We start from the raw sequence: 48,848 nt of genomic DNA on the forward strand, positions 1-48,848 counted from the left end.
GGTGTTTCAGGTGCACCATGGGCTGCGATATAGGCCGGGCTTGCCACAAGCTTTCCGCGCATGGGGCCGACGCATCTGGCGATCAAATTAGAATCCTGAAGATAACCAACGCGTATCGCGCAATCGTAACCCTCGGCGATGAGATCAACGAAGCGGTCACTGTAGTAGGTGTGGATGTGAAGCCGAGGATGGAGCCGCGCCATTTCCTCTAGCACTGGGGCAAAGTGAGTTGGGCCGAAAGAAAGCGGTGCAGAAACGCGTAAGCGACCGCGAAGTTCACCGGCGGGCAGGATTGCTTCTCTCGCCACGTCGATCTCGCTGCAGGCTCGTGCTGCATAGTCCCGGAACGTAGCACCGGCCTCTGTGAGAGCGGCTCCTCGCGTTGATCGTGTCAACAATTGGACACCCAGTTCCGCCTCAAGCCGCAACAGTCGCCGGCTAACGATTGACTTGGAAAGGCCCAGTCGACGCGCTGCGGGTGAGACGCCTCCTGCATCAGCAACCTCAACGAATGTCTGTAGATCTTCGATATCCAGTGCAGTGCTCCTTGCTGTGCTTGCTCGTTCCCGATTCTGCGACACAGCGTAGCAGTTGAGGACGGTACCGCAGCATAAGTGGAAGTGGCAGTGTTTCTCAGGCGGCGGCGTAGTCTGCGCTGGCCCCTAGACGTATCAATCTTACTCAAAACAGCAGCAGAGGATACTCATGACTTTTCGTAATGGCCTTGCTTCGCTTCTTCGTCCAGAAGACTCGGTACTCGTTCTGATAGACCATCAGCCTTACCAACTCGCGAACGTGAACAGCCACGAACCGCAGATGGTAATCAACAATACCGCCGGGCTGGCAAAGGCTGCTAAGGCCTTTGGTGTACCTACCATTCTGACGACTGTGATCGCTGATCGGGGCGGTCTTCTTTTTCCTCAGATTACTGAAGTGTTTCCGGATCAAGAGGTGATCGACAGGACATTTATCAACACGTGGGAAGATCCAAAGGTAGTGGACGCGGTCAAGGCGACAGGCCGCAAGCAATTGGTCATTGCTGGCTTGTGGACTGAGGTATGCGTCGCGATGCCTGCGATCCAGGCGCTCGGCGAAGGTTGGGATGTCACTGTAATCACCGATGCGTCGGGGGCGGTTTCGGTTGAGGCTCACAACATCGCCATCCAGCGGATGATTGCGGCCGGTGCAAACATGATGACTTGGTTGGCGCTGGCAGCCGAATGGCAACGTGATTGGGCTCGGGTTGAGAGCGCCGTCAAGCTTACTGAGGTGATTCAACAGCACGCCGGCGGTAGCGGTATTGCATACCTATGGGAGCAACAGTTGCTTAATACGCCGGTGCCAAGCAACGCAGGCTGATTTGAACGAGATGGCGAGACTTGAGTCTCGCTACCTCTCCCGCGAGGGGGGGCTGGGCAACGGCCGCTAGTGCTATTGGCTAATCAAAGCCCTCAAAGAAAGGATTATGAACATGGTGATGCATGGTTTTCCCGTGGGCTTGGAAATGGATGTTATCTATCCCAACTTTCAAGTCAGCCTGAGGTTGATCTCAAATAACCAATTGCGGTTTGAGATCAAGGATGGTCCGTTCGCTCGGGCCAAGTTTGTCGATATCCAAGTCGTGCCACTTGGCAATAGCATCTACGCGGTTAGTTGGCAGGAAGAGGACGGTGCTACAGTCACCAATGTTCAAGATTACGATCGCGGTCTAGTCCACTCGTACGCAACGTTGCCTGACGGTCAGTTTCTGCGAATGAGCGGGACAGTCGTAATCACTCATCCTGCCGACGTTGTTTTTGATGATCGTCCTCAGCACAACAAGTCGTTAGTGCTTGAGGCGATGACCGCACTGTTCCAGCGTCATGAGACATCGGCGGTTGAACGCCTCTATGCTGTTAATTACATCCAGCACAACCCCGTGATTCCGCAAGGTCGCGATGCCTTGAAGGCGTTGGTCGCTGACCTGTCGCAGGACGTCTACTATGAACCTGGCCTGATGGTTGCTGAAGGTGATTTCGTCGCCATACACGGCCGTATCCGCGGCTGGGCCGAGGTGCCGCAGGTGGTCGTCGATATCTTTCGCATTGAAGCGGGCAAGCTGGCTGAGCATTGGGACGTATTGCAGAATGAAGTGCCCCTGATGGCCGAGCTTGGCGGCATTTCGATGTTTGGCCCTGGCGAGCTCTAGCGCCGTCCCTGAGCTGGCACGGTGAAATGTGTGCGGTGATCAATGCCCAAAGCCCCAATTCCATAAATAGCACACAGGCACATTGGCAATTCGCGTCCAGCTACCCGCAGATATTCCAACATCGCAGATGGCAATCACCGAAACAGGAGAGCCGAAATGATTGAGATGGTTATTGAGCAGCGACGTCGCAGCCTCGGCGGCGGCATGGAAGTTGGCCGTGTCTTGCCGTTCGTAAAGCAACGCATGGTAGGCCCCTTTATCTTCTTCGATCATATGGGACCGCTCGATATCGCACCGGGTGTGGATCGCAGCATGGACGTTCGACCGCATCCGCACATTGGCCTGTCAACCGTGACCTATCTCTACTCCGGTCAGGTGATGCACCGCGACAGTCTTGGCTATGAACAGATGATCAGGCCGCAGGAAGTTAACTGGATGACCGCAGGGCGTGGCATTACTCATAGTGAGCGCTTCGAGCATGCGCGTGCGCATGGCGATCATCTGCACGGCATCCAGGCTTGGGTGGCGCTGCCGACGGAGTATGAGGAAATCGCGCCATCCTTTTCGCACCATGCTGGCTGTGATCTGCCGCAGTGGAGCGACGCAGGCGTGGCTGGGCAGCTGATTGCTGGCAGCGCCTATGGTCTGACTGCCGGTGCTGAAACGCATTCGCCACTTTTCTATGCACATCTCGACATGTCGCCGGGTGCGACCGCTGAGATTCCGAGTGGACACAAGGAACGTGCACTCTACATTGCGACCGGTGCGGTGGAGTTGGCGGGCACGCGTTTTGAAAGCGGCAGGATGTTGGTGCTGGGACCGGCCGCTTCACGCGTGCTCGCCCTGGAGCATTCCCGGGTTATGGTCCTTGGCGGTGAGCCCATTGGCGAGCGGTTCATTTACTGGAATTTCGTCTCATCCTCGCAAGACAGGCTCGCGCAGGCGGCGTCGGATTGGGCAGCAGGCAAGATGAAACTGCCCGATGCCGACGATGAGGAATTCACTCCGTTGCCTGACGAACCCGTCCCGTCAACGCCGGTCAAAAAAGAGCTTTGACGGTGGGTGCTCCCGGCTTTGACTGAGGCAAGCCAAGCCTGTTGGCTGTGGCGAATTTCAGTGTCCAGTCCTGAAATAGGTGTAAATCTATTTCAGGACTGGACACTAGACAAAAATAAATCTGTCCCCGTTTTGTTAATATAAATAAAAGCTCATAAGTGACCTATTATTATCAGTTAATTGAAATAATGGTCTATAAATGAGCTATTATTATGTTTAAGAATGGTTGGCAGGGTATCTGTGATGGCACTCACTCATATGCTTTTCTCTCCAAGCGAACTGGCCCAGCGGGTCGGTGACAACGCTCGCGCGTTGCGTTTGGCGCATAACCTTTCGCGCAAAACATTGGCGGAGCGTGCCGGGGTTTCAGAGTCAACCATCAAGCGCTTTGAAACGACTGGGCAAATCACTCTGGATGCACTGGTGCTGTTGGCCTCATCTCTGGGCGTGGCGCAGCAGCTGTCTGGGTTGTTTGCGCAGACGCAGCCGTTCTCTTTGAATGAACTCAAGCAGAGCGGGCGAGCCCGGGGGCGCAAATGAAGAACGTAGCATCGGTCGAGGTGCTGCTGTCCGGCGTGCGCGTGGGTGAGCTGGTCTCGGTACCTCGGCGCGGGACTTTTTTTGCCTACGACGAGCGGTGGTTAGCGACGGGCTTTAATCTCTCGCCGCTGAACATGGCGTTCAACTCCGCTCCGCAAGCCGCGCCGGATCTTCATCTGTTCGGCGGGTTGATGGGCGTGTTTGCCGATTCTCTGCCGGATGGCTGGGGCATGCTGCTGATGGACCGCTTTTTCCTGCGTGAGCGTGGCATTGATCGGCGTGCTGTCACCTCACTGGATCGGCTGGCTTATATGGGCAGCCGCGGCATGGGGGCGCTGGAATATCAACCTGTACTCGATAAGACCGAGGTCGATTCCTCGCTTGATCTTGAGCGCTTGTACCAGGCTGCACTTGAGATCTACGACGGCTATACCGAAACAACATTGGATGCTTTGCGCCTAGCAGGCGGATCGCCTGCCGGAGCGCGCCCCAAGGTGGTAGTGGCCTTGTCGCGTGACAAGCAGCGTTGTGCGTCGCCATTCAAAACGTTAGTCGAAGGGTACGAGCATTGGTTGGTGAAGTTTCGCTCGCCTGAAGAGCACCGTGACACGGGAGCTATTGAATACGCCTATGCGCAAATGGCCCGGAAGGCTGGGGTCGAAACGGCAGAATCCGCCCTTATAAATGTGCAGGCTGGGAACGGTTTAGAGCGCTTCTTTGCCGCGAAGCGGTTTGATCGTGACGGTGAACGCAAGATCCACATGCTGACGGCTTGCGGCATCCTCTACGCCGATTATCGAACTCCTTCGCTGGATTATGGCGACCTGTTGCGCGCAACCTGGGCCATCACGGGGCATGCTGGCGAGGTGGAGAAGATGGCGCGATTAATGATATTCAACGCGCTCGCACACAATCACGATGACCATTCAAAGAACTTTGCGTACCTGTTTGATCAAGGACGCTGGATGTTATCTCCTGCTTATGACCTCACCTTTGCACGGGTACATGGCATGGCTGACGAGCACACGACTGCCTTTGCTGGGGTAGGGCTGCCGACGCGCAAGGTATTGCGTAAGGTCGGTGAGAGTTTCAGCTTTTTAAAAGTGGATCAATACATCGAGCAGACATTGGAGGCGCTAGCGGGTTGGCCTGGGCTGTGTCGTGAACTCGACGTTGCCGGTCAGCAGGAAGCTGAAATACAGGTTGCGCTGGAACAAGTGCGGACTGGGCTTGGCTAGGCGCTCGCCTGAATTGCTTAGAGGTATACCAAGGAGGGGCGACTGCTTCGCCGACTCATTTGCCAGGATGCACTGGCGCGGGGTTTTCCTAACCGGGCAGGTGGTCGGTAACAGGTAGCAGATCCTTGCCCCAAACATGCCCAAACCGAATCGCAGGCACAAAAAAGGCCCACATTTCTGTGGGCCTTTCTGTATTTGGTGCCGGCACCAAGAGTCGAACTCGGGACCTACTGATTACAAGTCAGTTGCTCTACCAACTGAGCTATACCGGCATTTGTGGGGCGCATTATATAGATAAGTTTGTGCCTGACAAGGGGTTTTAGTGGAGTTTTTTGCTCGTCTGGCTATGAACAACAAAATCCTTATGCACAATTGGTCAGTAACTAATCAGTTGGTACGGGGTAAATGTGCTTGTCATCACATTGTCATGCAAGCTTATGTTTTCGTTAGCAATTAGCTAATGGCCGAAAAAAAGCAGAATTTTACCTGATGGATGGCAGGGCCTTTGGAGCTGCGTTTGCAGAATCTATCAACAAAGTTATCCACAGCTTCAGTGGGCAGAGGCGATACGTTCGGCGAGCAGCATAAGGTTACGGGGTGTTAGCTCGCGCGAGCAGAAAGTGCCGAGCTGAACGGCGTAGCCGCGCTCGTGTAAGTACAGCGCGCGGTCGATTAATAACCATAGCTCCAATGGGCGGCGAAACAGGCCGCGTAGAAGTTCCAGATTGCGTACCTGCGCCAATAATTGCCAGCCTTTGGCTTCAAGTTTTGGCCAGTCGGTAGTGGCGGGTGGAGGCGCGATATTTTTCAGCTGGGCTAAGTCGATACAGAAATCGGCGAAGGGTTTTTTAAGCCAGGCAGGCGCTAGCGATGGGGTCGGTAAATATTGATCTAGGCCACGGATTTCGCGCTGTAGAGCGTCAAAGGCCAAGCGTCTGGCCATGGATATATCACGCTGTCGGCGTACCCGAGAGCCGGCGGTTACGGTCTCGCTGAGGGGCAAGCCGAGGTCTTGGATAGACAGTTCAAGCTGGGCGGCTTGGGCCAGTTTTGACAGCGGTTGATAGTGGCTGGCACTGATGCGGTTGTAGCAGCAAGGTGCGATCGCAAGCTTTTGGCATCCGGTCGCGCTAGCCAGTTCAATCAAGCGAATGTGCAGGTCGCCACAGGCGTGCAGCGCCACCGGTGTGTGCTCGATTTTGAGGCGCTCGCCGGTATTAATCGCCAGCACATCTTGCTCAATATGCTGGGCATTAATGCCTAGCTTCAGACTTAGCTGCGCACCTTTATCCACAAGCTCGGGGTCGTACTCAAAACAGCTTAAAGGTTGCCCTTGGCGAGCCAGTAAGCGCCCGAGATGGCCCTTGCCTGAGCACCAGTCTAGCCAGTGCTGGGTGGGCTTGGAAAAGCTCAGGCTATTGGCGAATGCCTGAATCTGCTGCCATTTACGCCCGGGGATGTCGTTGCTTAAACGATTGGGTAGTTCGGGGAGGACTATCTGCGGCAGCGGGGCAATGTTGCACAGCGCTTGCGCCTGTTGTGCCAGGCTAGCAAAGGGCTCTGGAGCCTCCAGTTGGTGCGGTTGCGCCTGAGCGCGTTCGGCATCGGCTAGGCTGCGGGATTTCAACCAAGTCGCCAGCTCCGCATGTGTTTGCTCCCATGCCATGGGCCGATCACTAAAGGGGCGCGGGCGCCACAGTGTTTGATGATCGCTCAGGAAACGATTGAGCGCGGCAAAGTGCTCGGCTAAATCGTTGGCTGGTGTCATTTGGGTGTCTCGGTAGGGGCGGCAGGCCGTTACGGCCTGCACTGCGTTAGCGGCCTTGGCACGCGTCTACGCGGAGCCAGCGTTCAAGCAACCTGAAGGCTTGAACGAGGACGTAGGCAATCACCAGATAGAACAGACCAGCCGCGAAGAAGATCTCCACAGGCAGATAGGTTCGGGCGATGATCGTACGCGCCATGCCGGTGAGTTCGAGCAAGGTCACGGTGCTGGCCAAAGCGCTGGCTTTGAGCATCAGGATGACTTCGTTGCTGTAGGCGGGCAGGCCAATACGTGCAGCGCGCGGCAGAATGATGCGTAGCATGGCTTGGCTGCGGGACATGCCCAATGCACGGGCGGCTTCTACTTCCCCTTGCGGGACTGCCTGAATCGCACCGCGCAAAATTTCGGCAATGTAAGCCGTGGTGTGCAACGTCATGGTGATCACGGCGCACCAAAACGGGTCGCGCAAGACTGGCCACAGCGGCCCATTGCGCACGGCATCAAACTGGGCAAGGCCGTAATACACCAAAAACAGCTGAACCAGCAGCGGCGTGCCACGGAAGAAAAAGATATAGCCGTAAGGAATACCGCGAACCAGCAGGTTCTTGGACGAGCGAGCGATGCCCATTGGGATCGCCAGTATCAAACCTGCAACTACTGCGATTGCTACCAGCTCTAATGTCAGTACTGCGCCTTCAGCTAAGCGCGGCAGCCACTTGATAATGACTTCCCAGTTCATGCGGCGCTCCTGCTAAATCCGCGACCCGCGCGTTTTTCAAGGAAATACATGCCGGTCATGGCGATGACAGTCAGACCAAGATAGATAAATGCGGCAACCATAAAGAAGGTAAAAGGCTCTTTGCTTGCGGTGACGGCAATCTGCGAGCGGCGCATGATTTCATTAAGGCCGATCACCGAAACCAAGGCTGTGTCTTTCATCAGAATCATAAACAGGTTGCCAAGGCCGGGCAGGGCGATGCGCCACATTTGCGGCAGTATCAAGCGCCAGAAAATCCGCGGTTTCGACATGCCCAGCGCCTGACCCGCTTCGCGGTGGCCCTTGGGGATTGCCAAAATAGCTCCACGAAACACTTCAGTCGCGTAGGAGCCGAAGCACATGCCGAGGGCAATCACGCCGGCAGCAAAGGGGCTCAGTTCCAGGCTTTCGAGACCCAGAAAATCCGCCAGGGTACGCATGATGCTAACGGTGCCGAAATAGATCAGCAGAACCCAAAGTAGCTCGGGTATGCCGCGCACAATGGTTGAATAAGTCCCGCCCAGCCATTGCAACGGCTTGTAAGGCGATGTTTTGGCCAGCGCGCCTAGCAGTCCAAGTACCAAACCCAGTACCAGCGCAGAAAGCGCCAGCTTAATGGTCATCAAGGTACCGGCAACGAGTGCGGGGCCGAATCCGTAGAGGTCAAAAGTCATGAGGGCTCAGATGCTTGCGCCGCCCGGTTGAAGGGCGGCGCAAAGCTAGCAGCTTAGTAAATGCTGAAAGGGAAGTACTTGTCGTTGATCTTCTTGTAAGTGCCGTCAGCAACGATCTCTTTCAGAGCAGCATTCAGCTTCTCGCGCAGAGGGTCGTTTTTACGTACGGCAATACCGATCTTGTCGTTGTCGAATACTGGGTCGCCTTTGAATTCAAAGCTCTTGCCCGCATCGCTCTTCAGCCATTCCCAGTTGACGAAGGTGTCAGCCAGCACGCCATCCAGACGACCAGAAGCCAAGTCCAGGTATGCGTTTTCCTGGGTGTCATACAGCTTGATATCGACAACGTCGTTCATGTTGTCTTCCAACCAAGTACCGGCGATGGTTGCACGTTGTGCACCAATCACTTTGCCCTTGAGCGCGGCTTTGTCAGTGGTGAAGGTCTTGTCTTTGGGGGCGATGAATTGCAGCTTGTTGGTGTAGTACGGGTCGGTGAAATCAACCGCCTGCTTACGCTCTTCGGTGATCGACATGGAGGCGATTAGGAAGTCGAACTTCTTGGCGTTCAGGGCCGGAATGATGCCGTCCCAGTCGGATGTCACGACTTCGCATTCGGTTTTCATCTTGGCGCACAGTGCTTGACCGATTTCGACGTCGAAGCCGCCAACTTTGCCGCTTGCGTCAATCAGGTTGAACGGAGGGTAAGCGCCCTCAGTACCCAGTTTCAGTTTGTCTGCGGCGACTGCGCTGGTGCCGAAAGCCAGAGTGGCGGCTGCAACCAGTAAAATCTTTTTGTAGTTCTGCATTCAGTGTTGCTCCGTGTTAGCGATTGCTTGACATGAATTGTTTGCAACGCGCCGAGTCAGGGTTATCAAACACCTGCGCGGGCGTTCCTTGTTCTTCTACCAGGCCCTGATGCAGGAAGACCACTTCACTGGAAACCTGACGAGCAAAGTTCATCTCGTGGGTAACCAGTAACATAGTGCGGCCTTCATCTGCGAGCGCGCGGATCACATTAAGCACTTCTTGTACCATCTCCGGGTCGAGCGCTGAAGTTGGTTCATCGAAGAGTATTACTTTTGGCTGCATGGCCAGTGTGCGTGCGATGGCTGCACGCTGTTGCTGGCCACCCGAAAGCTGGTTGGGATAAACATGGCGTTTATCGGCAATACCCACTTTTGCCAGCAAGGCTTCGGCGGTTTCAATTGCCTCGGCTTTGCTCTGTCCCAATACGCGGCGCGGCGCTTCGATGATGTTATCGAGCACGCTCATATGCGGCCACAGATTGAAATTCTGGAACACAAAGCCGATTTCGCTGCGCAGGCGGTTGATCTGCTTGCCGTCAGCGGCAATCAGTTCGCCATTCTTTGCGGATTTCAGTTTGAGCTCTTCACCGGAAACAATGATTTGCCCCTGGTGTGGGTTTTCCAGCAGGTTGATGCAACGCAGAAAGGTTGATTTGCCTGAACCGGAGGAACCAAGAATCGAGATCACATCGCCATCGCGGGCGGTGAGAGAAATGCCTTTAAGCACCTCGAGGTCGCCGTAGCGCTTGTGCAGGTTGCGGATTTCCAGCGCGGCAGCTGCATCGGCCATGGGTTGTCCTCTTGTTATTGGATGAGCGCCAAGTATCAATTGGCCATCCTATTAAAGCGCCAAGCTAGCACAGCGTCTTGTGGAGCGCCAAGCAGGCTAGAGCCGGTATCGAGTCTGAGTGTGCGAGGGTGTCGCATCACCGCAGTTGCCTGTCGCGCAGATACAAAAACGCCATGCATGCTGCTGGGTTTTATCTAACCGGCTAAAGGCGGGGTAGTCTGAGCCTAAGCTAAAACGATTTGCCGAGTACTGCACGCAAATGTGCGCTAAAGAGCTGAATACGCAGCAAAAGTAGACAAATTATGCCCGAGCTGTAGCGGTGAATGCTAGCCATAGGCGATGGACTGGTATAACGCGTGGTCGGGCTGGGGTTTAGTTTGAGCCGCGTGCGAGCGAAAAGCCAAGTGCTGACTCGGCTTAGAGAAACAAAAAGGTTAACAGCTTAATGCTGACACTTTAGTTCGTTCGGCATGACTGATGATGCAGCCCATGTTAGACCTTCAGATTAGTTCGAGCTGACGAGCAAAATCACAGGCATTAAAAAACCCGCTCTAGGCGGGTTCTTTGTAGGCTTTCAGATGATCTTGACACCACCTGAAATCAATTAGTGGTGCCCAGAGACGGAATCGAACCGCCGACACGGGGATTTTCAATCCCCTGCTCTACCGACTGAGCTATCTGGGCAACGGGGCGTATTAGACGGATTTGACGAGGTCATGTCAAGCGTCGGTTTGAAAAATATTTAAAGATAACGGGCGCTTACGATTAATGGGGGTGAAATCGATCAAGTTTTGATCAGTTTCACCCTTGGTCCAATTTACTCGCTTGGCGGCACGTAACCTTCAGCTTGCGCGTAATCTTCGCCAGACAAGAATTTATCCATCTCGGCCTGGAGGAATTTGCGGTCCTCAGCGTTCATCATGTTCAGGCGGCGTTCGTTGATCAGCAGGGTTTGGTGTTTTTGCCACTCATCCCAGGCTTGCTTGGAGACGTTGTTGAAGATGTCTTCACCTTTGGCGCCTGGATACGGCGGGCGCTCAAGGGCTGGAAGTTCTTGCTTGTGCTTGCGGCACATCACGGTACGGGTCATGACTGTTCTCCTGCATTCAAGGCATCTGCCGCGCGTTTCAGTAGTTTTTTTACTGGGGCAGCAAGGCCCAGGCGCGGCGGTTGGGCGAGGTTATACCAGAGCCAGTCGGCCTCGGCCACGCTAGCCGGGGCTTTGGTGACGTCTACCAGCCATGGTTCGATCGCGAGTTGGAAGTGACTGAAAGTGTGCGTGAGTGCGGTAAGTGACCGGCGCGCGCCTAACTTCAGCTGATGGCTATTGGCAAGTAACTCTAGCTCGTCCAGATCTGCTAGCTCTGGCAGGCTCCACAAGCCGCCCCAAAGTCCTCTGGACGGTCTGCGATAAAGCAGAATGTCACCGTCACGATTGGCCAATATCGGCATCAGTGTGCGTTTTTGTGGCAGCGCTTTGCGTGGCTTGGGGATCGGGTAGCGTATCTCCAGTCCAAGCGAGTGCGCCTGGCATCCCGTCCTCAGTGGGCAAAGCAGGCAACTGGGCTTGCTCCGGGTGCAGAGCGTTGCACCGAGGTCCATCATGGCTTGGGTGTAATTATTCACGCGCTGCTGCGGGGTGAAGCGCTCCGCCACATCCCAGAGTTGTTTGGCCACCTTGGGCTCGCCGGGATACCCCTCTTGCGCGACATAGCGGGCCAGCACGCGCTTGACGTTACCGTCTAGAATTGGAGCGCGCAGGTTCATGCTCAGGCTGGCAATCGCACCGGCTGTAGAGCGGCCGATGCCGGGCAGGGCGATCAATGCTTCAAGGTCCTGCGGGAATTCGCCAGCGTGCTCGGACATCACCAGCTTGGCGGTTTTTTGCAGATTGCGTGCGCGGGTGTAGTAGCCCAGCCCGGTCCACAAATGCAGCACTTCATCTTCGGGGGCTTCGGCAAGATCGCGCACCGTGGGCAGGGCCGCCATAAACCGGTCGAAGTAACCCAGAACCGTACTGACCTGAGTTTGCTGGAGCATGATTTCAGACACCCAGACGCGATAGGGTGTGATGCCCTGTTGCCAGGGCAGGTCCTTGCGGCCGTGCAGGTCATACCATTGCAGAACAGCTGTTGAGAACTGCTCTGGGCTCATCGCTTGAATAAGCCCTTGAGTGCGTCCTTCAGTTCCGGGCTGACTTTGTCGCCGAGTTTTTCTTCGAGCTTCTCGTTGAGTTTGTCGCCGGCTAGTTTGGCAGCGACCTTGCCCATGCCGGCCTTGTCGAGGCGGCACGCCTTGGCGCCAAGCTCCAGCGGGCCTCGGCAGCGGATCGGCCACTCCAGGCCCACATAGCGTTCATTGACCTGGCATGCGGGATCAGGCATTGCACGGGTATCGCCGAGCAGGGTCACGCCGATGCGATAGTCCAGGCCAAGCACGCGCAGGTCGAGGTCGCCATCACCCGACACATTTAAACCGGGCACTTCGACTTTCAGGTCTGGATTGCTGGCCACACCATTACGGAACGTCAGGTTGCCGTTGAGGGTTTTGAATGGGGTGTCCTTGCCGGTGATCTGGTTGGTCAGTTGCTTGCGGTTAAGCGTGGCAATGCCTTGGCAGATTTGCTGTTCGAGGTTGGCGTCGACCAATACGCCGTTTATTAGGGCAAAGCTACTGGTGCCGTTGAGCGCGTCGACCCAGGCCTTTTGGCTGTTGCCGCTGGTGGTCAGATTGGCTTGCAGATCAAGCATACCCTTGATCGGTGCTTTGTTTTTGGCCGTGGTCAGGAACGGTTCAACCTGAATGCGTTTGATCGTGCTTTGCAGGCTTAGTACTGGCGTAGCGGGGCGCACATCAACCTTGGCTTTGGCTTCAAAGCTACCATTGCCGAGTTTGCCACTGGCGTTGTCGAGGGTTAGCAGGCCGCCTGTGCTCTTGGCTTGTAGGTCGACATTGCTGAAGTTTTGTTTGTCGGCGGTTAATTGGTCGAGGCTCAGGGCAACTTGCATATTGAGTTTGCGCAGGCGCTCGATTGGCAGCACCTGTTCGGTGCTCCAAGCATGTTGTGTGGGTGCGTTCGGCAGGTCGGAAGTGCCTGCGGCTCCGGCACTGGCCACGCTTTTCTTGACCTCGGCATCGCGTGCGCTGGCTTCTTTCGACTTCGGCGGCAGGTAGCGATCAAGGTCGAGTTTGTCGCCTTTGAGTTTCACCCGCAGTGCTTGTTTGGCGAAATCGTCGATTGCCACTTCACCGGTGAAGGTGCTGTCATCGAGTTTGAGGGTCATCTCGTTGAGCTTTACGCTGCTTGGACTTCCGCTGAGGCCCGTGACCAACTCAAATTTGTTCAGGGTGTTTTCGTCGGCCATGGCCGGGATTTCCTGACCAATGCCTTTAAGGAACTGGCGCAGGTTAACTTCGGCAACGGAAAGACCGCCGCTGAGTTTTGGCTTGTCGCGCAGGTCAGTGACTTTGATCTCACCAATCGCACGCATTTGATTGGCAGACAGCTTTAAGCTGCTCCATTGCGCGATGTTGGCGGCCATATCTACGGTCAGTTGGCCTTGCAGGGCATAGGTCAGTGTTTGGCCGTTAAGTGGCTCACCCGATGCTTCGCCGGAGATTTTCGCGTTTTCAAGTTCATAGCGCTTCAATACTTGGTCAAAACGCAGGTCGCCTTGCAGCTCGGTGCGGGCACGCAGCACGGGTTTATTGATGCCAAAGAAGCCGCTTAGCTTGATAGGAATGCTGGCGCCTTCCTGGATAGCGCCTGTGGTCAACTGGATGCTTTCAGCGCTGAACTGCTGGCCTTTTTGCGCGTTGTGGTAATTAACGCGGGCGCTATTGACGATCAAGCTATCGATATCCAGCTTGACCGGATCACCGCTTTTGGCGGGTGTCGCCGGGGCGCTTGGTTCAGGCTTGGCAGCTGAATCCTCAGCTGTGTTGGCAACTTTCTTGGGGTGACCGATGTTTTCCCAGTTGCTGTGCCCTTTTTCGTCAACATCGAGATTGAGGTTCAGGCCATCCACGCGGATGTCGCTCATCTGCACTTCTTTGCGCAGCAGCGGCAAGACGCGTACCGATAGGCCGAGCAAGCGCAGGTCAGCAAATGGCTTGTCTGGCGTATCGGCGCTGGCCAAGGTTGCGTCGGTCAGTTCAAGGCCGAGCCAAGGAAACAAGCTCCAGCCGATATCGCCGTTGAGGGTCAACTCAAGATTGGCTTTCTCGCGGGCGAGGTCGCGGATCTCGTCTTTATAGTCGTTTGGATCGAACAAGTGGGTCAGGGCAAATCCCAGCGCCACAATGATCAGCAGCAGTCCGAGGAAAAATAGACCCAGGATTTTGCCGAGCGATTTCATGAACGATTCCTTGTGTGCATTAGCTTGAATATAAACTGGTAAGTATAGCGTTGCGTGCGTTACAGATTAACGCCAGCAACTCGTTCGGCAATAGCCAGGCTGGCTGTTAGGCCTGGCGACTCGATCCCAAACAGATTGATTAATCCGTCCAAACCGTGGTCTGCAGGGGTTTGGATGACGAAGTCGGCAGCCGGTTCCCCAAGCCCTGACAGCTTTGGACGGACGCCACTGTAACCCGGCACGAGACGCGAGCTGTCGAGTTTTGGAAAATACCGGCGAATTGCCTGGGCAAAAGGTTCGAGCAAGCCGGGATCTACACTGTAATCGAGCTGTTCAACGTAGCGAGTATCGGGGCCAAAACGTAACTGGCCACCCAGGTCGAGGGTTGCATGGATACCCAGCCCGGTGGCGTTGGCCTCGGGCATCGGGTAAATCAAGTGATTAAAGGGCGAGCGTCCGCTGTAGCTGAAATAGCGACCTTGGCACAGGTGTAGTGTTGGGATCAAATCAGCCGTGAGCCCTTCGGTGTTATGTGCCAGTTGCTGAGCGAACAGCCCGCCCGCGTTTATGACCTGCTGAGTCAAGAGGCTAAATGGCTCGCCGCAACTGGTGCCATGGGCAATCCAACCTTTAGTTGTGGGTTCGAGGCGATCGATGCGCGTGTCGAGGACCAGTTGCGCGCCGTTGCGCTCGGCGCAGGCAAGCAGTGATTGCAAAAACCCATGGCTGTCGATAATTCCCGTGCTTGGCGAAAGCAACGCCTCAACCCCGCGCACTGCGGGTTCGAGGCCGAGTAATTGTTGCGGGCCTATGGCGTGTAAATCATTGACCCCGCAGGCTTGAGCATTTTTGGCAATGGCCGCAAGTTTGCTTCGCTCGGCATCGCTGACCGCAACCAGCAACTTACCAATGCGCTTATAGGGCACCTGATGTTTGGCGCACCAAAGGTACAGGCGATCTCGGCCTTCCAGGCAAAGCTGGGCCTTGAGTGAATCTGCGCTGTAGTAAATTCCGGCGTGAATGACTTCTGAGTTGCGGCTCGAGGTGTGGCTGCCGATGAGCTTTTCGCTATCAACCAGCAGCGTGCTTTCACCGGGTTTGGCGAGGCGTGCGGCGCAGGCAAGGCCGAGTGCGCCAGCGCCGATGATCAAACGGTCAATCGTGTCCATGCTGGAAAGCCTACTGAAACGTTAATGCGATAGTGCCGTAAAGTGCTGGTTGATTGCAGTAATAGGCGCATCTAAACGCCGCGGTTGAGAGGTTTAATGGCGTCTGGATCGGCCTTGCAGCCGCCCGGTTTGGGTGAATTTCCTACTGACGGTGCTTTACAGGGCGTCAGCATGGTTATCGCCGGTAGCCGCTGCGGACAAGGCTGCCTATAATGGCTACCCTTTTGCACAACGATTGAGTGGAGCAGGTGATGGCCGAACGTACGGCATTCGTCGAGCGCAATACACTGGAGACCCAAATCAAGGTCTCGATCAACCTGGATGGTACTGGCAAGGCACGATTCGACATCGGTGTGCCATTTCTTGAGCACATGCTCGACCAGATCGCCCGCCACGGCCTGATTGACCTCGATATCGAGTGTAAAGGCGACCTGCACATTGACGATCACCACACCGTCGAAGATGTGGGTATTACCCTCGGTCAGGCATTCACAAAAGCCATCGGCGATAAAAAAGGCATGACCCGTTACGGTCATTCTTATGTGCCGTTGGACGAAGCCTTGTCGCGCGTGGTTATCGACTTCTCGGGTCGTCCAGGCTTGCAGATGCATGTGCCGTTCACCCGTGCGGTGGTTGGCGGTTTTGATGTGGACCTGTTCCAGGAGTTTTTCCAGGGTTTCGTCAATCACGCGCTGGTCAGCCTGCACATCGACAATCTGCGCGGCACCAACACCCACCACCAGATCGAAACCGTATTCAAGGCTTTCGGTCGCGCGCTGCGCATGGCGGTTGAGCTTGATCCGCGTATGGCCGGGCAAATGCCGTCAACCAAGGGCGTGCTCTGATGCAGACTGTCGCCGTTATCGACTACGGCATGGGCAATCTGCACTCGGTATCCAAGGCGCTCGAACACGTTGGCGCAGGTCGTGTGCTGGTGACCAGCGATGCTCAGGTGATTCGCGAAGCGGATCGCGTGGTGTTTCCGGGCGTCGGCGCGATTCGCGATTGCATGGCTGAAATCCGCCGTTTGGGTTTTGACCAGTTGGTGCGTGAAGTCAGTCAGGATCGCCCGTTCCTCGGCATCTGCGTGGGTATGCAGGCGCTGATGAATCGCAGCGAAGAAAATGGCGGCGTTGAGTGCATTGGTCAGTTTCCGGGCTCGGTGCGCTTTTTTGGCAAGGGCCAGGTCGAAGACGGTGAAGCGCTGAAAGTCCCGCACATGGGCTGGAATGAAGTCGCACAAACGGTCAAGCACCCGCTGTGGCACAACATCCCTGATATGGCGCGGTTCTACTTCGTGCACAGTTATTACGTTGAAGCCGGCAACCCGAAGCAGGTGGTGGGTCGCGGTCATTACGGCAACGATTTTGCCGCTGCTCTGGCTGACGGTTCGCGCTTTGCTGTGCAATTCCACCCGGAGAAAAGCCATACCCATGGCCTGCAGTTGCTGCAGAACTTCGCTGCGTGGGACGGTCGCTGGTAAATGGCCCGGGCCAAGGATAAAGCCGCCATTCTGACCCTTGAACCGGCTCAGGAGGCGGCTGCCGTGGCCAGCCTGCAGAAGTTTCTTGACCAGCGCTTCGAGCTTGAGCTGGGCTCGTTTGAGGTGCAGGAGATTCTCGAACTGTTCAACCGCGAGATCGCTCCCCTTTATTACAACAAGGCCGTTGATGATGTGCAGACCGTGCTTAGGGACCGGTTTGAGAGCATCGAAAGCGACTTGTGGGCACTCGAAAAAAGTTAATGAGCCACTGAAGCGCTTTGAGCAGGGCTTCAATGGCTGTCTCGAATTAATCAAAAGACTTGAGTAGGTTCAACCGATGCTGATTATCCCCGCAATCGATCTCAAAGATGGCGCCTGCGTGCGTCTGCGCCAAGGCCGTATGGAAGACTCCACGGTGTTCTCCGATGACCCAGTGAGCATGGCTGCCAAGTGGGTTGACGGTGGTTGCCGTCGTCTGCATCTGGTCGATCTGAATGGCGCGTTTGAAGGCCAGCCAGTTAATGGTGACGTGGTGACTGCAATTGCCAAGCGCTACCCGAACCTGCCAATCCAGATTGGCGGTGGTATTCGCTCGCTGGAGACCATCGAGCATTACGTCAAAGCGGGCGTCAGCTACGTCATCATCGGCACCAAAGCGGTCAAGCAGCCAGAGTTCGTGGCTGAGGCGTGCAAAGCCTTTCCGGGCAAAGTGATTGTCGGTCTGGATGCCAAAGACGGTTTCGTTGCCACCGACGGCTGGGCGCAAGTCAGCACCGTGCAGGTGATTGATCTGGCCAAGCGCTTTGAAGCCGACGGCGTTTCGGCCATCGTTTATACCGATATCGCCAAAGACGGCATGATGCAGGGGTGCAACATACCCTTCACTGCAGCGTTGGCAGCGGCGACCTCGATTCCGGTCATTGCCTCGGGCGGTATTCACAACCTCGGCGACATCAAGAATCTGATGGCTGCCAAAGCCCCGGGCATTATCGGTGCAATCACCGGCCGGGCCATTTACGAAGGCACTTTGGATGTAGCTGAAGCGCAGGCATTTTGCGACAGCTACACCGGTTGATCGACTCGCTTCAGTAGGCAGGCAACCCGCGGGTCGCCTGCCCTAAACAGGACTCCATCATGGCACTGGCAAAACGTATTATTCCCTGCCTCGACGTCGACAACGGCCGCGTGGTTAAAGGCGTCAAATTCGAGAACATCCGCGATGCCGGTGACCCGGTAGAGATTGCCCGCCGTTACGACGAGCAGGGCGCCGACGAGATTACCTTTCTCGACATTACCGCCAGCGTAGATGGCCGCGACACCACGCTGCACACTGTTGAACGCATGGCCAGTCAGGTGTTTATCCCGCTGACTGTTGGTGGCGGGGTGCGCACGGTGATGGATATCCGTAACCTGCTCAATGCAGGGGCCGACAAAGTCTCTATCAACACCGCGGCGGTATTCAACCCGGAGTTCGTGGGTGAGGCCTCGCAGCGTTTTGGCTCACAGTGCATTGTTGTGGCGATTGATGCGAAAAGGGTTTCCGGTCCTGGCGAAACACCGCGCTGGGAAATCTTCACCCATGGCGGCCGCAAACCTACCGGGTTGGACGCCGTGCTGTGGGCGAAAAAGATGGAAGACCTCGGCGCTGGGGAAATCCTTCTGACCAGCATGGATCAAGACGGCATGAAGAGCGGTTTTGATCTGGGGGTTACCCGTGCTATTAGCGAGAGTGTAGGGATTCCGGTTATTGCTTCCGGCGGTGTGGGTAATCTGCAGCACTTGGCCGATGGTATTATCGAAGGCAAGGCTGCCGCAGTGCTGGCCGCAAGTATTTTCCACTTTGGTGAATACACCGTGCCTGAGGCTAAAGCTTACATGGCCAGCCGCGGCATTGTTGTGCGTTAGTTTCGTCCATGCGCTAACTCGGGTCATGGGGAGTGACCTGAGTCGCAGCTATAGATATCCAATTGTTGTCTGCATCCAAACAGGGCTAGTCTTGCCCACCTAAAACTCTAAGTTCTGAATCAGGGTTGTAATTCATGTTGAAGCGTCTGTTGTTGGCAAGTGCTGGGGCACTGCTATTGATGTCCGGAGTGGCGAGAGCCGAGATCGATGAAAACTATCGCATGGTCTTGCTGACCGAAAACTTCCCGCCGTACAACATGGCAATCAATGGCAAAAATTTTGCGCAGGAAGATAATCTCGACGGCATCGCCGTGGATATCGTGCGTGAAATGTTCAAGCGTGCGGGTATTCAGTACAGCCTGACGCTGCGTTTCCCCTGGGACCGTATCTACAAGTTGGCACTGGAGAAGCCTGATTACGGCGTCTTCGTGACAGCGCGTTTGCCTGAACGTGAAAAACTGTTCAAGTGGGTTGGGCCTATCGGTCCCGATGACTGGGTTCTCCTGGGGCGCGGCGATAGCACCATTCAGGTCAAGAATCTCGAAGAGGCCAAGCAGTACAAAATTGGCGCCTATAAAGGTGATGCCATTGCTGAGCATCTGGAGAAACAAGGGATCTCACCTGTTACTGCATTACGCGATCAGCTCAATGCGAGTAAGTTGATGTCCGGTCAAATTGACCTCTGGGCCACCGGTGACCCTGCTGGCCGCTACTTGGCCAAGCAGGAAGGTATTTCAGGGTTGAAAACGATCCTGCGTTTTGACACGGCCGAACTTTATCTGGCCCTAAATAATGAAGTGCCAGACGAGGTGGTACAGAAGCTGCAGGCGGAGTTAGACAAGATGCGCAAAGAGGGCTTTGTCGAGGACACGCTCAATAGCTATCTGTGATACCAAACGGGCCTTTTGAGGCCCGTTTGCTTAACAGGGATTTATCGAGGGGCGCCACAGCCCAGATGAACAGGGACGTCCGCAAGCCAATAATCAAAATACACACGGGCGGGGGAAGCAAGATGCTGAAGAAAGTGAAGAACGGTCTGTTGTTCGGACTGGCGCTGATGGCAAGTGCAGCACATGCGGAGTTACCAGAAGACTACAAAGTAGTGTTACTGACTGAGAACTTTCCACCCTTTAACATGGCGGTGGACGATAAAAACTTTGCCCGTGATGACGGGATCGACGGCATTAGTGCCGATGTCGTGCGGGAAATGTTCAAGCGTGCCGGCATCAAGTACACCCTGACCCTGCGTTTCCCATGGGATCGCCTGTATCGCTTGACTTTGGATAAGCCGAACTACGGCCTGTTCTCAACCACCTATACCGAAGAACGTAAACCGCTGTTTAAATGGGTTGGGCCATTGGCTAAAACCGGTTGGGTGTTGCTCGCAGCGCCCGGCAGCGACATCAAGGTGGCCAGCCTCAAGGACTCGGCGCAATACAAGGTCGGTGCCTACAAAAATGATGCGGTCAGTCAGGCTCTGGAGAGCCAGGGCCTTAAGCCAATTAACGCCCTGCGCGATCAGGAAAACGTAAAGAAGCTGACCTCCGGCAAGATTGACCTGTGGGCCACGACCGACCCAGTGGGCCGTTACATCGCCAAGCAAGAGGGTGTCAGCGGGCTCACTACGGTGCTGCGCTTTAAAGAAGCTGAGCTGTATCTGGCGCTGAATAAAGATACGCCAGATGAAGTCGTACAGCGTTTGCAGAAGGCTCTGGATGAGCTGCGCGCAGAAGGCTTTGTTGATGATATGACCAACAGTTACCTGTAACTGCGCACAAGGAACCTCTGAAAAACTACTGCGCTAGGTATTACTGGGGCAGCCCATGCTGCGTTAAAAAACTGCTCAAAATGCTCATTTACAGCTCGTAAACTCCGCTTTTTCGCATTTTTTTGCCTTGTACTCCCGTCGCTCGCTACCTTTTTCAGAGGATCCACAATAAAAAACCGGTCTGGTGATGAGTCAGACCGGTTTTTTGTGGGCGCAAATTGTACAAAGGATACGAATATCTGCTGGAACCAAGGGTGGATGAACAAAGCGTCATCCACCTTTGCGGCCTACTAGTTGCGGGTGATATTCAGGCCTTTGAGCAGGCTCAGCGCCTGGCTCAGTTGGAAGTCATCATCCTGCGGCCGCGCTTGTCCGGCTTTTTCGCTGCTGCTTGGTTTGTCGGCACCGCCATTACCGTTGCCCAAGTGGCCTTGCAAATCGGCCTCTCGGTAGTTGAGGCTTGATGCAGGGCCTTCACGGGTCAGCTTGGCGCGATTAACTTCAATGTCCGGGACAATGCCTTGAGCCTGAATCGAGCGGCCATTAGGCGTGAAGTAAAGTGCGGTTGTGAGCTTCAGCGCACGGTCGCTGCTAAGTGGCAGCACGGTTTGCACCGAACCTTTACCGAAGCTGTCGGTGCCCATCAACACGCCACGCTTGTGGTCTTGCAGGGCGCCCGCAACAATTTCTGACGCCGAAGCACTGCCGCCGTTGATCAATACCACCAGCGGTACGCCTTCGCTGGCGTCAGCCGGATCTGCCGAGAAGCGCAGCTCAGAATTGGCGATGCGGCCTTTGGTGTAAACGATCAGGCCTTTCTTGAGGAAGTGATCGGTCACTTCAACGGCCGCCTGCAACACACCGCCTGGGTTGTTGCGCAGGTCGAGCACGAGGCCGCTAAGCTTCTTGCCGTTGTCTTTGCGCAGCTTGTTCAGCGCTTTGCCAACTTCTTCACCGGTATTGACCTGGAATTGAGAGATACGAATGTAGCCGTAGTTGGCCTCAAGCATCTGGCTCTTAACGCTTTTGACCTTGATCGCCGCGCGCGTCAGCTCGACCACAAAGGGCTTTCCGCCGTCACGTACAATGGTCAGTTTGATCTTGCTGCCAGCTTTGCCGCGCATTTTGTCGACGGCATCGAGCATCGACAGGCCCTTGGTTGGCTGGTCGTCGATTTTGATAATCAGGTCGCCCGGTTGAATCCCCGCTTTTGACGCCGGGGTGTCATCAATCGGTGAGACGACTTTCACGAAGCCGTCTTCCATGCCCACTTCAATGCCGAGCCCGCCGAACTCACCGCTGGTGCTTTCTTGCAACTCGGCAAAGTCTTCAGGGCCAAGGTAGGCTGAGTGCGGATCAAGGTTGCTGATCATGCCTTTGATAGCATTTTCCAGCAGTTCTTTATCGGTTACCGGCTCAACGTAAGAGCTTTTGATGCGGTCCATCACCTCAACGAAGGTGCGCAGCTCATCCAGTGGCAATGGCGCCTTATCAGTAGCTGGAGCAGCTGCTGGAGCGGCGACCTCTGCTGCATGTGACAGTGATACGCCGCTAAGCAGGGCGATCGCTAAGGCCAGAGAGGTAAGGCGGGACAAATGCGGCATGTCGAACTGACTCCTACGGAATAAAGAAGCGCTTATCCTTGCGCGCGGCACCATTGTGCCGGATCGCTAGGGCGACCCTTTTGGCGAATTGCAAAATACAATGCAGGCGTATCTTGCCCGCCGCTGGTGCCCACAGTTGCAATCGGGTCGCCAGCCTTAACCACATCCCCCGCGTCCTTGAGTAGGCTTTGGTTGTGCCCATACAGGCTCAAATAACCATTGCCGTGGTCGAGAATGACCAGAAGTCCTGCTCCGCGCAACCAATCTGCGAAAACTACCCGCCCGCCGTGAACTGCACGGACTTGGCTGCCAGCGGAGGCGCTGATCAGTACGCCATCCCACTTGGTTCGAGCGTCTCCCCCGCGAGGGGTTCCGTAGCGTGCTATTAAACGGCCATTGACCGGCCAGGGCAGTTTGCCGCGAGCGCTGGCAAATTGCCCACCGTAGACCGCTCCAGAACTGACCAATGGCCCGCTAGCCGGGGCTTTCGGTGAGCCTGGCGAGCTGTTCTGGCGCTTGGCTTCATTTGCAGCGGCAATAGCGCGTTGACGGGCAGCTTCTGCTTCACGGGCTTGGCGTGCGAGCGTTTCATCGATGGTTTTGATGACTTTAGCCAACTGCGCTTGATCACGCTGACGGGCTTTAAGCTTTTTGTCGCGCGCCGAGTAGTCGGTGTTGAGCTTGGCGAGTGCAACCTGACGTTCTTTGCGAACCTGGGCGAGCTTTTCGGTTTGGGTGTCTAGGGTGCTTTTCTGCTCAAGCAACTGGTGCTGTTGGGCAGTGATCTGATTTTCGACATTGGCCAGTTGGCGCAAGGTTTCGTTGAAGGTATTCAACTGCTCCATGCGCGCCTTACTGACATAGTCGTAATAGGTCATGGTGCGTGAGAATTTCTCAGGATTCTGCTGGTTGAGCAGAAGCTTGATGTACTCCTGACGGCCGCTTTGGTAGGCCGCCCGGGCCTGAATTCCGATCAGTCGCTGCTGTTCAATTCGCGCGCTCTGGAGTTTTTTTTTCTCTGTTTCCAGGTCCTTGATCTGCTCTTCGCCTTCGTTGAGCTGCTCTTGCAGGTCTTTAACCTGCTTTTCGAGCTCACCCATCTCGGTTTCGGTCTGTTTCAGCGATTTCTGTACGCCGGACTTTTCCTGCTGAATTTTCCCCAGCAGCTTTTTCAGCTCGACGACGTCTGACTGAGCGGCATTAAGCTTTTTTTGCGCGTCACTTTTCTCATCTGCAAATGCAGGGGAGAGCAGGCACGTCATCAATATCAGGATTAGGGCGCGAAACATGGGGTGAAGGCATACCTGTGTATGAAGTGAACCTAGGGTCTGTTGATGCTTCGTCACGGCCGTGAGTGAAACGTTAACAGACCCTAGTATGCCCGTGCTCCGGAGCAAAAAAAATGCCCCAGACCAGTGGGCTGAGGCATTTGTGCTTTTTATTAACCAATACTCACTTATTGAAGGTGAGAATGCTGGTGCCGGTCATCTCGCTGGGCACTGGCATATCCAGCAAGGTGAGCATGGTTGGGGCGATATCTGCCAGTACAGCGCCACCACGCACCTGGGCGTCGCGCTTGCCGACATAAATAAAGGGCACCGGCTCACAGGTGTGTGCGGTGTGCGCTTGACCAGTGCATTCATCTTCCATTTGCTCGACATTGCCGTGGTCGGCCGTGATAAGTGCTTCGCCACCGACTTTCTCCAGCGCGCTGACGATGCGCCCAACACAACCATCCAGGCATTCAACGGCGGCAACTGCAGCGTCAAATACGCCGGTATGACCGACCATATCGCCATTGGCGTAGTTGACCACAATTACGTCGTAACGCTGATTCTCGATGGCGTCGACGATCTTGTCGGTCACTTCCGGCGCGCTCATTTGTGGCTGCAGGTCGTAGGTGGCGACATTTGGCGATGGGATCAGGATGCGTTCTTCACCCGCAAAGGGCTCTTCACGGCCGCCGGAGAAAAAGAAGGTCACGTGGGCGTACTTTTCAGTTTCGGCGATGCGCAGTTGAGTCTTGCCGTTGTTGGCCAAGTACTCGCCAAGTACGTTGGTCAGCGGGGTGGGTTTGAATGCGCTCGGTGTATCAATGCTGGCAGCGTACTGGGTGAGCATGATAAAGCCCGCGAGTTGCGGTGCACGTGCACGGCTGAATTCGCTGAAGTCTGGCTCAACGAAGCTGCGGGTCAGTTCACGGGCACGGTCGGCGCGGAAGTTCATGAAGATCACGGCATCGCCATCTTCAACGGACACTGCCTCGCCCAAGGTGGTGGCTTTTACGAATTCATCGCTTTCGCCGCGGCCATACGCAGCATCCAGGCCAGCACTGGCGTTTGCTGCATTGAATTGGCCCTGACCGTTAACGATCAAGTTATAGGCTTGTTCAACCCGGTCCCAACGATTGTCGCGGTCCATGGCGAAGTAGCGACCAATAATGCTGGCAATGCGGCCTTTGCCAAGCTTGGCGAAGGTGTTGTCGAGCAGATCGATCGACGCTTGCGCGCTCTTTGGTGGCGTATCGCGACCATCGAGAAATGCATGCAGGTAGATTTTTTCAGCGCCACGCTTCGCCGCCAGTTCAACCATGGCCGCAATGTGATCCTGATGGCTGTGCACACCGCCATCCGACAGCAGACCGAGAATATGTACGGCTTTGCCATTGTTTACCGCGCTGTCCACCGCTTGGGTGATGACCGGGTTCTGGAAAAACTCGCCATCGCGAATGGATTTGGTCACGCGGGTGAAGTCTTGGTACACCACACGGCCTGCTCCGAGGTTCATGTGGCCGACTTCTGAATTGCCCATCTGGCCGTCTGGCAGGCCAACGTCCATACCGCTGCCGGAGATCAAGCCATTGGGCTGGGTAGCCCGCAGGTGATCGTAGACCGGGGTGTTGGCGGCAAAAATGGCGTTGTATTCGGGGCTGTCACTGTGCCCGAAACCATCAAGAATGATCAGAACCAAAGGTTTTGGCGTGACGCTCATAAAGCTGGCTCGCTCTGCTGTAGGCATAAAGATTGACCATTTTAAGGCCTGGGCGCTATCAAGTCACCGCCAGACGGGGTTTGGCCGACTTGTGGGGCTGTGTATACTGGCCGGCATTTTACCGTCCTGGAATTTCACAGATGCTTGCTCACGCGATTGAATTTATCACTAACCACTATTTGCTAGCCGGTGCTTTCGTCATTCTGCTTGCACTGCTGCTGGTCACTGAATTGCAAAAAGGCGGTAAGAGCTTGAGCAGCCGTGAGCTGACAGCATTGCTCAACAGTGAGCAAGGTGTCGCACTGGATGTGCGCTCACAAAAAGATTTTTCCGCCGGCCATATCGTGGGTTCGCTGCATATACCGTACGACAAGCTGGCGACACGTGTAGCGGAACTGGAGAAACATAAGGCTAAAACCATTGTTGTGGTTGATGCCGCCGGCCAGCACGCCGGTACCGCTGCCCGTGAACTGCAAAAAGCCGGTTTCACAGCAGCCAAATTGTCAGGTGGGATGTCCACTTGGCGTGGTGATAACTTACCCGTGGTGAAGTGATATGGCCGTCGTGATCTACTCAAGTGACTATTGCCCTTATTGCATGCGTGCAAAGCAATTGCTCACGAACAAGGGCGTAGCCTTTACCGAAATGCGAGTCGATGGGAACTCGGCCTTGCGGGCGGAAATGACCCGCAAGGCTGGTAGAACCTCGGTTCCTCAGATTTGGATTGGCGAAACCCATGTGGGTGGTAGCGACGAACTTCATGCCTTAGAGCGCGCCGGCAAGCTCGACGCTTTGCTCAAGGCATCAGAATAATTATTAATTAATAAAAGGGCTTTGGCATGACTGAACAAGCAAACAACGACGCTGGCGCAACTGAAGAACAGACTCCACAGTTTTCGCTGCAGCGCATCTACGTACGTGACCTTTCTTTCGAAGCACCCAAGAGCCCAGAGATCTTCCGCAAGGAATGGACCCCTGCGGTTGAGATGGATCTGAACACCCGTCAGAAGCCTCTGGACGGCGATTTCCACGAAATCGTGCTGAGCTTGTCTGTGACCGTAAAGAACGGTGACGAAGTGGCCTTCATTGCTGAAGTGCAGCAGGCCGGTATCTTCCTGATCAAAGGCTTGGACCCGGCTTCGATGAGCCACACCCTGGGTGCTTTCTGCCCGAACATCTTGTTCCCGTATGCCCGTGAAACCCTGGACAGCCTGGTTGTTCGCGGCTCCTTCCCGGCGTTGATGCTGGCGCCGGTGAACTTCGATGCGCTGTACGCTCAAGAGCTGCAACGCATGCAGCAGACTACTTCAGAGACTGCAACTCACTAAGTGAGTAGGTCTTACAAAAAACGCCCCGAGGGGCGTTTTTTCTTGGCTGCAAGTTAACCTGGCTGTCGTTTTACTCGGCTGCGCCTACTGCAGAGCTTGCGGTCGACATCGCAAAGCCTTGCTGGCGCCATGCTTCGTAAACGGCCACGGCAACGGTATTCGACAGGTTCAAGCTGCGACACCCCTCGCGCATCGGCAAGCGCACGCATTGCTCAACAGGCAGGGCGTCGCGTACCTCTTGCGGCAAGCCACGGCTCTCTGGGCCGAATAAAAAGGCATCGCCGGGTTGGTAGCTAACCTCATGGAAGCCCTGAGTGCCCTTTGTGGTGAAGGCAAATACACGAGGCTGGCCGAGGCTTGTCAGGCAGCTTTCGAGGTCTGCATGGCGCTGTAGGGTGGCGTATTCGTGATAATCCAACCCTGCACGGCGCAGACGTTTATCATCCAGCTCAAAGCCGATGGGCTCAATCAAATGCAGGCTGCACCCGCTGTTGGCGCAGAGCCTGATAATGTTGCCAGTATTGGGCGGAATTTCTGGTTGAAAAAGGATGACGTGAAACATGCGCGGCTCCGAGCGTGAAGGCGGACAGCATTCTACTCCCGAACTGGGTGATAGGCCTCGTCCTTGGTTACGAGTTATTGGTTCGTTGGCCATTTTTGGTTTTTTAATCGGTTTAATGTTTGGTGATCTATTCCACCCGGACGCATTGCGTCTGAACCGTGTGGAGGTGGAGGAGGGTCAGCTACAGTTGTGGTTCAACGAGCAGCCAGCACCGCAGAGTGGCGCGTATAACGGCGCGTATATGCTGCGGTTGGAGTCGTTGGGGCGCGAACAGCAAGGCCAGCTGCAGCTCAATGGGCGAGCCGTTAACTGGCGGTTGCAAAGAAATGAGCGGGAGTTGCTTTTGACCGTGCTGGCTGCCCGTCCCCTGCGCGGCGAATGGCGCGCTGATGAGGTAGACGGGCAATGGCGGCTGACTGTCAGCCTGATGGAGCAATAAAAGAGGGGAATCCCCGGCCTGCCTGTACCAAGGCCCCCGAAACTGGAGTTACTAAGGTATATGCAGGCAGTGTGCCAACTTTTGCATTACCGCTTGATGTCAGTGAAATCAGTCCCTTTGCGCGCAGGGGCGTTTATTTCGAGCTATTTTTGCCAGGAAAAATGTCTCTGATGAGTGCGTTTGCACCATTTGAGCGCCGTTATTGGGCATCGCTTATGCGTCATGGCATTTAAGCCTTGCGGGGTTATTGCGATTGTTGATTATTGAGTGGGCGGCGCCGTGAGTCATTCCGGTACTTTGGCTAAGGCCTGAATGGTTTTACCGGTTATTGGTGGCTCTTGTAAGGTGTGGCAACGCGAAGCTTGCCCACCGTGGTTTCGAAGGTCGCGGATGTTTGTGCCTGTTAATGGTTGTCGAAAAGAGTGTCGACCACTCGATTTTCCGCATAAAAAACGGGCCTTAGATAAGGCCCGTTTTTTAATTGTAATACGCGAAAGATGACTTAGCTGTCATCGCCGTCGTCATCGTCACCGCCGTCGATGTTCATGCCCAGCTCTTTGATCTTGCGGGTCAGGGTGTTGCGGCCCCAGCCGAGCAATATCGACGCGTCGCGGCGGCGGCCGGCGGTGTGCTTGAGTGCGGTTTCAATCATGATCCGTTCAAACGCGGGTACAGCGGTGTCCAGCAGGTTTGACTGACCACGGCCAAGTGACTGATCGGCCCACTGGCGCAGTGCCTGTTCCCAATTGCTGACGGGCGCGCTGTCTTGCGGTTGCGAGAGCAATTCTGGCGGCAGGTCGTCGATATGCACTTCACGGCCGGAAGCCATGACGGTGATCCAGCGGCAGGTGTTTTCCAGTTGCCGCACATTCCCTGGCCAAGACAATTGCTGCAGATAGTCTTCGGTTTCACTTTTTAGCAGCTTGGGCTCGACTGACAATTCAAGCGCGGCGCGGCTCAGGAAATGGCGGGCGAGGGTTGGAATGTCTTCGCGACGGTCAGACAAGCGCGGAATATGGATGCGGATGACGTTAAGACGGTGGAACAAGTCTTCACGGAATTTGCCCGCATGCACCAGGCTTTCGAGGTTCTGGTGAGTGGCGGCAATAATCCGCACATCAACCTTGACTGGCGTATGACCACCAACGCGATAGAACTCGCCATCTGCCAATACCCGCAGCAGGCGAGTCTGAGTGTCCGCTGGCATGTCGCCGATTTCATCGAGAAACAGGGTGCCGCCATCGGCCTGTTCGAATCGGCCGCGGCGTTGGTTGGCGGCGCCGGTAAAGGCCCCTTTTTCATGACCAAACAGCTCGGATTCCATCAAGTCTTTGGGAATCGCTGCCATGTTCAGGGCTATAAAGGGTGATGAAGCTCTCGGGCTGTGCCGGTGTAGCGCGTGCGCAACCAGTTCTTTACCTGTGCCTGACTCGCCGTTGATCAACACTGTGATATTGGAGTGTGACAGGCGGCCAATGGCGCGAAACACTTCCTGCATCGCCGGCGCTTCGCCGATGATTTCGGGGGTTTGGGTTTCAACCACCGGAACACTGAGGTTCTGCTGTTCTTGTGCATGCTGATTGGCGCGCTTGACCAAAGACACCGCTTCATCAACGTCGAACGGCTTGGGCAGGTATTCGAATGCGCCGCCTTGATACGAGGCGACCGCGCTGTCGAGGTCGGAATGTGCAGTCATGATGATGACGGGCAAGCGCGGGTGCAGCTCCTGGATGCGGGCAAGCAGGTCGAGACCACTCACCCCGGGCATGCGAATATCAGAAATAATCACATCAGGCTGTTGGCGCGACAGTCGGGTCAGCAAACCATCAGCGTTGTCGAAGGTTTGTGTGGTCATGCCTTCTTGTTGCAAGGCTTTTTCCAGTACCCAGCGGATGGAACGGTCGTCGTCGACAATCCAGACGGTTTCACTACGGCTCATGGCTGAGTTGCTCCTTGTTCCAGCGGCAGGAAGATCGAGAATACGGTGTGACCCGGATGGCTTTCGCATTCGATCAGGCCTTGGTGCTGACTAATGATGTTCTGGGTGATTGCAAGGCCAAGCCCGGTGCCATCGGCACGGCCACTGACCATTGGGAAGAAGATGGTTTCAAGCAGTTCGGCCGGGATGCCTGGGCCGTTGTCGATAATTTCGATCTTGGTCACCAGGCGATGCCGCACATGGCCAATGGTGAACTGGCGCATTGCCCGGGTGCGCAGGGTGATGCGGCCCAAGCGCATATCGTTCAAAGGGAACAGCGCCTGCATGGCATTACGCACGATATTGAGCATGGCCTGAATCATTTGTTCGCGATCGATCAGGACATCAGGAATGCTTGGGTCATAGTCGCGCACCAATGTGATGCACCCTTGGCTTTCGGCTTCGACCAGGCTGCTAACGCGTTCGAGCACTTCGTGCACATTGGTCATCGACAAGGACGGCAGTTTGTTTGAACCGAGCATGCGGTCAACCAAATTACGTAGACGGTCTGCCTCTTCAATGATCACGTTGGTGTAATCCTTGAGGTTTTCTTCGGGCAGTTCACGGGCCAGCAGTTGAGCCGCACCACGGATGCCGCCCAAGGGGTTTTTAATCTCGTGGGCCAAACCTCGCACCAGTAATTTGGTGGTTTCTTGCTTAGAGAGTTGCGCCTCCTCTTTGGTGATGCGCAGCATGCGATCCCGGGGAAATACTTCGAGCAGGAGCAAGGTTTTGCCGCGACTGATCACCGGCGTAACCGCGTAGTCTACTGTGAGGTTTTGTCCGGTAACCGAGGTCAGTACCGCCTCGCGCTTGTTGAATGGATGCGCTTCCTCTACCGCTTGGCGTAATGAACTGAGCGCTTCGGCAGACTCGGTAAAAAGCTCACTGATGAATTGGCCGTGGCTGCGCTGGCCGCTAACGGCGAGAAGCATTTCGGCAGCTGGATTCATGTACTCAAGACGCAGGTCGGCGTCGAGTAACAAGGTGGCGGTTGTCAGGTTATCGAGTAACAGGCGGTGCAGCGCGTCATTAATAATCATAGGCATCGGCTTCCGGCAGTGGCTATGAAAATGCAAGAAGCAAACCAAAGCCCTGAAAAGTAGCGTTTTACCCGCGTAAATAGCGACAACGCCCGCAAATAGGTGTAGGGCGCCCTACACAGAGCGACCCAAAACAGGGAGAGTATAGAAGTCGCTGCGCCGTAGCGCACCTAAGTGGTGCGATGGACGACTTGGCTACATAAAAGGGACGAAAGGGATGTCAGTTTCTTCTTCGGGTTTATCTTTCAGGGGGCATTCGGGGCGCACGCCGAAGTCTTTAATTTTGCAGGGATTGACCTGACGTTTTTGCGCCAGTGAAGTGCGCAGCAGGTGGAACGGCTGGCTGGGTGTGCGCTCAATGATGCGTTCATTTTGATCAATGATTTCGACGGCTAACTGATGGGTGCCGCGGTCAATATTCTCGAGCGGAAACACTGGGCTGCGGCCTGTCTCGCCAACGGTTTCTCCGTCGAGTATCAAACGAAAGCTATGGCCGGGCAGCAGTTCGGGTTCGCTGGTGGCGCTGACAATCAGGTTTCCCGCGTTGTCGCGAATCGTTGCGTCGGGTTGCGGCACCAAAATGCGCAGCATTTGATAGGACAACACCACTGGTTGATTCTGCTCGACTTCAGGCTTGAGTTTGATGGTGGGTGTCATGCCATTGATTGGGGCCATTTGGACTGGCTTGGCATTACCGCCCCTGGGTTGGTCGGTAAATACCCGATTCCCTTCTGCATCTATATAGGTGTAGACCTGCGCCGAGGCGGACAGGCTGCCGAGCAGCAATAAACAGGTTAAAAATGCACGCATCAAGGGGCTGGCTTTGGTTTGGGAGCGAATGCCGGGCTGTTGTTGGTGTTGACCCGCTGCACGGTAAAGGAAATGGTGTCGCTTTGTTGCACGGTACCGCTGGTGCTGATCACTTGCACGGCCAGTGAGTGCTCGCCGCGATCAACATTATTCAGTTGCAGGCGTGGCACGTTCGAGGGCTCGCCGTAAGGCTTGCCATCGAGCAGAAGTTGGAGGCGGTGGGCAGACGACAGGCGGGGCTGAATATTAACGCCGACACTAAAGGTGCCGTTATTGGCACGTAGCGCTGCTTCGTCGGGCAAGCCTGTCAATTCGAGCACCTGATAGGACGCCTGAGCTTGTACGGCTGGCTCGGAGCTTTGATCGTTGATCGGCGCTTTCGGCGCTTGCATATCGACTGTATTGGTTTCGGGTAGCTCAATGGTTTCGGTCTTGGCCCCATCCGGGGGTTCATTGGTGAAAACCGTATTGCCGTTGGCGTCGGTGTACTTATATATCTGCGCGCTGACCGGTAGAGCGGCTGCGAGTAAAAGGCAGGCAATTAGTGTGCGCATGAGTGATCTCTCAACTTGGCTTATTGATTAAGATTGCACTGCTTGGCGCTACTGGCAAGCGTCGGCATGTTGCAGTGTGTGCAGGCGCATAAAATATCAGGCTGAATGGTAAGGCTTGAGACCGCAATGGTGGCCGAAAAAAACGTCGGCTACCTTAAGGGAGCACCAGTCATTAGAGGATTTTGCCTATAAAAAAGGCCACCCGAAGGTGGCCTTTTGTCGTACTGGCTGGATTAGACGCTGTAGTACAGGTCGTATTCCAGTGGGTGTACGAAGGTGCGTACTTTGATTTCTTCTTCGTGCTTGAGCTCAAGGTAAGCATCGATGAAGTCGTCGCTGAATACGCCGCCTTTGGTCAGGAACGCACGACCTTTGTCGAGTTCTTCCAGGGCTTCTTTCAAGCTGCCGCAAACCTGTGGGATCAACTTGCCTTCTTCTGGTGGCAGGTCATACAGGTTTTTGTCAGCTGCATCGCCAGGGTGGATCTTGTTCTGGATACCGTCGATACCGGCCATCAGCAGTGCAGCGAAAGCCAAGTATGGGTTAGCTGCTGGATCCGGGAAGCGTGCTTCGATACGGCGAGCTTTAGGGCTGGCAACGTAAGGAATACGGATCGAGGCCGAACGGTTACGAGCCGAGTAGGCCAGCATTACTGGCGCTTCGAAGCCAGGGACCAGACGCTTGTAGGAGTTGGTCGATGGGTTAGTAAAGCCGTTCAGTGCTTTACCGTGCTTGATGATGCCGCCAATGAAGTACAGGGCAACATCAGACAGGCCGGCATAGCCTTCGCCAGAGAAGGTGTTCTTGCCGTCTTTAGAGATCGACATGTGCACGTGCATACCCGAGCCGTTGTCGCCGTACAGTGGCTTAGGCATGAAGGTAGCCGTTTTGCCGTAGACGTCAGCAACGTTGTGCACGCAGTACTTCAGGGTCTGAACTTCGTCAGCCTTGGCTACCAGGGTGTTGAACTTAACGCCGATTTCGTTCTGGCCAGCAGTCGCCACTTCGTGGTGGTGAACTTCGATGACTAGGCCCATATCTTCCATGGCATTACACATGGCGGTACGGATTTCGTGGTCGTGGTCGCACGGCGGAACTGGGAAGTAACCACCTTTGACGCCTGGGCGGTGGCCCTTGTTGCCGCTTTCGAAATCGCCGTCAGTGTTCCAGGAACCCTGTTCAGAGTAGATTTTGAACATTGAGCCGGAGATGTCCGACTTGAACTTCACTTCGTCGAAGATGAAGAATTCTGGCTCTGGGCCAACGAAAACAGTGTCACCGATACCGGTCGACTTGAGGAACTCTTCAGCGCGCTTGGCGATGGAGCGTGGGTCGCGGTCGTAGCCTTGCATGGTGCTTGGCTCAACGATGTCGCAAACCAGAATCAGGGTTGGCTCTTCGGTGAATGGATCCAGAACAGCTGTTTCGTCAACTGGCATCAGGATCATGTCCGATGCTTCGATGCCTTTCCAGCCGTGGATAGAGGAGCCGTCGAACATTTTGCCGTGTTCGAAGAATTCGTCATCCAGCGCGTCACGGGCTGGCATGGTTACGTGGTGCTGCTTACCCTTGGTGTCAGTGAAGCGCAGGTCAACCCACTTCACGTCGTGTTCTTTAATAAGTTGAATCGACTTCGACATGCTGTCCTCCAGGCGGATAAGGCTCAATCTGTTGAGCCCACAAAATTCGAAAAAGCTCGGCGGATATTCCGCCAGTACTACCTGCCTCACAAGGGAGCAATTTGCATGCCAGTGCACTGTGATGGGCTAAATCCCGCAAACGCAGGCGCGGCGGGGCTTGATTCCATATTGCAGAGCAAGTAGCGCACCAACTTGGTTCCATTCAAAACCGGAAGGCACCAATATGGTGCGTTAAAATGTTTGCGTAAGGTTTTTGATCAAACCTTGCACAATTTCCGCTATAATCCGCGCCCGTGTTTTTTCGCGAGCTTGGCGCGCGTTGCTTCCATGAAACTAATCGTTAAAGTTTTCCCAGAAATCACCATCAAGAGTCGGCCGGTTCGCAAGAACTTCATCCGGCAGTTGGCGAAGAACATCCGCTCAGTGTTGCGCGATCTCGATCCGCAGCTCTCGGTTAGTGGTGTCTGGGATAATCTCGAGGTGGAAACAACCTTAACCGATGCCAAGCTTCTCGGCGAGCTGACTGATCGTCTTAGTTGCACGCCGGGGATCACCCATTTCCTTGAAGTGAATGAATACCCGCTGGGTGATTTCGACGATGTGCTGGAAAAGTGCAAGTTGCATTTCGCCGATCAACTACCGGGCAAAATTTTTGCCGTGCGCTGTAAGCGTGCAGGTAAACATACATTTAGCTCGATGGACATTGAGCGTTATGTGGGCAGCCAGTTGCGTCAGCAATGTGGTGCGGCCGGTATTTCGCTGAAAGAGCCCGACGTTATTGTGCGCATGGAGATTCGTGACCAACGGTTATTCGTCATCCATCACCAGCATGAAGGTCTTGGTGGGTATCCGCTGGGCTCGCTGGAGCAGACGCTGGTATTGATGTCGGGCGGCTTTGACTCAACCGTCGCCGCTTACCAAATGATGCGCCGCGGTCTGGTCACCCACTTTTGCTTCTTCAACCTTGGCGGTCGCGCCCACGAGTTGGGTGTGATGGAAGTTGCGCATTATTTGTGGAAGAAGTTCGGCAGCTCACAGCGCGTACTCTTTATAAGCGTACCCTTTGAAGAAGTGCTCGGTGAAATTCTCGGTAAAGTCGACAACAGCCAGATGGGTGTGGTGTTGAAGCGCATGATGTTGCGCGCCGCCACGCAGATCAGCGACCGCTTGCAGATTGATGCCTTGGTCACGGGCGAAGCTATTTCGCAGGTGTCGAGCCAGACATTGCCTAACTTGTCAGTCATCGACGCGGCCACTGAAAAGCTGGTTCTGCGTCCACTGTTGGCCAGCCACAAGCAAGACATTATTAATACCGCAACGCAGATCGGCACCGCCGACTTTGCCAAGCACATGCCTGAATACTGCGGTGTGATATCCATAAATCCCACCACCAAAGCCAAGCCCGACCGCATTGCTTATGAAGAAAAGCAGTTCGATATGGCGGTGCTAGAGCGCGCAGTGCAGAGCGCTACGCAGCTGCCGATCGATAAGGTTATCGATGAGCTGGGTAAAGATATTCAGGTTGAGGAAGTCAGCGAAGCTCTGGCTGGCCATGTCATTATTGACATCCGTCACCCAGACAGTGCCGAGGACGAGCCATTAACGCTGCCAGGCACTGAGGTGCAAGCGTTGCCGTTCTACGCCCTTAACAGTCGCTTTAAAGAGTTGGATCCGAGTCGTCAGTATTTGTTGTACTGCGACAAGGGTGTCATGAGTCGCCTGCATGCTCACCACCTATTGAATGAGGGGCATGCGAATGTGCGCGTTTATCGTCCGACATAAGACGCCCGGGTTGAATGGCGGTAGCATCCGCCATCGCCCTCCCGACATACAGGCGGCGTAAAAGCTGCTGAGCAAGGCAATTTGGCCATCGCTCAATGCGTTTTTACGTCGTCTAGCAGAATCTTAATACTCGTCGCCTAAACTGTGCGGCAGACCGAATCCTCTGATCGAGATACACAAGTGATCGATAATCTACGTAACATCGCAATCATTGCCCACGTTGACCATGGTAAAACCACCCTGGTAGACAAACTCCTGCGCCAGTCCGGCACGCTTGACCGTAAAGAGCTTGAAAACGAGCGCGTGATGGACAGCAACGACCAGGAAAAAGAACGTGGTATTACCATCCTGGCGAAAAACACCGCGCTGAAATGGCACGACTACGACATCAACATCGTAGATACCCCGGGCCACGCCGACTTCGGTGGTGAAGTAGAGCGCGTAATGAGCATGGTTGACTCCGTGCTGCTGGTGGTTGACGCCCAAGACGGCCCAATGCCACAGACTCGCTTCGTAACGCAGAAAGCGTTCAAAGCTGGCCTGCGTCCTATCGTTGTAATCAACAAGATCGACCGTCCGGGTGCCCGTCCTGATTGGGTTGTTGACCAGATTTTCGACCTGTTCGATAACCTGGGTGCTACCGAAGAGCAGCTCGATTTCCCAATCGTTTACTGCAGCGCCCTGAACGGTATTGCGGGTCTTGAGCACGATAAGCTCGAAGAAACCATGGACCCACTGTTCCAGGCGATCATCGACCACGTACCGGCTCCAGCCGTAGACGTTGATGGTCCGTTCCAGATGCAAATCTCGCAACTGGATTACAACAGCTTCCTAGGTGTTATCGGTATCGGCCGTATCGCTCGCGGTAAGGTCAAGACCAACACCCCAGTGACCGCTATCGGCACTGACGGCAAGAAGCGTAACGGCCGTATCCTGAAAATCATGGGTCACTCGGGTCTGCAGCGCGTTGAAGTCAACGAAGCCCAGGCTGGCGACATCGTTTGCGTAAGCGGTATGGACGAACTGTTCATCTCCGACACCCTGTGTGATCCGCTCAACGTTGAAGCGCTTGAGCCGCTGACCGTTGACGAGCCAACCGTGAGCATGACCTTCCAGGTTAACGACTCGCCGTTTTGCGGTAAGGAAGGCAAGTTCGTCACCAGCCGTAACATCAAAGAGCGTCTGGAAAAAGAGCTGCTGTACAACGTTGCCCTGCGTGTTGAAGAAGGCGACAGCGCTGACAAGTTCAAGGTTTCTGGCCGTGGTGAGCTGCACCTCTCGGTACTGATCGAAACCATGCGTCGTGAAGGCTTCGAACTGGCTGTAGGCCGTCCAGAAGTTATCATTCGTATGGTTGAAGGCGCTAAGCACGAACCATTCGAAAACGTCACCATCGACCTGGAAGAGCAACACCAGGGCCCGATGATGGAGCAGATGGGTAACCGTAAAGGCGACCTGACCAACATGGTTCCAGACGGCAAGGGTCGTGTACGTCTTGAGTACACCATTCCTGCGCGCGGCCTGATCGGCTTCCGTAACCAGTTCCTGACCATGACCTCCGGTTCGGGCATCCTGACCAGCATCTTCAGTCACTATGGTCCGATGAAGTCGGGCGATATGGGCGGTCGTGTTCAGGGCGTTCTGGTTTCCAGCGCCACCGGTAAGGCGCTAACTTACTCGCTGGAAACACTGCAGGCTCGCGGCAAGCTGTTCCTCGGCCACGGCGACGACGTGTACGAAGGCATGCTGGTGGGTATCAACAGCCGTGACAACGACCTGGTTGTTAACCCAACCAAGGGTAAGAAGCTCGATAACATGCGTGCTTCCGGTAAAGACGAAACCATCGCTCTGGTTCCGCCAATCCGTTACACCTTGGAGCAGTCTTTGGAATTTATCGAAGACGACGAGCTGGCTGAAATCACGCCTAAGTCGATCCGTCTGCGTAAGAAGTTCCTGCTTGAGACCGACCGTAAGCGTGCTAGCAAAAACTAAGTATTAGTTTTCGCCGCACGTAAAAAGCCCCTGGCAGCCAAGCTGCCAGGGGCTTTTTTGTGTCTGCGGATTGTTGGGCGATGGCAAAAAGCTTCATTGAAACTTGATTGTCACAACTCACAATCTTTTCACAATGTGTCTGCTAGGGTCTGCGACTTTAAAATCTCGGAGCATCTTTTGACGCGCTTGGCGTGTCGCTCCAGGAACGAATCGTTAGCAGGAGCGCAACATGCAGGCATCGGCAAAGGCCAATGAAGATAAATCCTGGGACTGGGCTGGGCTCGGTTGGCTGTTTCTGTTTTTCTGGTATTTCTCGGGCGTTACTCAATTATTAATTCAACTGACCGACACCACGGGGTTTGTCAGCTTTCGCCAAGCCTTTTTGATCAGCGGTATTTGGTTGATCCCGGTTCTCTTGTTCCCTAAACACACCAAATCAATTGCCGCGGTCGTGGGCGTGGTTTTGTGGGCTTGCTCTTTGGTTGGCTTGGGTTACTTCTGCATTTATGGTCAACAGTTCTCAGAGAGCGTTATTTTCGTCATGTTCGAGTCGAACATGGCGGAAAGCATGGAGTATTTTGGCCACTACTTTGTGTGGTGGATGATTCCGGTTTATCTCGCATACACCTTCGGTGCATGGTTGCTGTGGCGCAGGATTCGGCCCTTAGAGTTTGGTGTCAATCATGCGCGGATCATCAGCGCAGTGCTGTTGCTCAGCTTGATCGGCTATCCATTGGGTAGAGAGGTCAACAAGCGTGCAACCTTGGATCAGGCCTTTGCTAAGTTTGAAGAGCGGATCGAGCCCGGTGTGCCTTGGCAGTTGGTAGTGGGGTTTCGTAAATATCGCGAGCAACTCGCCAGTATGGAAAAACTCCTCGCGGGCAACGCTAAGCTCGCGCCGCTCGAAGGCATGACTGATCCGCGCGCGGACAAACCGACAACGCTTGTTCTGGTTATCGGCGAATCGACCAACCGCCAGCGTATGAGCCTGTATGGTTACCCGCGTGAAACTACTCCAGAGCTGGATAAACTGCGCGATCAACTGCAGGTGTTCGACAACGTCGTCACGCCGCGGCCCTATACGATTGAAGCGCTGCAGCAGGTGCTGACGTTTGCCGATGAGCAAAACCCAGATGGCTATCTGACCACACCATCGCTGGTGAATATGATGAAACAGGCAGGCTACAAGACCTTCTGGATCACCAATCAGCAGACCATGACCAAACGCAATACCATGCTCACCACTTTTTCCGAACAGGCGGATGAGCAGGTTTACCTGAACAATAACCTCAACCAAAATGCTCGCCAGTATGACGGCGATGTACTTGAACCCTTTGCCAAGGTCCTGGCCGACAAAGCACCGCGCAAACTGATCGTGGTGCACTTGCTCGGCACGCATATGCGTTACAAGTACCGTTACCCGGACAACTTCGAGAAATTCACCGATAAGACCGGTGCGCCGAAGTGGGTGACCGACGATCAGTTGGCAACCTACAACAGTTACGACAATGCGGTGCTGTATAACGACTTTGTGGTGTCCAGCCTGATAAAAAAATTCTCTGCGACCAAGCCAGACGGCTTCCTGTTGTATTTGTCTGACCACGGTGAGGCTGTATTTGACTCGCCCAAAGGCGGTGTAATTGGGCGAAACGAAGGCAAGCCCACCGCGCCGATGTACACCATTCCATTTATGGTTTGGGCATCCGATAAGTGGAAATCCCACGCAGCATTTGATTTCAGCAGCATCCTTGACCGGCCTTATAGCAGCTCAAACCTGATTTATACCTGGGCCGACCTGGCTGGGCTGAACTTTGGTACCTTGGATAAGAGCAAGAGCTTGGTCAGCAATAGCTTTATCGCCCGCCCGCAAATTATCGGAGACCCCTATAAACCGAGGTCATTGATTGATTTCAGTTTGATCAAGCCGAAGATTGCACCGTCGATCAAGGACGATCTGGCAACCAATTAGCCAATAGTGATGATGCTTCAAAACAAACCCTGCTAATGGCAGGGTTTGTTTGTATTGGGTAATTTAGCTGCCTAGCGATTCGGCTTGGGGATATAAGCGCAGTAGCCCGGTCGTGGACCAATTTTAGGGTGATTGCGGCAGGTCTCCGGGCGCACTTCGTATATGGTGCACAGGCGCGACTTGCGGTCGAGGTACATGCAGTCATTATTTGACAGGCGTGTCAGGGTGAAGATGCCTGACTTCTGGTTGAACCGCTCGATAATGCCCTCTTTCTGCAAGCGCTTGGCGACTATTCGCGGCGGGTCGCCTTTTTCAAATTCATCAGCCACACCCATCCGAATCAGATCGCTCAGACGCACCTCGACGGGCAGTTGGCAGCAGCTGGAGTTACAGCTGTGGCACATGTCGCGAGTGTATTTAGCCCAGGTATCCAGGCGGTCAATTTCAGCGGCGGCAATCAGGTTGTTTTTCATCGGTCTGCTAAGCATAGAAGGAGTTGCGGCGGGCGATAATAACCATGTCAGCAGTTTTGTGAAGCGCTATCGGCTGGCCGGTTGGTTTTCGTCTGGCACAAGTTTAGCAGTGCATGCAGTGTGGGTGTTTAATCTAACTGCTAAACTGCGTCAAGCACTGCGCTTGAGCACCTCGCTGCGCGGTTCGAACGAGGCAACGGGCAGTGGTTTACGGCTATCAATAGCCCATATTTCCTTCTGGTTTAGAGTAGGGTGATTCTTTGCGCATCTTCGGTTGTGGTGCATGGCCATGCTCGGTCCATAGTCGTGGCTGCGCGCCAGGCACGAGAAGTGAAGCAGGGTCGCTGCCACGGAGAGTTCAGCGTTGAGCCTTTTCAGCTCCTGCAGTCAGTCCGGCTGGGCTTTTCCTGTGCAACTGCTGATCACCAGCGCTGTTTGCTTTGGCGTGGTTCTCTTGTCGCGCTGGGTTTCGCAGCAGCGCTACTTTCCCGGTCAGCGCAATTTTATCTGGCTGCACTTGGCCAGCCTTTGGTGGATGCTGTCCGCTAGTCTTGAAATGGCGGCGCAAGGCGCTGAGTGCAAGATTTTTTGGGCGTCCATGGCCTGGCCCGGGATTCTCCTGACTCCAACCTTTTGGGCGGTGTTTCTCTGGCAGTACATCTTCAGCAATCACCAGCGCTTGAGCAATCCAGTTCTGTTGCTGCTGACCATGGCGCCCGCGTTATGCTGGGTGTTGGCGCTGACCAACCCCTGGCATCACTTGATGTACACCGAGCAAACCGCACCGTTTAGCACTGAGTACGGCTCGCCGGTCAAGTATGTCCACGGCAGTGTTTATTACCTTGCCACTGTTTATGGCTACCTGTGCATGGCATTTTGCGTGGGCATTGTCCTGCGTGCAGTGTTGCAGAGCAGCGGTCTGTATCGACGTCATTACCTGGCTTTTTTATTCCTCACCCTGGTGCCATGGGCGACTAACGCCAGCCATGTATTCTGGGGGATTTCGCTGTTCGGTTTTGACCCGACGCCCTTCACTTTTGCCTTTACCTTGATGGCGTTCGCCTGGCTTATTGTCGGGGTCCGCCTGTTTGACCTGCTGCCGGTCGCGCACAACTTGTTGCTTGAGGCCTTGTTTGATCCCGTTCTAGTGGTTGATTCACAGCTGCGCGTGGTTGAAGCCAACCCGGCGGCGTTAAAGCTTTCACGGCTGGAGCGCGGCTGGCAGGGACGCGACTTGCAGGATTGGCCGGTCGTCGGGGCAACGCTTTATGAGCTGCTTAATCAGGCCAATGGTTGCACCCCTAATCAGCTGCTTTCATTGCCATTGGTCAACCGGTACTTCGAGCTGAACGTTCGTGCGGTGGAGCGCCGCAGTCATCACGAAGTGACGTTGCTGGGGCAGATGCTCTATCTACGGGATGTGTCCCAGCGACATATCAGTGAGTTGCAGTTGGCTGAAGCATTGGCGGTGAGTGAGCAGCGGCTGCTGACCATTTCCAGCCTGCACGAACAACTGCGCGAGCAAGCGCTGCGCGATCCGTTAACCGGGCTTTATAACCGGCGCTACCTCGAAGAGTTTTTTGCCTTGGAGGTCGAACGGGTGCAGCGCGAGAAAAAACCTTTATCACTGGCCCTGATAGACCTCGATCATTTCAAGCAGCTCAATGATAAGCACGGTCACCTTGAGGGCGATGATGTGTTGAAGGCGCTGGCCGATAATCTGCGGCGTAATGTGCGCAGTTCAGATGCGGCCTTTCGTATCGGCGGCGAGGAGTTTCTCCTGGTACTGCCGGGTGCTGACCTTGAAGAAGCCTCCAAGCGGTTGAATATTATCTGTAAACAGCTGGCCGGGCAGCCGTTGGAGACCCGGGGTGGTTTGCGTCAGGTGACATTGTCAGCCGGTATTGCGTGCTGGCCAATGCAAGGGACCAGTTTGGATGAATTGCTCAATATCGCCGATGCTGCGTTGTATCAAGCCAAGCGCGCGGGCCGCAATCAGGTGGTCGCGTTGAACTGAGTGGCGTTTGCATAATGACTCAAGATGGCCCTGGAGTCAGATAAGCTCGTGCAATCGTTTGCAAAACTGGCTAGATTTGAGCTGTTGGTACTGCCTATAACAATAAAATAAGGAATACCCAGTGAAACGCACCCTTACGCCGCTCGCAATGGCATGCGTACTTGCCAGCTACTCAAGCTTCAGCAGTGCTGGTCCATTCAGCAGTTTAATTGTCTTTGGCGACAGCTTGAGTGATGCCGGGCAATTCCCTGACGCTGACGGCCCGGCCGGCGCAACTCGTCGCTTCACCAACCGCGTGGGCCCGACTTACCAAAATGGCAGCGGTGAAATCTACGGTTCGACCTCGCCAATGTTGCTCGGTGAGCAACTGGGCTTAGGCCCGCAAGCGCCTTCCACGTCACAGGTGTATGCGGATCAGGGGATCGCTGATGGCAATAACTGGGCCGTGGGCGGTTACCGTACTGATCAAGTGTATGACTCGATTACCCAGGCAGGCGGCTCGGTAGCAGGTACACGCACTCGCGATGGTTACCTGGTGGACCTAGCCAACCGCGGATTAAGCGTCGACCGCAATGCGTTGTTCTATGTCAATGGCGGCGGCAACGACTTCCTGCAAGGCACTATTTTTAGCTCCGGCCCGCAAGCGGCGGCAACTCAGTTGGCCGATAGCGTGCGTGCATTGCAAGGCGCGGGTGCGCGCTACATCATGGTGTCGCTGCTGCCGAATGTGGGCACTACGCCTGCTATTTCAGGGACTCCCTTGGCCCCAACCATCACCTCGATTGGCCAGGACTTTAATACCGAGCTGGTCAGCCAGTTGTCGCAAATTGATGCGCAAATCATTCCCCTCAACGTTCCGGTGCTCTTTACTGAAGTGCTGCAGAACGCTGCTGCCTATGGCTTCGACACCACGCAAAACCTGACCGGTACTTGCTTTGCCGATTGCGGCAATGTCAACGCAGCCTGGGGCATCAATAGTGCAACGCCTGATCCTAGCAAGTTGCTCTATAACGACAGCGTGCACCCGACCACTGCGGTTCAGGAAATTTTCGCTGATTACGCCTACTCGCTGCTTGCCGCGCCTTGGGAGCTCAGTTTGTTGCCAGAAATGGCCCACGGCACCCTACGTGCCCACCAAGACCAACTGCGCAATCAATACATTGCGGACTGGGAGTCTTGGCAGCCCGTTGGCCAGTGGCGGGCAATTGTGTCGGGTGCTGGACAGCATCTCGACTTTGACAGCCAAGCCGCTTCGCCAAGTGGTGATGGGGATGGTTATAGCCTCAATGTAGGCGGAAGTTACCGAGTTGACGACAGCTGGCGCTTTGGTTTGGTCATGGGCCTTTATGAGCAGAACCTTGAAGTGGGCAGTGCCGACTCCGACTACGACATGCGCAGCTACTTAGGCAGCGCGTTTGCCCAGTATCAACACAATCGCTGGTGGGCGGATGCTTCGGTGTCGGCCGGGTATCTGGATTATCACGACCTCAAACGCAAAATCGAATTGGGCCGGGTTGAGCGATCCGAGAAAGGTGATACCGACGGCACCTTATGGGCGCTGTCTGGACGGGTCGGTTATGACATCGCCGAGCCTGGCAGCAACTGGCACCTGAGCCCGTTCGTGAGTGCTGACTATGCCAAGGTTGAGGTGGACGGTTACGACGAAAGCGGTGCGGACTCGACTGCCCTGAGTTTCGGTGATCAAGACCGCACCTCAAAACGTTTGGGCATCGGTATGCAAGGGCGCTGGGCCATTACGCAAGCAACTCAGGTGTTTGCTGAAGTTGCCCATGAAACCGAATACGACGATGACAGCACCGACGTGCGCGTTTCGTTAAACAGCCTGCCCGGTATCGACTACAAGTTGCAGGGTTACACCCCGGACGACAATCTTGATCGAGCCAGCCTCGGTTTCAGCCAGCAATTGGCTAGTGACCTTGCGTTGCGCGGGGTTTACAGCTTGAGCAAGAGCGACGACAACAAGCAGCAGGGCGTTGCCTTGTCGCTGGCCTGGGACTGGTAAGTACCGATGGGCGGCGGCATGAGGCGCTGCCGCCCATAAAGGGTTAAACTGCGCGCGATTCCCTACCTACGGAGCCTCATATGTCCCGCGTTACCCTGAGCCGTTATCTGATCGAGCAAACCCGCAGCCACAATACCCCGGCTGATCTTCGCTTCCTGATTGAAGTTGTTGCACGGGCCTGCAAGGCGATCAGCCATCAGGTGTCCAAGGGCGCGCTTGGCGGCGTGCTGGGCAGCATGGAAACCGAAAACGTTCAGGGTGAAGTACAAAAGAAACTCGACGTGATTTCCAACGAGATTCTGCTCGAAGCCAACGAATGGGGCGGTCACTTGGCCGGTATGGCGTCCGAAGAAATGGACAATGCCTACCAGATTCCAGGCCGTTATCCGAAAGGCGCCTACCTGCTGGTCTTCGATCCGCTCGATGGCAGCTCGAATATTGATGTAAACGTCTCTGTCGGCACCATCTTCTCAGTGCTGCGTTGTCCTGATCGTAACGGCGACGAAGGCGACTTGGGTGAAGAAGCCTTTCTCCAGCCGGGCACTGAGCAAGTGGCTGCAGGTTACGCCATTTACGGTCCTCAGACCATGTTGATGCTGACGATGGGCAATGGCGTCAAGGGCTTTACCCTTGACCGTGAACTGGGCAGCTTTGTGCTGACCCATGACAACATCAAGGTGCCTGAAACCACCCAGGAGTTTGCCATTAATATGTCCAACCAACGCCACTGGGAAGAGCCCGTGAAGCGTTATGTGGGCGAGTTGCTGGCCGGTGAAGAAGGCCCGCTGAAGAAGAACTACAACATGCGTTGGATTGCCGCCATGGTGGCTGACGTTCACCGTATCCTCACCCGCGGTGGCCTGTTTATGTACCCGCGTGATGGCCGTGAACCTGAGAAGCCGGGCAAGCTGCGTTTGATGTATGAAGCTAACCCCATGTCATTCATCATTGAGCAAGCTGGTGGCGTCTCTACCAACGGTGAACAGCGCATCATGGAAATTCAACCGACTTCTTTGCACCAGCGTGTTGCGGTGTATTTGGGGTCGAAAGAAGAAGTTGAACGTGTCACTTCTTACCACAAGAAGTAACCCGTGAGTCAGCCTTGGCAGCCACTGCTTGAGTGGTGGTTTGGTCCATCAACAGTTGCGGTCGAGGCTGCAACTGCACGCTCCAAACTCTGGTTTGGTAAACGTGACAGCCAAGATGCCGAGGCGCGTGAGCGCTTCGGTGATTGGGTTGAGCAGGCCTTAGCCGGTCAATTGCTCGAATGGCAAGAGCAGCCTGAAGGCTGGCTGGCGCTGATTTTATTGCTCGACCAATTACCGCGCATGATTTTTCGCGATGATCCGCGTGGTTTTTCCGGTGATGCCCTCGCGCAGCAGTATGTGCAAGCGGGTCTTAATCGGGGCAATGATCAGCAGTTGGCGCCCATCCAGCAGGTGTTTATTTATCTGGTACTGGAGCATGCAGAAGATCTTCGTCTACAAGATCAAGCGGTCGCCGCCTTTACCGATCTTCTCGACCAGGCCCCTGCGCCTGAACAAGCGTTGTTCGCCGATTACCTCGATTACGCCGAGCGTCATCAGCGCGTGATTGCGCGTTTTAACCGCTTCCCCCACCGTAATAAAGTTCTGTCGCGACCCTCAAGTGAGCAAGAACTGTTGTTTTTGCAGGAACCCGGCTCGCGTTTCTGACGTCATATGCGGCAGACGGTGAGCGTCTGTGCCAAGCTAAGCTCACTGATAATAGGGAGCTTTAATTATGTCGCTGGGTAAATTCGCGTTGTTAGGTTTTTGTTTACTGCTGGCTGCCTGCAGCAAGGTCACGCAAGAAAACTATTCCCAACTCAAAACCGGAATGACCAAAGCCGAAGTTGAATCATTGCTCGGGGATCCGACTGATTGCTCAGGCGCAATGGGCCTGTCGAGTTGTACCTGGGGCGATAGAAAACAATTTATCAGCGTTCAATATGCTGGCGAGAAAGTCATGATGTTTTCGGGCGAAGGTCTGAACTGAGGAAACTATGAAACGCATTCTTTTAGTTGCCTGCGCGGCTGCATTGCTCGCAGGTTGCGCCAATTCAGGCACGGGTGCCGTGCCACCTAAAACCGTTGAAAAGGTTGATCTGGAGCGTTACCAAGGGACTTGGTATGAGCAGGCGCGCCTGCCGATGTTCTTCCAGCGTAAATGCAAGCAGTCCGAGGCGCATTACGCGCTGCAGGCTGACGGCAGTGTCAGCGTGATTAACAAATGTCGCGACGCCGAAGGCAAATGGCAGGAAGCGGTAGGCCAGGCCGTGCCCCAGGTTGAGGGCAAGACTGACAAGCTCTGGGTCAGCTTCGATAACTGGTTCAGTGATCTTCTGCCTGGCGTAGCCAAGGGCGAGTACTGGGTCCTGTATCTGGATGATGACTACCAGCATGCGCTGGTTGGCAGCCCTAACCATAAGTACCTGTGGCTGCTTTCGCGTAGCACTGAATTCAGCCAGGCGGCGCGCACTAAAATGCTCGAAGTTGCCCATGGCCAAGGGTACAACACCGAGGACCTGATCTGGCGCACGCCGGACGCCGAGATGCCAATGCAATAAGTATTAATGCGCCCGGTCCTGGGCGCATGCTTGTTTACTGCCAATCAAGCCGGGCCAGTGTCCACTCATCACCTTCAAGCCACCATTCCAGCCTCACTGAGTAATGCCGTGCGCTGTCAGGGAGAAAGCCTTCAGCTCCGGTCAGTGCGACTTGAACTTCGGTGTAGCCTTTGGTGCTGTAAGTTGGGTCAATGCGATTTTCTTTGCTCAAGGCAATGACTTTGACGTTCTTGTAACGTAAAAACACTAGGGTCATTGTGCGCTTGGCCCAAGCTTGATCAAATTGCTGCTGCGCAGCGAATTCAGAGTGTAGCTGGGCCATCACTGCGCTGGTTTTTTTCGCTTCAAGGTTGTCCTGCAGTTGCTGCACTGCCTTGTCTAGTGCAGCCTGTGGGGTATCGTTGGCGGTGCAGCCAGCGAGTAGGGCAAAGCCCAGTAACAGCGGTAACGCAATTCGTTTTACTGACATGCTCGAAACCTGCTCCATGATGATGCCCGTGCGATGACACTGTATAAAAAAAATTCAGGAGCTGACCATGCAAAGCTTGTATCCGGAGATTAAACCCTACGCCCGTCATGAGCTGGCAGTTGATGCGCCGCATGTACTCTATGTGGATGAAAGCGGATCACCGGATGGTTTGCCCGTGGTGTTTGTTCATGGTGGTCCGGGGGCTGGTTGTGATGCCCTGAGCCGGCGTTTCTTTGATCCGAATCTGTACCGCATCATCACCTTTGATCAGCGCGGCTGTGGCCGTTCAACTCCCCATGCCAGTGTGGAAAACAATACCACCTGGGATCTAATCGCTGACCTTGAAGTGATTCGCCAGCATTTGGCAATCGATAAATGGGTGGTATTCGGGGGCTCCTGGGGTTCGACCCTTGGTTTGGCTTATGCGCAGGCCCATCCCGAGCGCGTCCATGGATTGATCTTGCGTGGCATCTTCCTCTGTCGCTCGCAAGAGTTGCAGTGGTTCTATCAAGAAGGCGCTAGCCGCATGTTTCCGGATTACTGGCAAGACTACATTGCGCCGATTCCGCAGGAAGAACGGGGTGACCTGATACGAGCCTTCCACAAGCGCCTGACTGGCAGCGATCAGATCGCCCAGATGCATGCTGCCAAGGCCTGGTCTACCTGGGAGGGTCGTACCGCAACATTGCGACCCAATCCGCAAGTGGTCGATCGCTTTTCTGATTCGCACAGAGCGCTGTCCATCGCCCGTATTGAGTGTCACTACTTCATCAACAAGGGCTTTCTGGAGCCTGATCAGTTAATACGCGACATGAACAAGATCGCCCATTTGCCTGGGGTTATTATCCACGGCCGCTATGATGTGATTTGTCCGCTGGACAATGCCTGGGAGCTGCACCAGAACTGGCCAAACAGTGAATTGCAGATCATCCGCGATGCGGGTCACGCTGCGGCGGAAGTCGGCATTACTGACGCATTGGTCCGCGCCGCCGATCAAATGGCCCGGCGTCTGCTCAACTTGGCTCCGGATGAAGCATGAAGGCACTGATTCAACGGGTAAGCCGCGCGCAGGTATCGGTTGATGGCGAAGTGGTTGGGGCGATTGACCAGGGCTTATTGGCGCTGATCGGCGTTGAACCGCACGACACGCCAGCCAGCGTTAGCAAAATGCTGCAAAAACTGCTCAAGTACCGGGTGTTCAGTGATGCCGATGGCAAGATGAACTGCTCACTGACCGATGTGGCTGGTGGCCTATTGTTGGTCTCGCAGTTCACCTTGGCTGCAGACACCAAAAGTGGCCTGCGGCCGAGCTTCTCGACAGCTGCTCCGCCGGCGTTGGCCACTGAACTATTTGATCTGCTGCTTGAGCAAGCGCGCAGTCAGCACCCGGTTGTGGCAACAGGACGTTTTGGTGCGGATATGCAGGTGCAATTGACCAACGACGGGCCTGTTACCTTTTTGTTGGAGACATGATCTGCGCCTTGGCCAATGGTGGCCGAAAAAGGTGTCGACCACCTCTTGTATCTCGACTACTCCCTCTCAGGAGGCGATAGTCTCCGACTGATCATCGGAGGAGAGAGTGCAAGTCGTGACCACCCTTAAGCCTCGAGCTTGTTCCGTAGATAGCGCTGCACTCCTCCGCACTCATCCATTAAGTCCGAACGGTATCCTGAGCCTCGAGCTCGCATCAGCAAGGTTGGACGGGTGAAGTGGCGATCTAAACTAACTCAGTGAGGAGTAAGCGTCATGACGATTGTTGTCGGCATCGATATCGCCAAACACAGCTTCGATATCGCCACCCTGCAAAACAATGGCAAGTACCGCACTAAGGCCAAGTTGAGTAACGATGCAGCTGGTTTTCAGGCATTCCAGCAATGGCTGCTCAAATACGCTGAAGCCGATGCTTGGATTGTGATGGAGGCTACGGGCATCTACCACGAAGCGTTGGCTGAGTGGCTGTTCAAACAGGACTATCGTGTCTGCATCCTTAATCCGGCCCAAGTGGCTTATTACGCGCGCAGCCAGTTACAACGAGTAAAAACGGACAAAGTCGATGCCAAACTCATCGCTGATTACGGCAACCGGCATCA

49 protein-coding genes and 2 tRNA genes (1 of these 51 cut by a window edge) are annotated in these 48,848 nt (G+C 54.9%); 28 read left to right on the plus strand and 23 right to left on the minus strand.

Going from position 1 to position 48,848, the window contains the following annotated elements; genetic code table 11:
• Positions 1 to 536, minus strand: partial view of a LysR family transcriptional regulator gene (locus AACY09_RS21230; protein WP_339490937.1) — the 5' portion only. Its footprint begins 361 nt before the window's first position; the window shows 536 of its 897 coding nt (coding positions 1-536); its start codon is at positions 534 to 536; its stop codon lies beyond the left edge, outside the window.
• A 169-nt stretch (positions 537 to 705) separates the two neighbouring features.
• Here AACY09_RS21230 and AACY09_RS21235 point away from each other — a divergent pair, with 169 nt between their 5' ends.
• The 5 genes from AACY09_RS21235 to AACY09_RS21255 all read left to right on the plus strand — a co-directional run bounded on the left by AACY09_RS21235 (position 706) and on the right by AACY09_RS21255 (position 5,022).
• On the plus strand, positions 706 to 1,359 hold the full coding sequence (locus tag AACY09_RS21235; protein WP_339490878.1) for a hydrolase: 654 nt from the start codon (positions 706 to 708) through the stop codon (positions 1,357 to 1,359).
• A gap of 106 nt (positions 1,360 to 1,465) precedes the next feature.
• Positions 1,466 to 2,188, plus strand: a complete 723-nt coding sequence (locus AACY09_RS21240) for a nuclear transport factor 2 family protein (RefSeq protein WP_339490880.1) — start codon at positions 1,466 to 1,468, stop codon at positions 2,186 to 2,188.
• A 156-nt stretch (positions 2,189 to 2,344) separates the two neighbouring features.
• Positions 2,345 to 3,244, plus strand: coding sequence for a pirin family protein (locus tag AACY09_RS21245; RefSeq protein ID WP_339490881.1), 900 nt, complete (start codon positions 2,345 to 2,347; stop codon positions 3,242 to 3,244).
• Between the two features lie 243 nt (positions 3,245 to 3,487).
• Positions 3,488 to 3,784, plus strand: a complete 297-nt coding sequence (locus AACY09_RS21250; RefSeq protein WP_339490882.1) for a helix-turn-helix domain-containing protein — start codon at positions 3,488 to 3,490, stop codon at positions 3,782 to 3,784.
• Positions 3,781 to 5,022 carry a type II toxin-antitoxin system HipA family toxin gene (locus AACY09_RS21255; protein WP_339490883.1) on the plus strand — a complete coding sequence of 414 codons (1,242 nt, stop codon included), beginning with the start codon at positions 3,781 to 3,783 and terminating at the stop codon, positions 5,020 to 5,022. Before AACY09_RS21250 ends, AACY09_RS21255 begins: the two co-directional genes overlap by 4 nt.
• Before the next feature lie 196 nt (positions 5,023 to 5,218).
• On the opposite strand, the gene AACY09_RS21260 is transcribed toward AACY09_RS21255, so the two are convergent.
• The 11 genes from AACY09_RS21260 to AACY09_RS21310 form a co-directional block, all read right to left on the minus strand.
• Positions 5,219 to 5,294 (minus strand) — tRNA-Thr (locus tag AACY09_RS21260).
• A gap of 278 nt (positions 5,295 to 5,572) precedes the next feature.
• Positions 5,573 to 6,790 (minus strand): methyltransferase, encoded by a 1,218-nt coding sequence (locus AACY09_RS21265; RefSeq protein ID WP_339490884.1) that lies wholly within the window; start codon positions 6,788 to 6,790, stop codon positions 5,573 to 5,575.
• A 46-nt stretch (positions 6,791 to 6,836) separates the two neighbouring features.
• Positions 6,837 to 7,526, minus strand: coding sequence for an ABC transporter permease (locus AACY09_RS21270; RefSeq protein WP_339490885.1), 690 nt, complete (start codon positions 7,524 to 7,526; stop codon positions 6,837 to 6,839).
• The gene (locus tag AACY09_RS21275) at positions 7,523 to 8,218 is read right to left on the minus strand and encodes an ABC transporter permease (protein WP_339490886.1); all 696 of its coding nucleotides are present in this window, start codon (positions 8,216 to 8,218) and stop codon (positions 7,523 to 7,525) included. Before AACY09_RS21275 ends, AACY09_RS21270 begins: the two co-directional genes overlap by 4 nt.
• 53 nt (positions 8,219 to 8,271) lie before the next feature.
• A complete protein-coding gene (locus AACY09_RS21280) occupies positions 8,272 to 9,024 on the minus strand; it encodes an ABC transporter substrate-binding protein (RefSeq protein WP_339490888.1) in 753 nt (250 codons plus the stop codon).
• Between the two features lie 16 nt (positions 9,025 to 9,040).
• The gene (locus AACY09_RS21285) at positions 9,041 to 9,814 is read right to left on the minus strand and encodes an ABC transporter ATP-binding protein (protein WP_339490889.1); all 774 of its coding nucleotides are present in this window, start codon (positions 9,812 to 9,814) and stop codon (positions 9,041 to 9,043) included.
• 608 nt (positions 9,815 to 10,422) lie between these two features.
• A tRNA-Phe gene (locus AACY09_RS21290) sits at positions 10,423 to 10,498 on the minus strand.
• A 133-nt stretch (positions 10,499 to 10,631) separates the two neighbouring features.
• Entirely contained in the window at positions 10,632 to 10,904 is a 273-nt protein-coding gene (locus AACY09_RS21295; protein ID WP_339490890.1) for an oxidative damage protection protein, read from the minus strand.
• Positions 10,901 to 11,968, minus strand: coding sequence for an A/G-specific adenine glycosylase (mutY, locus tag AACY09_RS21300; RefSeq protein ID WP_339490891.1), 1,068 nt, complete (start codon positions 11,966 to 11,968; stop codon positions 10,901 to 10,903). The genes AACY09_RS21295 and mutY overlap by 4 nt, the downstream gene beginning before the upstream one ends.
• Positions 11,965 to 14,172 (minus strand): AsmA family protein, encoded by a 2,208-nt coding sequence (locus tag AACY09_RS21305; RefSeq protein ID WP_339490892.1) that lies wholly within the window; start codon positions 14,170 to 14,172, stop codon positions 11,965 to 11,967. Before AACY09_RS21305 ends, mutY begins: the two co-directional genes overlap by 4 nt.
• A 59-nt stretch (positions 14,173 to 14,231) precedes the next feature.
• Entirely contained in the window at positions 14,232 to 15,341 is a 1,110-nt protein-coding gene (locus tag AACY09_RS21310) for an NAD(P)/FAD-dependent oxidoreductase (protein WP_339490893.1), read from the minus strand.
• A 251-nt stretch (positions 15,342 to 15,592) separates the two neighbouring features.
• Between AACY09_RS21310 and hisB the strand changes: the two genes are divergently transcribed.
• From hisB to AACY09_RS21345, 7 genes are all read left to right on the plus strand, one after another.
• Positions 15,593 to 16,186: an imidazoleglycerol-phosphate dehydratase HisB gene (gene hisB, locus AACY09_RS21315; RefSeq protein ID WP_010488624.1), complete on the plus strand. Its 594-nt coding sequence runs from the start codon at positions 15,593 to 15,595 to the stop codon at positions 16,184 to 16,186.
• Positions 16,186 to 16,824, plus strand: coding sequence for an imidazole glycerol phosphate synthase subunit HisH (hisH, locus tag AACY09_RS21320; protein ID WP_339490895.1), 639 nt, complete (start codon positions 16,186 to 16,188; stop codon positions 16,822 to 16,824). The genes hisB and hisH overlap by 1 nt, the downstream gene beginning before the upstream one ends.
• Positions 16,825 to 17,085 (plus strand): DUF2164 domain-containing protein, encoded by a 261-nt coding sequence (locus tag AACY09_RS21325; protein ID WP_339490896.1) that lies wholly within the window; start codon positions 16,825 to 16,827, stop codon positions 17,083 to 17,085.
• A gap of 76 nt (positions 17,086 to 17,161) precedes the next feature.
• On the plus strand, positions 17,162 to 17,899 hold the full coding sequence (hisA, locus tag AACY09_RS21330) for a 1-(5-phosphoribosyl)-5-[(5-phosphoribosylamino)methylideneamino]imidazole-4-carboxamide isomerase (protein ID WP_339490897.1): 738 nt from the start codon (positions 17,162 to 17,164) through the stop codon (positions 17,897 to 17,899).
• A 59-nt stretch (positions 17,900 to 17,958) separates the two neighbouring features.
• Positions 17,959 to 18,729: an imidazole glycerol phosphate synthase subunit HisF gene (gene hisF / locus AACY09_RS21335; RefSeq protein WP_339490898.1), complete on the plus strand. Its 771-nt coding sequence runs from the start codon at positions 17,959 to 17,961 to the stop codon at positions 18,727 to 18,729.
• A 134-nt stretch (positions 18,730 to 18,863) separates the two neighbouring features.
• Positions 18,864 to 19,619 carry a substrate-binding periplasmic protein gene (locus AACY09_RS21340; protein WP_445323903.1) on the plus strand — a complete coding sequence of 252 codons (756 nt, stop codon included), beginning with the start codon at positions 18,864 to 18,866 and terminating at the stop codon, positions 19,617 to 19,619.
• Positions 19,620 to 19,741: 122 nt separating this feature from the next.
• Entirely contained in the window at positions 19,742 to 20,497 is a 756-nt protein-coding gene (locus tag AACY09_RS21345; protein WP_339490900.1) for a substrate-binding periplasmic protein, read from the plus strand.
• A gap of 290 nt (positions 20,498 to 20,787) precedes the next feature.
• Here the strand turns inward: AACY09_RS21345 and AACY09_RS21350 are convergent, their stop codons facing one another.
• The 3 genes from AACY09_RS21350 to gpmI all read right to left on the minus strand — a co-directional run bounded on the left by AACY09_RS21350 (position 20,788) and on the right by gpmI (position 25,092).
• Positions 20,788 to 22,101 (minus strand): S41 family peptidase, encoded by a 1,314-nt coding sequence (locus AACY09_RS21350; RefSeq protein WP_339490901.1) that lies wholly within the window; start codon positions 22,099 to 22,101, stop codon positions 20,788 to 20,790.
• Between the two features lie 32 nt (positions 22,102 to 22,133).
• Positions 22,134 to 23,390: a murein hydrolase activator EnvC family protein gene (locus AACY09_RS21355; protein WP_339490902.1), complete on the minus strand. Its 1,257-nt coding sequence runs from the start codon at positions 23,388 to 23,390 to the stop codon at positions 22,134 to 22,136.
• A gap of 163 nt (positions 23,391 to 23,553) precedes the next feature.
• Complete coding sequence (gene gpmI, locus AACY09_RS21360; RefSeq protein WP_339490904.1) at positions 23,554 to 25,092, minus strand: 2,3-bisphosphoglycerate-independent phosphoglycerate mutase; 1,539 nt, start codon at positions 25,090 to 25,092, stop codon at positions 23,554 to 23,556.
• A gap of 140 nt (positions 25,093 to 25,232) precedes the next feature.
• Between gpmI and AACY09_RS21365 the strand changes: the two genes are divergently transcribed.
• Genes AACY09_RS21365 through secB form a run of 3 tightly spaced genes read left to right on the plus strand, consistent with a single transcriptional unit; the run spans position 25,233 to position 26,420 of the window.
• The gene (locus AACY09_RS21365) at positions 25,233 to 25,646 is read left to right on the plus strand and encodes a rhodanese-like domain-containing protein (RefSeq protein ID WP_339490905.1); all 414 of its coding nucleotides are present in this window, start codon (positions 25,233 to 25,235) and stop codon (positions 25,644 to 25,646) included.
• Position 25,647: 1 nt separating this feature from the next.
• Complete coding sequence (gene grxC, locus AACY09_RS21370) at positions 25,648 to 25,905, plus strand: glutaredoxin 3 (protein WP_339490906.1); 258 nt, start codon at positions 25,648 to 25,650, stop codon at positions 25,903 to 25,905.
• 26 nt (positions 25,906 to 25,931) lie between these two features.
• Positions 25,932 to 26,420, plus strand: coding sequence for a protein-export chaperone SecB (secB, locus tag AACY09_RS21375; protein ID WP_339490907.1), 489 nt, complete (start codon positions 25,932 to 25,934; stop codon positions 26,418 to 26,420).
• 70 nt (positions 26,421 to 26,490) lie between these two features.
• Here secB and trmL read toward each other — a convergent pair whose 3' ends face one another.
• Entirely contained in the window at positions 26,491 to 26,982 is a 492-nt protein-coding gene (gene trmL / locus AACY09_RS21380) for a tRNA (uridine(34)/cytosine(34)/5-carboxymethylaminomethyluridine(34)-2'-O)-methyltransferase TrmL (RefSeq protein WP_339490908.1), read from the minus strand.
• Between trmL and AACY09_RS21385 the strand changes: the two genes are divergently transcribed.
• Positions 26,981 to 27,421 carry a hypothetical protein gene (locus tag AACY09_RS21385; RefSeq protein WP_339490910.1) on the plus strand — a complete coding sequence of 147 codons (441 nt, stop codon included), beginning with the start codon at positions 26,981 to 26,983 and terminating at the stop codon, positions 27,419 to 27,421. The two genes, trmL and AACY09_RS21385, sit on opposite strands and share 2 nt — an antisense overlap.
• A 502-nt stretch (positions 27,422 to 27,923) precedes the next feature.
• Here AACY09_RS21385 and ntrC read toward each other — a convergent pair.
• The 5 genes from ntrC to glnA all read right to left on the minus strand — a co-directional run bounded on the left by ntrC (position 27,924) and on the right by glnA (position 33,446).
• The gene (gene ntrC / locus AACY09_RS21390) at positions 27,924 to 29,360 is read right to left on the minus strand and encodes a nitrogen regulation protein NR(I) (RefSeq protein WP_339490911.1); all 1,437 of its coding nucleotides are present in this window, start codon (positions 29,358 to 29,360) and stop codon (positions 27,924 to 27,926) included.
• Positions 29,357 to 30,442 carry a nitrogen regulation protein NR(II) gene (glnL, locus tag AACY09_RS21395; RefSeq protein WP_339490912.1) on the minus strand — a complete coding sequence of 362 codons (1,086 nt, stop codon included), beginning with the start codon at positions 30,440 to 30,442 and terminating at the stop codon, positions 29,357 to 29,359. The genes ntrC and glnL overlap by 4 nt, the downstream gene beginning before the upstream one ends.
• A 195-nt stretch (positions 30,443 to 30,637) precedes the next feature.
• Positions 30,638 to 31,252: a DUF4124 domain-containing protein gene (locus AACY09_RS21400; protein WP_339490914.1), complete on the minus strand. Its 615-nt coding sequence runs from the start codon at positions 31,250 to 31,252 to the stop codon at positions 30,638 to 30,640.
• Positions 31,252 to 31,806 carry a DUF4124 domain-containing protein gene (locus tag AACY09_RS21405; RefSeq protein ID WP_339490915.1) on the minus strand — a complete coding sequence of 185 codons (555 nt, stop codon included), beginning with the start codon at positions 31,804 to 31,806 and terminating at the stop codon, positions 31,252 to 31,254. Before AACY09_RS21405 ends, AACY09_RS21400 begins: the two co-directional genes overlap by 1 nt.
• Positions 31,807 to 32,039: 233 nt before the next feature.
• Positions 32,040 to 33,446: a glutamate--ammonia ligase gene (glnA, locus tag AACY09_RS21410; protein ID WP_339490917.1), complete on the minus strand. Its 1,407-nt coding sequence runs from the start codon at positions 33,444 to 33,446 to the stop codon at positions 32,040 to 32,042.
• A 327-nt stretch (positions 33,447 to 33,773) separates the two neighbouring features.
• Between glnA and thiI the strand changes: the two genes are divergently transcribed.
• The 3 genes from thiI to cptA all read left to right on the plus strand — a co-directional run bounded on the left by thiI (position 33,774) and on the right by cptA (position 39,189).
• Positions 33,774 to 35,228, plus strand: coding sequence for a tRNA uracil 4-sulfurtransferase ThiI (thiI, locus tag AACY09_RS21415; protein WP_339490918.1), 1,455 nt, complete (start codon positions 33,774 to 33,776; stop codon positions 35,226 to 35,228).
• A 180-nt stretch (positions 35,229 to 35,408) separates the two neighbouring features.
• On the plus strand, positions 35,409 to 37,220 hold the full coding sequence (gene typA, locus AACY09_RS21420; protein WP_339490919.1) for a translational GTPase TypA: 1,812 nt from the start codon (positions 35,409 to 35,411) through the stop codon (positions 37,218 to 37,220).
• Between the two features lie 229 nt (positions 37,221 to 37,449).
• Positions 37,450 to 39,189, plus strand: coding sequence for a phosphoethanolamine transferase CptA (cptA, locus tag AACY09_RS21425; protein ID WP_339490921.1), 1,740 nt, complete (start codon positions 37,450 to 37,452; stop codon positions 39,187 to 39,189).
• 71 nt (positions 39,190 to 39,260) lie between these two features.
• Here cptA and AACY09_RS21430 read toward each other — a convergent pair whose 3' ends face one another.
• Complete coding sequence (locus tag AACY09_RS21430; protein WP_339490939.1) at positions 39,261 to 39,662, minus strand: YkgJ family cysteine cluster protein; 402 nt, start codon at positions 39,660 to 39,662, stop codon at positions 39,261 to 39,263.
• Between the two features lie 364 nt (positions 39,663 to 40,026).
• On the opposite strand from AACY09_RS21430, the gene AACY09_RS21435 reads away from it, so the two are divergent.
• The 6 genes from AACY09_RS21435 (at position 40,027) to AACY09_RS21460 (ending at position 46,289) form a co-directional block, all read left to right on the plus strand.
• A complete protein-coding gene (locus AACY09_RS21435; RefSeq protein WP_339490923.1) occupies positions 40,027 to 41,679 on the plus strand; it encodes a histidine kinase N-terminal 7TM domain-containing diguanylate cyclase in 1,653 nt (550 codons plus the stop codon).
• A gap of 121 nt (positions 41,680 to 41,800) precedes the next feature.
• A complete protein-coding gene (estP, locus tag AACY09_RS21440) occupies positions 41,801 to 43,702 on the plus strand; it encodes an esterase EstP (protein WP_339490924.1) in 1,902 nt (633 codons plus the stop codon).
• Positions 43,703 to 43,782: 80 nt separating this feature from the next.
• Positions 43,783 to 44,790: a class 1 fructose-bisphosphatase gene (locus AACY09_RS21445; protein ID WP_339490925.1), complete on the plus strand. Its 1,008-nt coding sequence runs from the start codon at positions 43,783 to 43,785 to the stop codon at positions 44,788 to 44,790.
• A gap of 3 nt (positions 44,791 to 44,793) precedes the next feature.
• Positions 44,794 to 45,396, plus strand: a complete 603-nt coding sequence (locus AACY09_RS21450; RefSeq protein ID WP_339490926.1) for a DUF924 family protein — start codon at positions 44,794 to 44,796, stop codon at positions 45,394 to 45,396.
• Between the two features lie 67 nt (positions 45,397 to 45,463).
• Positions 45,464 to 45,718 (plus strand): outer membrane protein assembly factor BamE domain-containing protein, encoded by a 255-nt coding sequence (gene bamE / locus AACY09_RS21455; protein ID WP_339490927.1) that lies wholly within the window; start codon positions 45,464 to 45,466, stop codon positions 45,716 to 45,718.
• 7 nt (positions 45,719 to 45,725) lie between these two features.
• On the plus strand, positions 45,726 to 46,289 hold the full coding sequence (locus tag AACY09_RS21460; RefSeq protein ID WP_339490929.1) for a lipocalin family protein: 564 nt from the start codon (positions 45,726 to 45,728) through the stop codon (positions 46,287 to 46,289).
• 34 nt (positions 46,290 to 46,323) lie between these two features.
• On the opposite strand, the gene AACY09_RS21465 is transcribed toward AACY09_RS21460, so the two are convergent.
• Positions 46,324 to 46,758: a hypothetical protein gene (locus AACY09_RS21465; RefSeq protein WP_339490931.1), complete on the minus strand. Its 435-nt coding sequence runs from the start codon at positions 46,756 to 46,758 to the stop codon at positions 46,324 to 46,326.
• Between the two features lie 67 nt (positions 46,759 to 46,825).
• Here AACY09_RS21465 and pip point away from each other — a divergent pair, with 67 nt between their 5' ends.
• The 3 genes from pip to AACY09_RS21480 all read left to right on the plus strand — a co-directional run.
• Positions 46,826 to 47,797 (plus strand): prolyl aminopeptidase, encoded by a 972-nt coding sequence (pip, locus tag AACY09_RS21470; RefSeq protein WP_339490933.1) that lies wholly within the window; start codon positions 46,826 to 46,828, stop codon positions 47,795 to 47,797.
• Complete coding sequence (dtd, locus tag AACY09_RS21475; protein ID WP_339490935.1) at positions 47,794 to 48,231, plus strand: D-aminoacyl-tRNA deacylase; 438 nt, start codon at positions 47,794 to 47,796, stop codon at positions 48,229 to 48,231. The genes pip and dtd overlap by 4 nt, the downstream gene beginning before the upstream one ends.
• Before the next feature lie 273 nt (positions 48,232 to 48,504).
• Positions 48,505 to 48,848, plus strand: a 344-nt coding sequence (locus AACY09_RS21480; protein WP_339490936.1) for an IS110 family transposase, incomplete at its 3' end; no start/stop codon positions are given.

This window comes from Pseudomonas sp. EL_65y_Pfl2_R95 (genome assembly GCF_963971045.1).
Lineage (GTDB): Bacteria > Pseudomonadota > Gammaproteobacteria > Pseudomonadales > Pseudomonadaceae > Aquipseudomonas.

Excerpts from the sequence above, each read along its gene's own strand:
- AACY09_RS21275 (WP_339490886.1), bottom strand. The coding sequence starts at position 8,218 with ATGACTTTTGACCTCTACGGATTCGGCCCCGCACTCGTTGCCGGTACC.
- AACY09_RS21240 (WP_339490880.1), top strand. The coding sequence starts at position 1,466 with ATGAACATGGTGATGCATGGTTTTCCCGTGGGCTTGGAAATGGATGTT.
- glnL (WP_339490912.1), bottom strand. The coding sequence starts at position 30,442 with ATGATTATTAATGACGCGCTGCACCGCCTGTTACTCGATAACCTGACA.
- AACY09_RS21365 (WP_339490905.1), top strand. The coding sequence starts at position 25,233 with ATGCTTGCTCACGCGATTGAATTTATCACTAACCACTATTTGCTAGCC.
- AACY09_RS21405 (WP_339490915.1), bottom strand. The coding sequence starts at position 31,806 with ATGCGCACACTAATTGCCTGCCTTTTACTCGCAGCCGCTCTACCGGTC.
- gpmI (WP_339490904.1), bottom strand. The coding sequence starts at position 25,092 with ATGAGCGTCACGCCAAAACCTTTGGTTCTGATCATTCTTGATGGTTTC.
- bamE (WP_339490927.1), top strand. The coding sequence starts at position 45,464 with ATGTCGCTGGGTAAATTCGCGTTGTTAGGTTTTTGTTTACTGCTGGCT.
- cptA (WP_339490921.1), top strand. The coding sequence starts at position 37,450 with ATGCAGGCATCGGCAAAGGCCAATGAAGATAAATCCTGGGACTGGGCT.
- glnA (WP_339490917.1), bottom strand. The coding sequence starts at position 33,446 with ATGTCGAAGTCGATTCAACTTATTAAAGAACACGACGTGAAGTGGGTT.
- mutY (WP_339490891.1), bottom strand. The coding sequence starts at position 11,968 with ATGAGCCCAGAGCAGTTCTCAACAGCTGTTCTGCAATGGTATGACCTG.
- secB (WP_339490907.1), top strand. The coding sequence starts at position 25,932 with ATGACTGAACAAGCAAACAACGACGCTGGCGCAACTGAAGAACAGACT.
- AACY09_RS21430 (WP_339490939.1), bottom strand. The coding sequence starts at position 39,662 with ATGAAAAACAACCTGATTGCCGCCGCTGAAATTGACCGCCTGGATACC.
- AACY09_RS21325 (WP_339490896.1), top strand. The coding sequence starts at position 16,825 with ATGGCCCGGGCCAAGGATAAAGCCGCCATTCTGACCCTTGAACCGGCT.
- thiI (WP_339490918.1), top strand. The coding sequence starts at position 33,774 with ATGAAACTAATCGTTAAAGTTTTCCCAGAAATCACCATCAAGAGTCGG.
- AACY09_RS21445 (WP_339490925.1), top strand. The coding sequence starts at position 43,783 with ATGTCCCGCGTTACCCTGAGCCGTTATCTGATCGAGCAAACCCGCAGC.
- AACY09_RS21340 (WP_445323903.1), top strand. The coding sequence starts at position 18,864 with ATGTTGAAGCGTCTGTTGTTGGCAAGTGCTGGGGCACTGCTATTGATG.
- AACY09_RS21305 (WP_339490892.1), bottom strand. The coding sequence starts at position 14,172 with ATGAAATCGCTCGGCAAAATCCTGGGTCTATTTTTCCTCGGACTGCTG.
- AACY09_RS21460 (WP_339490929.1), top strand. The coding sequence starts at position 45,726 with ATGAAACGCATTCTTTTAGTTGCCTGCGCGGCTGCATTGCTCGCAGGT.
- trmL (WP_339490908.1), bottom strand. The coding sequence starts at position 26,982 with ATGTTTCACGTCATCCTTTTTCAACCAGAAATTCCGCCCAATACTGGC.
- AACY09_RS21400 (WP_339490914.1), bottom strand. The coding sequence starts at position 31,252 with ATGCGTGCATTTTTAACCTGTTTATTGCTGCTCGGCAGCCTGTCCGCC.
- hisH (WP_339490895.1), top strand. The coding sequence starts at position 16,186 with ATGCAGACTGTCGCCGTTATCGACTACGGCATGGGCAATCTGCACTCG.
- hisA (WP_339490897.1), top strand. The coding sequence starts at position 17,162 with ATGCTGATTATCCCCGCAATCGATCTCAAAGATGGCGCCTGCGTGCGT.
- hisB (WP_010488624.1), top strand. The coding sequence starts at position 15,593 with ATGGCCGAACGTACGGCATTCGTCGAGCGCAATACACTGGAGACCCAA.
- grxC (WP_339490906.1), top strand. The coding sequence starts at position 25,648 with ATGGCCGTCGTGATCTACTCAAGTGACTATTGCCCTTATTGCATGCGT.
- AACY09_RS21345 (WP_339490900.1), top strand. The coding sequence starts at position 19,742 with ATGCTGAAGAAAGTGAAGAACGGTCTGTTGTTCGGACTGGCGCTGATG.
- AACY09_RS21255 (WP_339490883.1), top strand. The coding sequence starts at position 3,781 with ATGAAGAACGTAGCATCGGTCGAGGTGCTGCTGTCCGGCGTGCGCGTG.
- AACY09_RS21235 (WP_339490878.1), top strand. The coding sequence starts at position 706 with ATGACTTTTCGTAATGGCCTTGCTTCGCTTCTTCGTCCAGAAGACTCG.
- AACY09_RS21280 (WP_339490888.1), bottom strand. The coding sequence starts at position 9,024 with ATGCAGAACTACAAAAAGATTTTACTGGTTGCAGCCGCCACTCTGGCT.
- AACY09_RS21385 (WP_339490910.1), top strand. The coding sequence starts at position 26,981 with ATGCGCGGCTCCGAGCGTGAAGGCGGACAGCATTCTACTCCCGAACTG.
- AACY09_RS21295 (WP_339490890.1), bottom strand. The coding sequence starts at position 10,904 with ATGACCCGTACCGTGATGTGCCGCAAGCACAAGCAAGAACTTCCAGCC.
- AACY09_RS21285 (WP_339490889.1), bottom strand. The coding sequence starts at position 9,814 with ATGGCCGATGCAGCTGCCGCGCTGGAAATCCGCAACCTGCACAAGCGC.
- dtd (WP_339490935.1), top strand. The coding sequence starts at position 47,794 with ATGAAGGCACTGATTCAACGGGTAAGCCGCGCGCAGGTATCGGTTGAT.
- AACY09_RS21350 (WP_339490901.1), bottom strand. The coding sequence starts at position 22,101 with ATGCCGCATTTGTCCCGCCTTACCTCTCTGGCCTTAGCGATCGCCCTG.
- AACY09_RS21265 (WP_339490884.1), bottom strand. The coding sequence starts at position 6,790 with ATGACACCAGCCAACGATTTAGCCGAGCACTTTGCCGCGCTCAATCGT.
- AACY09_RS21250 (WP_339490882.1), top strand. The coding sequence starts at position 3,488 with ATGGCACTCACTCATATGCTTTTCTCTCCAAGCGAACTGGCCCAGCGG.
- AACY09_RS21355 (WP_339490902.1), bottom strand. The coding sequence starts at position 23,390 with ATGTTTCGCGCCCTAATCCTGATATTGATGACGTGCCTGCTCTCCCCT.
- pip (WP_339490933.1), top strand. The coding sequence starts at position 46,826 with ATGCAAAGCTTGTATCCGGAGATTAAACCCTACGCCCGTCATGAGCTG.
- AACY09_RS21270 (WP_339490885.1), bottom strand. The coding sequence starts at position 7,526 with ATGAACTGGGAAGTCATTATCAAGTGGCTGCCGCGCTTAGCTGAAGGC.
- hisF (WP_339490898.1), top strand. The coding sequence starts at position 17,959 with ATGGCACTGGCAAAACGTATTATTCCCTGCCTCGACGTCGACAACGGC.
- ntrC (WP_339490911.1), bottom strand. The coding sequence starts at position 29,360 with ATGAGCCGTAGTGAAACCGTCTGGATTGTCGACGACGACCGTTCCATC.
- AACY09_RS21465 (WP_339490931.1), bottom strand. The coding sequence starts at position 46,758 with ATGTCAGTAAAACGAATTGCGTTACCGCTGTTACTGGGCTTTGCCCTA.
- AACY09_RS21245 (WP_339490881.1), top strand. The coding sequence starts at position 2,345 with ATGATTGAGATGGTTATTGAGCAGCGACGTCGCAGCCTCGGCGGCGGC.
- AACY09_RS21310 (WP_339490893.1), bottom strand. The coding sequence starts at position 15,341 with ATGGACACGATTGACCGTTTGATCATCGGCGCTGGCGCACTCGGCCTT.